Source organism: Streptomyces sp. NPDC005799, assembly GCF_040630525.1.
Taxonomy (GTDB): domain Bacteria; phylum Actinomycetota; class Actinomycetes; order Streptomycetales; family Streptomycetaceae; genus Streptomyces; species Streptomyces griseorubiginosus_B.
On the sequence record NZ_JBEXXQ010000018.1, the window covers coordinates 1 to 52,527 of the forward strand.

Below are 52,527 nucleotides of genomic sequence, written 5' to 3' on the forward strand. Positions count from 1 at the left end.
GCTCCTCAACCGGCGGCTTCACCTGCCCAGCCCGTGGCACCAGCACCCTCCCAGCCACAAGCTACAAGCAACTCACCCCAAAGTCAGCGGCATTGGGACTAGGGCCGCAAAGCGGCCCTGCAAAAAGCAGTTGCCGGCCCGCGGGTCCCTGCTGCTAGCTTGCGGTCGGCCGTGCGACCGAGCGAGGAGGTGAGACCCATGAACGCTGTATCGACGTGGGTGCTCCCTCTTTCTCCACGGTCCGGCGACTGACGCGGGTGTCGCCGGGAGCGCCTCCACCACCAGGCACTCCCGAAAGGCCACACCTATGTCCTCTGTGCGCTTCACCACCGAGTCGTCCGCCAACGGCATGCGCGAACGCGACTTCACCCTGGGCGACATCCCCGGCGTCCTCTGGTCGCCGCTCTCCGGCGCCGACCGCGCACCCCTCGTCCTGATGGGCCACGGCGGCGGCACCCACAAGAAGTGGCCCGCGATGTCGGGCCGCGCACGGCTCCTCGTCGCCCGCGGCTTCCATGTCGCCGTCATCGACGCGCCCGGCCACGGCGAGAGGCCGCGCACGGCGTACGACGAGCAGGAGATCGCCGAGCTGTACCGGGCGAGGGAGGCGGGCGAGCCGGAAGGCCCGATCGTGGTCCGCTACAACGCCCACCTCGCCGAGCGCGCCGTCCCCGAGTGGCGGGCGACCCTGGGCGCCTTCCAGGAACTCCCGGAGATCGGCCCCTCGGCCAGTTCCCCGTACGTCAGGCTCCGCGTCGGCGTGACGACGGCGGTACGGCCGCCGTTGCCCTCGTCGACCTGCCGGTCGACCAGCCAGTCCGCCGCGTTGAACAGCTCGGGCATGGGGGCCGCCTCACACCAGTCGGACGTACTCGTAGTCGAACGGTTTGCCGTTGATCCCGTTGACCGGCGGCGCCACCCAGCTCGCGATCCGCCCGCGCTCGTACACCGGCCGCATCAGCGACCGTACGAACGCCAGGTCCTCGGCGGTGGGCAGCCAGTGGCACCGGTTCGCCTCCCAGGTCCGCTCGTCGACGATCGTGCCGTCGGGGGTGACGTGGTGGCCGGAGGCGAGGCCGACCTGGCGGTTGAAGCCCGGGTGGGGGAGGCGGAAGCGGACGTCGATGCCGTGGTCCTCCAGGATCCGGTTCCAGCGATTGACGCCGGTCCGGCAGTCGGCGATGTACTCGTCGCGCAGGTCGAGGTTGAGGGCGAGCAGCGCGGGGACCTCGTCGGCCCCCCAGGTGCCGTCCCCGGCGGGCTTGTCCAACCGCACACCGTCCTCGGTGAGCCGGTGGTCGTCGCCCCGGCGCTCCTCCTGCCAGCGGCCCTTGAGCCCCGCCGTGTAGTAGTTGGCCGCGTTGGTGGAGGTCTCGCTCCCGAACAGGTCGAGGGAGACGGTGTAGTGGAAGTTGATGTACTTCTGGATGATGTCGAGCGGTATCCCACCGCACGCGGCGATGTCCAACGTGTCGTTCTCCACGACGAGTTGGGCACTGCGGGCGACCACCCGGTCGACCCCGGTCGTCCCCACCATCATGTGGTGGGCCTCCTCCTTCAGCATGAAGGTGCAGGTCCGCGACAGTGGATCGAAGGCGCTCTCCTTCAACGAGCCCAACTGGTACTTGCCGTCCCGGTCGGTGAAGTACGTGAACATGTAGAAGGCCAGCCAGTCGGCGGTCTCCTCGTTGAACGCGCCCAGGATGCGCGGCGAGTCGGGGCTGCCGGAGTTGCGGTACAGCAGAGCCTCGGCCTCCTCCCGCCCCTCACGGCCGAAGTAGGCGTGCAGCAGGTACACCATCGCCCACAGGTGCCGTCCCTCCTCGACGTTGACCTGGAAGAGGTTGCGCAGGTCGTACAGGCTCGGCGCGCTCAGCCCCAGCAGCCGCTGCTGCTCGACCGACGCGGGCTCGGTGTCGCCCTGGACGACGATGAGCCGTTGCAGGTCGGCGCGGTACTCGCCGGGCACCTGCTGCCACACCGGCTCGCCCTTGTGCTCGCCGAAGGCGATACGGCGGTCCGGGGTGGGCTCGGCCAGGAAGATGCCCCAGCGGTAGTCGGGCACATGGACATGGTCGAAGTGCGCCCAGCCGTCCCGGCCCACCGACACGGCCGTGCGCAGGTAGACACCGTGGTTGTCCAGAGCGGGGCCCATCTCGCCCCACCAGCCGAGGAACCTGGGCTGCCAGCCCTCCAGGGCCCGCTGCAGCCGCCGGTCGTCGGCGAGGCCGACGTTGTTGGGGATCTTGGCGTCGTAGTCGACGGCCGTGGGCATCGGATCACACTCGCTTCCGGTCGTAGACGGCCCGCTGCCCGGTGCCGTAGCGGCGCAACGCGCCCTGCGGACCGGACGCGCCCGGCCGTACGAAGATCCAGTTCTGCCAGGCGCTGAGCCGGCCGAAGATCTTGGTCTCCATCGTCTCGGGGCCGACGAAGCGGTGGTTGGCCTCCATCCCGGTCAGCGCGTCGGGACTCAGCGCCGCCCGGTTCTCCAGTACCAGGCGGACCTCGTCCTCCCAGTCGATGTCGTCGGGCGCGTCGGTGACGAGCCCGAGCTCGCGGGCCTGGGCGGGGGTCAGGGGGTGCCCGGTCGCCTCACGGCGCAGCCAGTCGAGGTGGTCGTCGTCCCCGTAGAAGCGGGACGCGAGCCGGGACAGCCCGTTGCCCATCGGGAACGCCCCGAAGTTGACTGTGGACAGCCGCAGTTGCGCCCGTTCTTCACTGTCCGGGTCCTCGACGGGCGGCCCGTCCAGCATGTACTGCACATCGCAGGCGAGGGCCAACTCCAGCAGCAGTCCGGCGAAGCAGCTCCCGGGCTCGATCAGCGCGACGAGACTGCGGCTGGTGACGTCGAGACGCTTCAGGGTGCGCTTGTAGTAGTGCAGGATCTCGTCGGCGAGCCAGTCACCGTCCGCCCGGGCGCTCAACAGCCGCAGCTCCTGGGCCAGTACGAGGTCCGGGTCGCCCTCGGTGCGCAGCACCCAGGTGCCCAGCTCGGGCTCGTTGGCCCGCAGCCTCAGGATCAGGTCGTCGAGTTCACGGGTGAGGCCGAGCAGCCACCCGTCGGTGCCGTCCTCCGGCCCGCGGACGGTGATCCGGACGAGCCCGAGCGCCCGGTCGAACTCGGCGCGCACATGCCGGTAGAGAATCCCGGCGTCGCTGATCTCGCGTTCCAGCGGCGCGAGTCGGACACCCCGCACGTCCGCGGGCCGGGGATGGCGCGCCGCCGCCTCCCGGGCCCGCTGCTCGACGACCGCCCGGAAGTCCCGGCGCGGCACGATCTCGTCCACCAGCCGCCAGTCCACGGCGGTCTTGCCGCGCACCCCGTCGCTCCGGGTGGCGAAGACGTCGGCGAGGTCCTTGCGCACCCGCCGCTTGTCCGTGAGCCGGGTCAGGCCGCCGGTGCCGGGCAGCACGCCCAGGAGCGGCACCTCGGGCAGCGCGACGGCCGAGGAGTTGTCGTCGATCAGCAGAATCAGGTCGCAGGCCAGCGCCAGCTCGTAACCGCCGCCCGCGCAGGAGCCGTTGACGGCCGCGATGAAGGTGATCCCGGAGTGCTCGGAGGCGTCCTCCATGCCATTGCGGGTCTCGTTGGTGAACTTGCAGAAGTTCACCTTCCACTCGTGCGGGGAGGCGGCGAGCATACGGATGTTGGCGCCCGCGCAGAACACCTTCTCCTTGGCGCTGGTCAGCACCACGGCCCGGACTTCCGGGTGCTCGAAGCGCAGCCGCTGCACGGCGTCGTACAGCTCGATGTCCACACCGAGGTCGTAGGAGTTCAGCTTCAGTTCGTAACCCGGCACCAGCCCGCCGTCCTCGTCGACGTCCAGCTCCAGCCAGGCGACCGGCCCGTCCGTACGCAGCCTCCAGTGCCGGTACGTCTCCGGGCTCCGGTCGAAGGACACCTCCACCATGCCGAGCGCCTCCTCGCGCCGGTGCGGGTACCGATGTCCCGATGGTCTACAGAAGTGCTTTAGTGCGTCAAGGTTCTGTAGAACAAAAAGGAGGCGTCGTTCCGTGCGCGAGAAGGGGGCGGAAGCGGCAACGCACCGGTGGCGCGCCGCCCTCCGGGCAGCGCGCCACCAGTCAGTCAGCCGGGATCAGGCCGGCGTGCCGGGTCGGTCAGGCGCGGCGGTCGCCCCCGTGCCCGTTGCGCCCACCGTCGCGGTCGTGCCCACCGTCGCGGTCGTGGCGGCCGTCTCCGTCGTGCCGGCCGTCGCGGTCGTGGCGGCCGCCGTCGCGGTCATGGCGGCGGTCCCCGTCGCGCCAGCCGCCCCGGTCGTGACGGCGGTCCCCGTCGCGCCGGCCGTCGCGGTCGTGGCGGCCCCAGGAGGTCTCGTCGACCAGACGGCCGCGCTCGTCACGCAGGGTCGCGGTGTCGGAGTTCCGGTCCCACACGTACCCGCTACGGTCCTGGTAGACATCGCTCCCGGTGTCCCGGCCCAGACCGGTGTGGACGCGGACGGTCGCACGGCCCTGGAGCAGGACGTGATGGAAGGTGTAGGTGTGGCCCTGCCGGTCGGACAGCGTCCAGTGGTCCAGGTTCACCGCCCGGCGGGAGTCGTTGGTGATGTCCGCCCACTCCGCGTTCAGCGACCGGTTGCCCCGGCCGTCACGCCACGGGGAGGCGTGGTGCACGGCGCTGATGAACACCGAGCCGTGGTACGCGCGGCCGGGCTGGTGGTCGGCGGCCGCGGCGGGGAGCGCGGCGGCACCGACCACGGCGGCGGCGACCGCGGCGGCGGCTGTCAGACGACGGACGGAAGCAGTAACGGACACGAGTGTCCCCCTTCGCAAGGGTGGAACACCCCGGCCACGGCGATGAAACCGCAGGTCGGCGGGGTGTGTTGTGCGGGTGGCGACCGGTCGGCCGCACATCCACACCCTGCACGGAATCCCCACGTCCGGTGAGGGAAATGCGTGCGTCATTACAGATCCAACAGATATCTATGACTCTCGGCTGTATCGACCATTTATCGGCCGAATGCACCAGGTTGACGGGATATGGGATCGTTCACCCTTGAAAACACTGGAATGTGGCATCTGTCCGCCAGTCCCCGCCACCCCACCTGCGAGAACGCCGTCACCCGAAAGTGAGTAACGGCCCAACGCAAAAGGGCGCCCCCCCGGAGGGGGCGCCCCATCACCTGTCAGATGTCCCGGAAGATCTCGATCTGCGCCCCGATCGAGTTCAGGCGCTCGGCCAGGTCCTCGTAACCGCGGTTGATGACGTACACGTTGCGCAGGACGGACGTGCCCTCCGCGGCCATCATCGCCAGGAGGACGACGACGGCGGGGCGCAGGGCGGGCGGGCACATCATCTCGGCCGCCCGCCAGCGGGTCGGGCCCTCGACCAGGACGCGGTGCGGGTCGAGGAGTTGGAGACGGCCGCCGAGACGGTTGAGGTCGGTGAGATAGATCGCCCGGTTGTCGTAGACCCAGTCGTGGATGAGGGTCTTGCCCTGGGCCACGGCCGCGATGGCCGCGAAGAACGGGACGTTGTCGATGTTCAGGCCCGGGAAGGGCATGGGGTGGATCTTGTCGATCGGTGCCTCGAGCTTGGAGGGCCGGACGGTGAGGTCCACCAGCCGGGTGCGGCCGTTGTCCGCGACGTACTCCGGGGTGCGGTCGTTCTCCAGGCCCATCTCCTCCAGGACCGCGAGCTCGATCTCCAGGAACTCGATGGGCACTCGGCGGACCGTCAGCTCCGACTCGGTGACGACGGCCGCGGCCAGCAGGCTCATCGCCTCGACCGGGTCCTCGGAGGGGGAGTAGTCGACGTCGGTGTCGATGTCCGGCACGCCGTGCACGGTGAGCGTCGTGCTGCCGATGCCCTCGACCTTGACGCCGAGCGCCTCCAGGAAGAAGCACAGGTCCTGCACCATGTAGTTGGAGGAGGCGTTGCGGATGACGGTCACGCCGTCGTGCCGGGCGGCGGCCAGCAGCGCGTTCTCGGTGACGGTGTCCCCGCGCTCGGTCAGCACGATCGGACGGTCGGGCCGGACCGCCCGGTCCACCTGGGCGTGGTAGTGGCCCTCGGTGGCGGCGATGTCCAGCCCGAACCGCCTGAGCGCGATCATGTGCGGCTCGATGGTGCGGGTGCCCAGGTCGCAGCCGCCGGCGTAGGGCAGCTTGAAGCGGTCCATCCGGTGCAGCAGCGGGCCGAAGAACATGATGATGGACCGCGTGCGCACGGCCGCGTCGGCGTCGATCGCCGCCATGTCGAGCTCGGCCGGCGGCACGATCTCCAGGTCCACCCCGTCGTTGATCCAACGGGTGCGCACGCCGATGGAGTTGAGCACCTCCAGGAGGCGGTAGACCTCCTCGATCCGGGCGACCCGGCGCAGCACGGTGCGCCCCTTGTTGAGCAGGGACGCACACAGCAGCGCCACGCACGCGTTCTTGCTCGTCTTGACGTCGATGGCCCCCGAGAGCCGGCGGCCGCCGACCACCCGCAGATGCATCGGTCCCGCGTAGCCCAGCGAGACGATTTCGCTCTCGAGTGCTTCACCGATCCGGGCGATCATCTCAAGGCTGATGTTCTGATTGCCCCGCTCGATGCGGTTCACAGCACTCTGGCTGGTACCCAGCGCCTCCGCCAGTTGGGCCTGTGTCCAGCCTCGGTGCTGCCGGGCGTCACGGATGAGCTTGCCGATGCGTACGAGGTAGTCGTCTGCCATGGGGTTGAGGCTATCTCAGATATGAGATGGGGCATCTCGGGGGATCCGTTCGGGTGATGCCCCGTCAGTGGCGCTTGGCGGTGTGGGTCTTCCGCCACCCGAAAGGTCCGGGCAAATCCATCGATGTCGTACGACGTCCCGTGCTGCTGTGGGTGTGCCGCGGACCGTTCTTGCCGCCAGTGGTGATGGACCAGGAGTGCCGGTTGATGTTCAGGCGCACGCCGGGCAGTATCCGGAAACTCTTGCGGAACGTGAGGGGCATCGTGCCTCCTTCCGAGCGGGCTGTTTCCTGTCCGGTTACCCCGACTTGGCCTCCCGATGGCCGATCCCGTTGATCGTCCGGGAAGCGGTCAGGATTCGAGAAGCGCCGACCGGCGGCGCCCGCATAGCGTTGGATCGAGCCAGTCAGGCCGCCCGAGAAGCTGGAGACACGATGAGCCACGCCGCCGACAGCCATGACCTGATCCGCGTGCACGGCGCGCGTGAGAACAACCTCAAGGACGTCAGCATCGAGATCCCGAAGCGCCGGCTGACGGTCTTCACCGGTGTCTCCGGATCGGGCAAGAGCTCGCTCGTCTTCGACACCATCGCCGCCGAGTCGCAGCGGCTCATCAACGAGACCTACAGCGCCTTCGTGCAGGGCTTCATGCCGACGCTCGCCCGGCCCGAGGTGGACGTCCTGGACGGTCTGACCACCGCGATCATCGTCGACCAGCAGCGTCTGGGCGGCGACCCCCGCTCCACCGTCGGCACCGCCACCGACGCCAACGCGATGCTGCGGATCCTCTTCAGCCGGCTCGGCACACCGCACATCGGCCCGCCGAGCGCGTACGCCTTCAACGTCCCCTCGGTCCGCGCGGCCGGCGCCATCACCGTCCAGAAGGGCGCCAGGAAAGCGGTGAAGGCGACCTTCGAGCGGACCGGCGGCATGTGCCCCCGCTGCGAGGGCCGCGGCAACGTCACCGACCTCGACCTCGCCCAGCTCTACGACGACTCCCTGTCGCTGAACGAGGGCGCCATCACCGTCCCCGGCTACAAGGGCGGCGGCTGGAACTCGCGTCTCTACATCGAGTCCGGCTTCTTCGACCCGGACAAGCCGATCAGCAAGTACACCAAGCGCGAACTCCACGACTTCCTGCACCGCGAGCCGACCCGTATGAAGATCGCGGGCATCAACATGACGTACGAGGGTCTGATCCCGCGGATCCAGAAGTCGATGCTCTCCAAGGACAAGGAGGCGATGCAGCCGCACATCCGGGAGTTCGTGGAGCGGGCCGTCACCTTCACCACCTGCCCCGAGTGCGACGGCACCCGGCTCGCCGAGGGGGCCCGCGCCTCGAAGATCAAGGGGATCAGCATCGCCGACGCCTGCGCGATGCAGATCACGGACCTCGCCGAGTGGGTCCGCGGGCTGGAGGAGCCGTCGGTCGCCCCGCTGCTGACCGCGTTGCAGCAGTCCCTCGACTCCTTCTCCGAGATCGGCCTCGGCTATCTCGCGCTGGACCGGCCCTCGGGCACGCTGTCGGGCGGTGAGGCGCAGCGCGTCAAGATGATCCGCCATCTCGGCTCCTCGCTCACGGACGTGACGTACGTCTTCGACGAGCCGACCACCGGCCTGCACCCGCACGACATCCAGCGGATGAACGAACTGCTGCTGCGCCTGCGGGACAAGGGCAACACGGTGCTCGTCGTCGAGCACAAGCCGCAGACCATCGCCATCGCCGACCACGTCGTCGACCTCGGCCCCGGCGCCGGTACGGCGGGCGGCACCGTCTGCTTCGAGGGCACTGTCGAGGGCCTGCGCTCCGGCGACACCGTCACCGGCCGTCATCTCGCCGACCGGGCGGGCCTGAAGGAGAGTGTGCGCAAGCCGACCGGACAGCTGGAGATCCGGGGTGCGAGCGCCCACAACCTGCAAAGCGTCGACGTCGACGTCCCGCTCGGGGTGCTCTGCGTGGTCACCGGTGTGGCGGGCTCCGGCAAGAGCTCCCTCGTCCACGGCTCGATCCCGCCCGGCGCGAACGTCGTCTCGGTCGACCAGGGTGCCATCAAGGGCTCCAGGCGCAGCAACCCGGCGACGTACACCGGACTGCTCGACCCGATCCGCAAGGCGTTCGCCTCGGCCAACGGGGTGAAGCCGGCCCTGTTCAGCGCCAACTCCGAGGGAGCCTGCCCGACCTGCAACGGCGCCGGTGTCGTCTACACCGACCTCGCGATGATGGCGGGCGTCGCCAGCACCTGTGAGGACTGCGAGGGCAAGCGGTACCAGGCCTCGGTGCTGGAGTACCGGCTCGGCGGGCGGGACATCAGCGAGGTGCTGGCGATGCCGGTCACCGAGGCGGTGGAGTTCTTCGGCGGCGGGGAGGCGGCGACCCCGGCCGCGCACCGCGTGCTCACCCGCCTCGCCGACGTCGGGCTCGGCTACCTCACCCTCGGCCAGCCGCTCACCACCCTCTCCGGCGGTGAGCGCCAGCGCCTGAAGCTGGCCACGCACATGGCCGAGAAGGGCGGGATCTACGTCCTCGACGAGCCGACCGCGGGCCTCCACCTCGCGGACGTCGAGCAACTCCTCGGCCTCCTCGACCGCCTGGTCGACTCCGGCAAGTCCGTCATCGTGGTCGAGCACCACCTGGCGGTCATGGCGCACGCCGACTGGATCATCGACCTGGGCCCCGGCGCGGGCCACGACGGCGGCCGCATCGTCTTCGAGGGCACCCCGTCCGCCCTGGCCGCGTCCCGTCCCACCCTCACCGGCGAACACCTGGCGAAGTACGTGGCCGGCTAGGGGCATGCGCCCGGGAAAGTACGCGCGCGTCGAGCGGGAGAGACGTTTCCTCCTGGAAGCGCCTCCCGCTCCCGCGTCGGTCACCGCCACCCGCTTGATCACCGACCGCTATCTGCCGGGGACCCGGCTGCGGCTACGGCGGTCCGAGCGCCGGGACGGCGGGGGACCGGAGCTCAAACTCACCCAGAAGATCCCCGCCGAGCGGCCCGGTGCCGTGCAGGGGTGCATCACCAACACGTACCTGTCCCCGGCCGAGTACGACCTGCTCGCCTCGCTGCCGGCCGCGGTACTCACCAAGACGCGGCTGAGCGTGCCCCCGTTGGGAGTCGACGTCTTCGACGGGCCGCTCGCGGGCCTGGTTCTGGCGGAGGCCGAGTTCGACAGCGACGAGGCGGCCCTGGCTTTCGTGCCGCCGGTCGGGTGTGCGGCGGAGGTCACCGAGGACGTCCGGTTCACCGGCGGGAGTCTGGTCACGACCTCCCGCCAGACACTGGCGGGATGGCTCGGCGAGTACGGGTTGCGGCTCGGGTGAGACGGCGGCCGTCACTTCTCCCCGGGGTCCTCCAGCTCGAAGTGCCACACGACCACCAGTGGGGAGTCGCCCAGTGCCATGGCGGAGGCCTCCGGGATCCAGTGGAGGAGGTCCCAGGACATGTCGGTGGGGAGGGGGTCGGGCGGTGGGGGGAGAGGAGCGCACGGACGGTGGGGTTCCTCGCAGTGGCGGACCCGGAAGCCGAGGGGGAGGGCCGCCGCCAGGTAGGCGCTGAGCGGGCGATGGTGTTCCGCCAGCAATGAGGGGCGGCCGTCGGGGCCGGGGCGGCGGGGAAGCGTGGGCCGGAGGTAGGACCCCGTCAGATGCGCGTCCGAGATCACCAGGTGTCCGCCGGGACGCAGTACCCGGGCGAACTCGGCCAGCACGGGCGCCAGTTCGGGGACGTGGGTGAGCGCGAGCGTGCAGACGACCGTGTCGACCGCGTCGTCGGGCAGCGGAAGCCGGTGCAGATCGGCCTGGAGGAACCCGACGTCCGGCAGTCGCTCGCGGGCCCGCGTTAGCATCTCCGGTGAGGCGTCCACGCCGATCACCCGGTGGCCGAGCCCGTGCAGGTGAGCGGTGTGCCGACCGGTCCCGCAGGCGGCGTCGAGCGCCGTAACGACGGGCAGGCCGTCCAGCAGGCGCCGTACGACCGGCTGCTCGACGTCGATCATCTGGTTGCCGGGCGCGTCGTAGTGCGGTGCCCAGGACCGGTACACCTCGGCCGTGCCGATCGTGCCGAGAGCCGCCGTGACGGCTTCGGCCTGCACGAGCGAGGCGGTTTCCAGCAGCCGTCGTATCTCGGTGAGCCGGGCCTCGACGAAGGCGCGGTCGGCGCTTCCCTCCCGGAAACCGCGCAGCAACGCGACACCCTCCACCCCCAGGAGATAGCCGAGCGGACTGAGACAGGTCACCCGGCGACGCCACCGGCGCGAGGCCGGGCATGACCATCCAGCGCCCATGTACTAGAGTTATCTCGACATCGAGATATCTGCCGAGGCGCACCGTGGCCGCCGCTCCAGTAAGGCAAACCTAACTTAGCCTGACCTGACCGGACCGGCCGAGTCGGCGTGGCGGCACGATGGACGGTGGTACGCGCACATCAATGAAGGAGACTGTCGTGTCGGCGAACAGCTTCGACGCCCGCAGCACGCTGCAGGTGGGCGACGAGTCGTACGAGATCTTCCGGCTGGACAAGGTGGAGGGCTCGGCCCGACTGCCGTACAGCCTCAAGGTCCTGCTGGAGAACCTGCTCCGCACCGAGGACGGCGCGAACATCACCGCCGACCACATCCGCGCCCTGGGCGGCTGGGACTCCCAGGCCCAGCCCAGCCAGGAGATCCAGTTCACGCCCGCCCGCGTGATCATGCAGGACTTCACCGGCGTTCCCTGTGTCGTGGACCTCGCCACCATGCGTGAGGCCGTCAAGGAGCTGGGCGGCGACCCGGCGAAGATCAACCCGCTTGCGCCCGCCGAGCTGGTCATCGACCACTCCGTCATCGCGGACAAGTTCGGCACGAACGACGCCTTCAAGCAGAACGTCGAGCTGGAGTACGGCCGCAACAAGGAGCGCTACCAGTTCCTGCGCTGGGGCCAGACCGCCTTCGACGAGTTCAAGGTCGTCCCGCCCGGCACCGGCATCGTCCACCAGGTGAACATCGAGCACCTGGCCCGCACGGTCATGGTCCGGGGTGGCCAGGCGTACCCCGACACCCTCGTCGGCACCGACTCGCACACCACCATGGTCAACGGCCTCGGCGTCCTCGGCTGGGGCGTCGGCGGCATCGAGGCCGAGGCCGCGATGCTCGGCCAGCCGGTCTCCATGCTCATCCCGCGCGTCGTCGGCTTCAAGCTCACCGGTGAGCTGCAGCCCGGCACCACCGCCACCGACCTGGTGCTCACCATCACCGAGATGCTGCGCAAGCACGGTGTGGTCGGCAAGTTCGTCGAGTTCTACGGCGAGGGCGTGGCGGCGACGAGCCTCGCCAACCGCGCCACCATCGGCAACATGTCCCCGGAGTTCGGCTCCACCGCCGCGATCTTCCCGATCGACGACGAGACCCTGAACTACCTGCGTCTGACCGGCCGCTCCGACCAGCAGGTCGCGCTCGTCGAGGCGTACGCCAAGGAGCAGGGCCTCTGGCTGGACCCGAAGGCCGAGCCGGACTTCTCCGAGAAGCTGGAACTCGACCTCTCCACGGTCGTGCCCTCCATCGCCGGCCCGAAGCGCCCGCAGGACCGTATCGTCCTCGCCAACGCGGCCCAGCAGTTCAAGTCCGACGTCCTCAACTACGTCGACTCCGTGGACGAGTCCGGCAAGGAGTCCTTCCCGGCCTCCGACGCCCCGGCCGTCGCGCCGAACGGCGTGCCGTCCAACCCGGTCACCGTCACCGCCCCCGACGGCTCGACGTACGAGATCGACCACGGCGCCGTCACGGTCGCCGCGATCACCTCCTGCACCAACACCTCCAACCCGTACGTCATGGTCGCCGCCGCGCTCGTCGCGAAGAAGGCCGTGGAGAAGGGCCTGACCCGCAAGCCGTGGGTCAAGACCACCCTCGCCCCGGGTTCCAAGGTCGTCACCGACTACTTCGACAAGGCGGGCCTGACCCCGTACCTCGACAAGGTCGGCTTCAACCTGGTCGGTTACGGCTGCACCACCTGCATCGGCAACTCCGGCCCGCTGCCGGAGGAGGTCTCCAAGGCCGTCAACGACCACGACCTCGCGGTCACCTCGGTCCTCTCCGGCAACCGCAACTTCGAGGGCCGGATCAACCCCGACGTCAAGATGAACTACCTGGCCTCCCCGCCGCTGGTCGTCGCGTACGCCCTCGCGGGCTCCATGAAGGTGGACATCACCAAGGACGCCCTGGGCATCGACCAGGACGGCAACCCGGTCTTCCTCAAGGACATCTGGCCCTCCGAGGCCGAGGTCAACGACGTCGTGGCGAACGCCATCGGCGAGGACATGTTCAACAAGTCCTACCAGGACGTCTTCGCGGGCGACGCCCAGTGGCAGGCGCTGCCCATCCCGACCGGCAACACCTTCGAGTGGGACCCGGAGTCGACCTACGTCCGCAAGCCCCCCTACTTCGAGGGCATGCAGCACGAGCCGGCCCCGGTCTCCGACATCTCCGGCGCCCGCGTCCTGGCCAAGCTGGGCGACTCGGTGACGACGGACCACATCTCGCCCGCCGGTGCCATCAAGGCCGACACCCCGGCCGGCAAGTACCTCACGGAGCACGGCGTCGAGCGCCGCGACTTCAACAGCTACGGCTCCCGCCGCGGCAACCACGAGGTCATGATCCGCGGTACGTTCGCCAACATCCGCCTGCGCAACCAGATCGCGCCGGGCACCGAGGGCGGCTACACCCGCGACTTCACGCAGGACGGCGGTCCGGTCTCCTTCATCTACGACGCCTCCCGCAACTACATCGAGCAGGGCATCCCGCTCGTCGTCCTCGCGGGCAAGGAGTACGGCTCCGGTTCCTCCCGCGACTGGGCCGCGAAGGGCACCGCGTTGCTCGGCGTCAAGGCCGTCATCGCCGAGTCGTACGAGCGCATCCACCGCTCGAACCTCATCGGCATGGGCGTCCTGCCGCTGCAGTTCCCGGAGGGCGGCTCGGCCCAGGCCCTCGGTCTGACCGGCGAGGAGACCTTCTCCTTCACCGGCGTCGAGGAGCTCAACAACGGCACCACCCCGCGCACGGTGAAGGTCACCACCGACACCGGCGTCGAGTTCGACGCGGTCGTCCGCATCGACACCCCCGGTGAGGCCGACTACTACCGCAACGGCGGCATCATGCAGTACGTGCTGCGCAGCCTGATCCGCAAGTAAGCGGTACGGCAGGGCAGTCGGGCATCGGATGGGCCGTATCCCCGTATGTCGGGGGTGCGGCCCTTCCGCCGTTTCCAGCCGATGTCATCACCGACCCTCAGGCTGAACACAGGGTTCCGACAGCGGACCGGGACAGTATCGAGACATGTCAGGCACCCTGGGGTCCCCCTCCGTCCACGTCCGTGCGATCGCCGTCGGCCACGAGTTCTTCCCCCGACACCCGGTCGACGGGCCCCGGACACTGACGGTCCGCGCCGCGTACGGCAGGGGCCACACGAACGGGCCCACGGAGGACGGCAGATGACCCGCCGCCCGCGCACCCGCTCCCTGCGCGCGCGCCTGCTGCTGTTCGTCACCGCCACGCTCGTCGTGGTGTGCGCCGCGATGGCGCTCACCACCGCCCTGGTCCAGCGCGGCTATCTGATGGGCAACCTGGACGACCGCGTCACCGACGCCGTCGAACGCAACCTGGGCGGCGCCCGGTCCCGCCCCGACGACCCGACGAGCCTGTCGTTCCTCACCGGGAACGGACCCCCCGCCGGGATGCTCGCCGCCCGGCTCGACGCCGACGGCACCGTCCTCGCGGCGGCGCGCGTCACCCAGGGCGCCCCGCCGCACGACCTCACCGCCGCCCAGCGCGCCGCCCTGCGGGGCATCGCCCCCGACGGCTCCGAGCACACCCGCACCCTCCCCGGCCTCGGCACCTACCGTGTCGCCGCCGCCCAGAGCGGGGGCGTACGCGTCCTGACCGGGCTGCCCATGGACGACGTACGGCACACGCTCGCCGCGCTGGTGCTCGCCGAGGCCGGGGTCGCCGCGCTCGGGCTGACCGCGGCCGGCGTCGTCTGCGCGGCGGTCATCCGACGCCAGCTGCGCCCCCTCGGCCGGGTCGCCGCCACCGCGGTCGAGGTCTCCCGGGCCCGGCTCGACCGCGGCGAGGTCATCGGCCTCACCCGGGTCCCGGCCCGGGACACCGACCCCGGCAGCGAGGCCGGGCAGGTCGGCGCCGCGCTCAACCGGATGATCGACCACATCGAGTCCTCCCTCGCCGAACGCCGGCGCGGCGAGGAACGCATGCGGCACAGCGAGGAACGCATGCGGCGCTTCCTGGCCGACGCCGGCCATGAGCTGCGCACTCCGCTGGCCGCCATCGCCGGGTACGCGGAACTGATGAACCGCGGCGCGGGCCGTGTCGAACCGGTCCTGGCCTGGCGCCGGGTCTCGGCCGAGTCGGCCCGGATGACCGGCCTGGTGGAGGACCTGCTGCTGCTTGCACGGCTGGACGAGGGCCGGCCCCTGGAGTCGGGCGAGGTCGACCTCGCGGCCGTCGTCGCCGAGGCGCTGTGGGACGCGCGGGCGGCGGGCGACGGTCACGACTGGCGGCTCGCGCTGCGCCTGGACGAGGCCCCGGCCGTGGTCACCGGCGACATGAGGCGTCTGCACCAGGTGGTGGCGGCCCTGCTGGCCAACGCCCGGACGCACACACCGGGCGGCACGAGCGTGACGGCGGAGGTGGAGACGGCGGGGGAGCGCTGTGTGATCCGGGTACGCGACGACGGGCCGGGGATCCCGGCCGAGCTGCTGCCGACGGTCTTCGAACGCTTCACCCGGGCCGACACCTCCAGGGCCCGCGCGCCGGGTTCGGCGGGCGGCTCCGGGCTGGGACTGGCCGTCGCGGCGGCGATCGTGGGCGCCCACGGAGGCCGGATCGGCGTGGAGAGCCGCCCGGGCCACACGGAGTTCACGGTGGAGCTGCCGACCGCGAGCGCCGACGGTGTCCCTGAGCACCGCGAGACCGATCGCCCCGACAGCGCGGTACGACAGGAAAGCGCCCCTACCCTGACCCCGTGACGACAACCGACCCCCTCCAGCGCGCCCTCGACGACCCAGGTGATCCGCCCCTGCGGCCCCTGCCGCCCCAAGTGGCCGAACTGCTCCGGGACTTGGCGGCCCCACCCCGCCTCGCGGCCCACCTCCGAGCCGTGCACGACGTGGCGCACCAGCTCGTGACCTGGGTGGAACGTGCGTACCCGGCCCTGCAACTGGACGCCGAAGCCGTGCTGTTCGGGGCGGCCACGCACGACATCGGCAAGGCGGTGCACCTCGCCGAGCTGTCCGGCCCGGGCTCCGCCCACGAGAGCGCGGGGCGCGAGCTGCTGCTGGCGCGCGGGGTCGAACCGCGGCTGGCCCGCTTCGCCGCGACGCACGCCGACTGGAACGGGCCGGAGGTCCGGCTGGAGGACCTGCTGGTGAGCGTCGCCGACAAGGTCTGGAAGGGCAAGCGGGCGCAGGAACCGGAGGACCTGGTGGTCGCGCGGCTCGCGGCGCACAGTGGCCGTACAGCCTGGGAGGAGTTCCTGTCCTTCGACGACCTGCTCATGTCCATCGCCTCCCGGGCCGACGGACGACTGGCCTTCCAGGCCGCCCATCCCGTGCACCGGACGACCTGAGCCGCCCATCCCGTGCACCGGACGACCTGAGCCGCGCTCCCGGTTTACAGTCGCGCCCATTCGCGCTAACTTCCGCAACAGGTGGGGTGGGAGCGCTCCCATGTGGGTGGCGGACCGGAACCCGCCGCCTCCGGCGCGCCCACCCCGCTCATGTCCGCACACCACCGGCACCCGCGTCCGTACGGCCGTATCGAAGGAATCCGACTGTCATGATCCTGACAAAACGCTCCCGATCGGCACCCGGCTCCCCGCGCCGATTAACGACCCCCACCCGAGCCCTCTTCCTCATCCTCGTCTCGCTCCTCGCCACCGTCCCCGCCTTCGCCCTCGTCGTCACCGCGGGCGGCACGGCGCAGGCCCACGGCACCCCCATGAAACCCGGCAGCCGTACCTTCCTGTGCTGGCAGGACGGGCTGACCGACACCGGCGAGATCAAACCCGTGAACCCCGCCTGCAAGGCGGCCCAACAGGTCAGCGGCACCACCCCGTTCTACAACTGGTTCTCCGTCCTGCGCTCCGACGGCGCCGGCCGCACCCGCGGCTTCGTCCCGGACGGGGAGCTGTGCAGCGGCGGCAACCCCAACTTCACGGGCTTCAACCTCCCGCGTAACGACTGGCCGCTCACCCACCTCACCTCGGGTGCGACCGTCGACTTCTCCTACAACGCCTGGGCCGCGCACCCGGGTTGGTTCCACGTCTACGTCACCAAGGACGGCTACGACCCGACCAAGCCCCTCACCTGGGACGACATCGAGGACAAGCCCTTCCTCACGGTCGACCACCCACCGCTCAACGGCACCCCGGGCACGGTCGAGGCCCACTACTCCTGGACCGGCAAGCTCCCGGCGAACAAGTCGGGGCGGCACATCATCTACATGGTGTGGCAGCGCTCGGACAGCGCGGAGACCTTCTACTCCTGCTCCGACGTCGTCTTCGACGGCGGCAACGGCGAGGTGACGGGCGTTCACGACCCGGGCAACCCGACCGACCCCGTCCCGGGCACCTGCTCGGCCACCCGCAGGACGACCAACAGCTGGAACGGCGGCTACCAGTCCGAGGTGACCGTCACCAACACCGGCGACGTCCCGATGCTCGGCTGGATGGTCGACTGGACGCTGCCGGGCGGCCAGCGGGTCGCGAGCCTGTGGAACGGCAACGCGACCTACACCGGCCAGGACGTGATGGTCCACAACGCCGACTGGAACGGCTCGCTCAGTCCGGCACAGAGCGCCACCTTCGGGTACGTGGTCCAGGGTGACGGCGGGGACAGCGCGACGACCCTGCCCTGTCGCGTCGGTTGAGGAACCGCTCAGGGCGGACCCGGTGGCGGTGTGTCGCCCCACCGGGTCCGCGAGCCGGTCCAGGCCGGGGGAGTACCTGTCCGGGTGTGGCTGGCTTGTGCGGTGTGCTGGCTGGTGCGGTGGTGCCGGCTTGTGCGACGACGCTGTGATGCGACAACGTTGTCGATTGGTCTGCATGTGACTCTACCGCGCCAACGGACAACGATGTCAACCAACTTGGCCTGCTACTACCCGATCGAGTGGCGCGTTCCGTGCGCCGACCCGAGGGCACGCGGTCTTCCGTGGTACCCGTGGCGCACGCTACGGTCACTGCGGCTTGTGCGACCTGTGGTGCGCGACCCGTCCGAAGGAGGAGGGGCCGCGTCATGCGCTTCCGTCCGACGTCCCTGCTGCTGGCCGCCGTTCTCGCGGTCACCGGCGCCACACCCGCCCTGGCGGCCACGTCAGCACCCCCTGACCTGGTCAAGGACCCGACCTCGTACGTCGATCCGCTGATCGGCACCAAGAACGGCGGCGATGTCTTCCCGGGTGCCGTCACCCCGTTCGGCATGCTCTCCTGGAGCCCGGAGAACACCAGGGGCGACGCGACCAGAACGGCCGCGCCCGGCGGCTACCGGTACGACGCCACCCGCATCCGGGGCTTCAGCCTGACCCATATGTCCGGCACCGGCTGCGCGGGCGGCAGTGGCGACATCCCGTTCTTCCCGTACGCCGGCGAGGTCACCTCGTCGCCCGCGAGCGACACCGAGGACGCCGTCTACGCCTCGGACTTCAGCCATGCCGACGAGACCGCCGAGCCCGGGCACTACAAGGTGGGCCTGGCGTCCGGTGTGACCGCCGACCTCACGGCGACGGCGCGCACCGGCTCGGCGCGGTTCACCTACCCGGCCGACAAGCCCGCCTCGCTCCTGATCCGCACGGCCAACTCCGAGGTGGGCTCGACCGATTCGTCGGTGACCATCGACCCGGCGACGCGGACCGTCTCCGGCTCGGTGACCTCCGGCGACTTCTGCGGCTACCTCGATCCGGAGGGCCAACGGGCCTACTACACCCTGTACTTCACCGCCCGCTTCGACCGTGACTTCAAGGCGGCCGGAACCTGGCAGGACGACGGGCTGAGCCCGGGTTCCACCTCGGCCTCCGGCGGCACCGGCGGCTTCGCCAAGGGTGGACGGCCCGTCGCCGGCAAGGGCGCGGGCGGTTATGTGGAGTTCGCGCCGGGCGGGGGACCCGTGAACGTCAAGGTCGGCATCTCCTATGTGAGCCAGGCCGGGGCCGCAGCCAACCTGGCCGCGGAGAACCCGCCGAAGCGCTCCTTCGACGCCGTCCGGGCCGCCGCCCATGACGCCTGGCGGGACCGTCTCGGCGCCGTCCGGGTCGGCGGCGGCACCGACGACGAACGCACCACCTTCTACACCGCGCTCTACCACGCCCTGCTGCACCCGAACGTCATCAGTGACGTCGACCGCCGATACCGGGGCGGCGACGGCAAGGCGCACACCGTCGGCAAGGGCCACCGGGCGCAGTACGGCACCTTCTCCGGCTGGGACGTCTACCGCGACCAGGTGCAGCTGCTGACCCTGCTCGATCCGCGCACCGGCTCGGACATCGCGCAGTCCCTGTACGAACTCGCCCGGCAGAACGGCGGTGTCTGGGACCGCTGGCTGCACGGCGCGAGCGGCACGCACGTCATGAACGGCGACCCCGCACCGACCGCCCTCGCCGGGATCCGCGCCTTCGGCGGCACGGACTTCGATCTGCGCGGGGCGCTGTCGTCGCTGGTCCGGGCGGCGACCGTGCCCACCGAGCAGGACCTGTCGGCGGCCGGCAAGCCCGTCCTGTCCGTGGGCCAGCGCCCCTCCCTGGACAAGTACCTGAAGCTGCACTACATGCCGTCCGTCTCCAACGCCTGGGGCGGGGCGGCGGAGACCCTGGAGATGTCGACCGCCGACTTCTCCCTCTCCCAACTCGCCACGGCGGCCGGGGAGAAGGACACGGCGGCCGCCTTCGCCGGGCGCGCCCAGTGGTGGCAGAACAACTTCAACATCGCCGCCGATCCGACGGGCGGTTACATCGCCAACCGCAAGGCCGACGGCAGTTGGGTCACCGGCTTCACCCCGGCCACCGGCAACGGCTTCGTCGAGGGTACGGCCGCGCAGTACACATGGATGGTCCAGCACAACCCGGCCGGCCTGTTCGCGGCGATGGGCGGCAGGGACAAGGCGCTGACCCGCCTCGACGCCTTCTTCCACGACAGCGACGGGAGCTGGGCGTTCACCGGCAGCGGCGGCGACAAGTCCGAACTGGACAACGAGCCGTCGATCAACGTGCCCTACCTGTACGACTACGTGGGTGCTCCCTACAGGACGCAGGAGACCGTGCGGGCCGCGATGCGGCAGCTCTGGTCGACGCAGCCCGGCGGCATTCCCGGCAACGACGACCTCGGCGCGATGTCCTCCTGGTACGTCTTCTCCGCGCTCGGGATGTACCCCCAGGTGCCCTCCCGAGCCGAACTCACCCTGGCGTCACCGCTGTTCCCGCGGATCGAGATCGACCGTCCCCGGGGCAACGACATCTCCATCCGCGCGAACGGCGCCGCCGCCGACGCCCCGTACATCACCTCGCTGAAGGTCAACGGCCGTACCAGCCAGCGGCCTTGGCTGCCCGCCTCCCTCGTGCGGGACGGCGGCCGGCTCGACTACACGCTCTCCGGTACGCCCGACAAGGCCTGGGGCAGCGATCCCGCCGACGCTCCGCCGTCCTTCCGGCAGGGCGAGCAGCCGTACCAGATCGGCGTCGGACCGACGACGGCGACCCTCGCACCCGGCGAGAGCACCGAGGTCGGCATCCGTGCCCTGTCGATGAGCGGGGGCGCGGGGCCCGAGGTGCGGTTCCGGGTCGAGACACCCGAGGGGGTCACCGCGACTCCCGCTTCCGGCACGGTCGTCGACGGCTCGCAGAAGATCAGGCTCAGCTCGGCCAGGGACATGAAGCAGGGCTACTACGACGTCAAGGTCACCGTGACCTCCGACGGCACCTCCTACGAGCAGCCGGTCGCCCTCACCGTGGCCGCCCCCGGCACCCTGCTCGCCGCCTACGACAACACCGGTGTCTCGGACGACGCCGGCGAGCACGACGAGGCCGACTACGACGGCGGCGGCTGGAGCTACTCCCGCCAGGCCCTCGCCGCGGCCGGTCTGACACCGGGCGCGCGGGGGACGGTCGACGGGCTCACCTTCACCTGGCCCGACTCGCCCGCAGGCCGCCCGGACAACGTCTCGTCCGACGGGCAGACCGTCCGCCTCGACAGCCCGGCAGCCGCGTTGTCCTTCGTCGGCAGCGCGGTCAACGGCAACCAGCAGACCAAGGCCACCGTCACCTACACCGACGGAGGCACCGAGGCGATCGACCTCTCCTTCACCGACTGGACCGTCGGCGGGGGCGGCGGCACCGTCCAGTACGGCAACGAGGTCCTCGCCAGGACCGCGTACCGGAACGTCGCCGGCGCGGACAAGGACCCGGTCGCGACCTACGTTTTCGCCACGAAGCCGTTCGCGGCACCGCAGGGAAGGACCATCGCGAGCGTGACACTGCCGCGGAACGCGGATCTGCACGTGTTCACGCTGGCGACGGCCTGACCGGCAACGCCGTTGTGCGGAGCGGCGCGGATCTCCTTGCGGAGGTCCGCGCCGCTCGGGCGAAGCTGATGCCCTCCAGGTAGGAGAGCGTGCGGTGGGCGCCCACGCCACAAGCGGCATCAGGCTCCCAACTCGGCTGCTCAGGCGAGCAGTTCGACCTCCGACACGGTCGGCTGGCCGTCGAAGACCAGACGGTACTTCCCGTACGTACCCGGGGAGCCCACGCTGAACGCCCGGGTCTGCCGGTCCCAGGTGAAGGACTCGCCGGACCGTTTGTCGAGCGTCTTCCAGGTGGTGCCGTCGTCGGAGCCCTGGAGCGTCCAGCCGGCCGGCGCCCTGGTGTGGTCCCCCGACGAGGTCAGCGTGTACTGAAGGCCCTTGACCGGACCGGAGACCGGCAGGTCCACGGAGGTCACGGTGGCGTCCGTCGCCGAGGTGTTGTCGAACAGCGGCCCGTCACCCTTCAGCACGTCCGCCCGGGGCGTCGCGACCTTGTCGCCCTGGGTGATGGACACCGGCCCCGCGTTCTTGCCCGAGCCCCACCCCGAGGGCTTGGCCCCCATGTCGAACTCGAGGACCCCGCCCTTCGACAGCAGCGAGTGCGGCAGCGAAGTCGAGTTCCACACGCGGCCGTTGAAGCGCACGCCCTGGACGTAGACGTTCTTCTGGCTGTTCCTCGGCGCCTTGATCACCAGGTCCTGACCGTTCTCCAGGTGCACCGTGGCCTTCTTGAACAGCGGGGAGCCGATGGTGTACTCGCCGCTGCCCATGACCAGCGGGTAGAAGCCGAGCGCGGAGAAGAGGTACCAGCCCGACTGCTCGCCGTTGTCCTCGTCGCCGTGGTAGCCCTGGCCGATCTCACTGCCCACGTAGAGCCGGGACAGTATCTCGCGGACCTTCGCCTGCGTCTTCCACGGCTGGCCGGCCGCGTCGTACAGGTACGGGATGTGGTGTGCGGGCTGGTTGGACTGCCCGAGCATGCCCATCCGGGTGTCGCGGGCCTCGGTCATCTCGTGGATGACGCCCCCGTACGAGCCGGAGAACTGCGGGTCGGCCGTCTCCGGCGTGGAGAAGAACGTGTCGAGCTTCTTCGCCAGCGCGTCCCGGCCCCCGTACAGGTCGGCCAGGCCCCGGGTGTCCTGCGGGACCGTGAAGGCGTAGCCCCAGCCGTTGCTCTCGGTGTAGTCGTACCCCCACACGCGCGGGTCGTACTTCGAGGCGTCCAGCCGCCAGTCGCCCTGGTCGTCCCGCCCCTGGAAGAAGTCGACCTGCTTGTCGTAGAGGTTGACGTAGTCCTGGGCGCGGTTGAGGAAGTACTCCGACTCCTCCTTGTAGCGCTTGTCCCCCGTCTTCGCGTAGAGGGCCTGGCCCATCCGCGCGATGCCGTAGTCGTTGTTGTAGCCGTCCATCGCCCACGAGAAGCCCTCGCCCGTGGAGGTGGTGGTGTAGCCGAGGAACGGGGAGGTGGCCATGCCCTTGCGGCCCACGCCCGACGTCGGCGGAACGACCGTCGCGTTCTTCACGGCCGCTTCATAGGCCGCCTTCGCGTCGAACTTCACGCCCTTGACGTAGGCGTCCGCGAAGGCCACGTCCGAGGACGTGCCGGTCATCAGGTCCGCGTACCCGGGGGAGGACCAACGGGCCGTCCAGCCGCCGTCCTTGTACTGCTGGACGAACCCGTCCACCATCTCGCCAGCCTGACTCGGCGTCAGCAGGGAGTACGCGGGCCAGGTCGTCCGATAGGTGTCCCAGAAGCCGTTGTTGACGTACACCTTCCCGTCGACGATCTTCGACCCGGTGTGGGTCGGGGTGTCCGCCCCGGGCATCGGGGAGAACGGCGAGGCGTACTGCGCCTTCGAACCGACTTTCTCGAAACCGGAGTTGGGGTAGAGGTACAACCGGTACATGCTGGAGTACAGCGTGGTCAGCTGGTCGCTCGTGGCGCCCTCGACCTCCACCTTGCCCAGCAGCCTGTCCCAGGCCCGCTGGGCGCCCTTCCTGACCGTGTCGAAGGACGTGCCGTCCGGGATCTCCTGACGCAGGTTGTCCTTGGCCTGGTCGACGCTGATCAGCGAGGTGGCCAGACGCAGGTTCACGGTGTGGTCGGAGCCGGCGTCGAAGCGCAGGTAGCCCTTGACCCCGCTCGCGGAGCCGTCCGTCACCGGCTTGTCGAAGACGCCGTACACGAACAGCCGGGTGGCGCCGGTCGACAGCCCGGACTTGACGTCCGAGTAGCCGGTGACGACCCCGTTGGCCTTGTCGAGGGTGAGCCCCGCCTGCTCGGTGACGTTGTCGAAGATCACGCTCGCGTCGTCGCCCGGGTAGGTGAAGCGCAGGGCGGCCGCGTGGTCGGTCGGGGTCATCTCGGCCTTGAGACCGTTCTCGAAGCGCACCCCGTAGTAGTACGGCCGCGCGGTCTCGTTCTCGTGCCGGAACGCCAGCTCACGCGCCTCGCGGCCGGTGTCCGGGGTGCCGGCGGCCGCCGACGGCATCAGCTGGAACGTCTGCCGGTCACCCATCCACGGGCTCGGCTCATGGCTCGCGCTGAACGCCTGGATCGTCGGCAGGTTGTCGTCGTTGTTGGCCCGCGCGTAGTCGTACAGCCAGCTCAGCGAGGACGCGTTGGTCACCGGGGTCCAGAAGTTGAACCCGTGCGGCAGCGCGGTCGCGGGGAAGTTGTTGCCGCGCGAGAAGCTGCCGCTGGAGTTGGTGCCCCGGGTGGTCAGCACGTAGTCCGACAGATGCGCCTTCGGCTGCTCCTGCGCCACCGGCCTGATCGCCAGGTCGTCCAGCCAGCCCCGGAACTTCGCCGGGCCCTTGGGGGAGTCGTACCCGATCAGGATCCGGTCGACGCTCTTCCCGGCCGCGACCGACCCGATCCGCGAGACCACGTTGTTCCACTGGTTGACGTACAGCACCTTCGACGCGCCCTGCCCCTGGGGGCTGAGCGGGAAGCCGTGCTGGTCGGTGGCGCCCAGGTCGCTGAGGCGGGTGCCGTCGGTGAAGACCAGGTCGACGGAGACGTTCGTGGCGTCGTAGTCGCGGTCGCCGTCGGCCATCTGCGGATACAGGCGGTACGACAGCTGGGTGTCCCGGTCGACCCTCACGTTGACGTCGAAGATCTTGTTGTACGAGTACGCCCGCCCGTCGGCCGTGTGCCGGCCGGCGTAGCGCAGCGCACGCTTTCCGGTGAACCCGGCGGCCGCCTTCGCGGTCGGCGATCCGGCGGGCCCGCGGTCGACCAGCGACAGCATGTCCTCGGGCACCGAGCCGCCGCTGCCGCCCGTGGAGAGCTGCAGGTCCGCCAGCTGCAGGATGTCGGCGCCGTTGTTCTTGGTGATGTCGAGCCGGAAGTGCTCGTACTCGGCCGGCGCCGCCAGGTCGTACTGCTTGGTCTGGAACCGCTCCGAGAAGGACTGCCCGGAGCGGGTGTCGACGGTCTTCCAGTCCTTGCCGTCCGTCGAGCCCTGCAGGGTCCAGTCCTGCGGGTCGCGCCCGGCCTCGTCGTTGGCGGAGGTCAGCGCGTAGGTGGTGATCGCGTACGGCTTGTCGAGGTCCAACTCCACCCAGCCGGTGGGCGCGAAGGTCAGCCACTTGGTGCCGGACTCGCCGTCGACCAGGTTCTCCTTCACCTCGCCGCCGCCCGAGTTCTCGCTGCTGGCCCGGACGTCCGTGACATGGTCGTTGACGTTCCCGGCGACACCGCTGCTGTAGCCGCCGTCGACACCGGAGGCCCGCTTGCTCCCGTCCGGCGCGGTGTCCACCGTGTTCAGCCAGGTCGGCGCCGGGTCACCCGCCTCGAACGAGGACGCGAACTCCCGGTCCGCCTTGGCCGGAGCCTCCGGCAGGGCGACCGCCGCCCCCTGCGACCCCACAGCCATGACAAAGGCGGCCGTGAGGACGACCGCCGTACCCCGTCTGTGCCGAGCTCTGTGTCTCATGGACCAGCACCCCTCCTGCGCGCCATCCGGACAACGTTGTCAACTTTGCTGCGCAGAGACCAGTAGTGGGTCAAGTGGTCAGTGCTGTCAAGGGTGTTGAGTGTGGCATTCGGGGCTTATGTCGAGGATTTTTCCGGCAAGCGGTACACCGGGCCTTCATATTTCCGCGAGGTCTCAACTCGGAAAAGACCGATGGCCAACCTTGCGTTCGATCTTGCTCCGGCCGCGGGAAGTGGACTATACCTGTCGGCACTTCACACGATCGATACGGCATGATCCGTACGTCCTGCACGACCCTGCTTGACCTGACCGCGGTGCCCGGAGGATCCGGTTCACCGCCTGAGTCCTGGAGAAGGCGAGGACTTTGAGCATGGGATCCACTTCCGCCGAGAACAACGGCACCGCGGGTGTCGGCCGCCGCGATCTGATCAAGCGGTCGGCCGCACTCGGCCTGATCTCCGTCCCCACGATGAGTTTTCTGGCGGCCTGCGCCAGTGGTGGCGGGAACGACAACTCCAGTGGCAACGACGAGGGCAAGACGTCCAAGTCGAACCCGTTCGGTGCGAAGAAGGGCACCAAGCTCGACGTCGTCATCTTCAAGGGTGGCTACGGCGACGACTACGCCAAGGCGTGGGAGGCGGACTACGAGAAGAAGCTCGGCATCACCTCCACCCACACCGGCACCCAGGAGATCACCGGAAAGCTCCAGCCCCGCTTCAACGCGGGCAACCCGCCGGACATCGTCGACGACTCCGGCGCCCAGCAGATCAAGGTCGACGTGCTCTACAAGAACGGCCAGCTGCTGGACCTCGCCACGGTTCTCGACGCGCCGTCGGTCGACGACCCGAGCAAGAAGGTCCGGGACATGCTGATCCCCGGCACCCTCGACCCGGGCGTCCAGGAGGGCAAGGTCGTCGCCCTGAACTACATCTACACGGTGTGGGGCCTGTGGTACTCCGGCAAGCTCTTCAAGGAGAAGGGCTGGGAGCCGCCCAAGACCTGGGACGACTTCATCAAGATCTGCCAGGAGGCCAAGAAGGCGGGCATCGGCGGTCTCGCCCACCAGGGCAAGTACCCGTACTACATCAATGTCGCCATCATGGACATGATCGCCAAGAAGGGCGGCATCGACGCCGTCAAGGCGATCGACAACCTCAAGCCGAACGCCTTCGTCGGCTCCGCCGCGGCCCAGGCGGGCATCGAGGCGATCTACGAGGTCGTGGAGAAGGGCCTGTTGATGCCCGGCACCAACGGCCTGACCCACACCGAGTCGCAGACCCGCTGGAACCAGTACAAAGCGGCGTTCATCACCTGCGGTTCCTGGCTGGAGAACGAGCAGCTCAAGCAGACGCCCTCGGACTTCGACATGAAGTTCCTGCCGATGCCGCTGCTGCCCGACAGCAAGATGCCCTTCGAGGCGATCCGGGCCGGCTCCGGCGAGCCCTTCATCATCCCCGCGAAGGCCAAGAACCTGCCCGGCGCCAAGGAGTTCATGCGGCACATGCTCTCCAAGGAGTGGTCGACGCTCTTCGCCAAGCAGGCCAACTCGCTCACCATCCTCAAGGACGGCGTCGACGCCAGCGTCAAGCTGCGCCCGGGCACGCAGTCCACGGTCGAGGCCTCGAAGGCGGCCGGCGACAACACCTTCCGCTACCTCTACCCGGACTGGTACAGCGAGATGGACACGGCCATCCAGAACGCGTCCAATGAGCTCATGGCCAAGCGCATCCAGCCCAAGGAGTGGCTGAAGCGGTGTCAGGCCGCCGTCGACAAGCAGGCCGCGGACCCCGCGTCCAAGAAGAACGTGCACGAATAGGCCACGGGGGCGCCGTGGGGACTGCCTTTGGTACCGGGCGGTTCCCCGCGCCCCTTTGGGGCGCTGCACCGACCGGAATATCAGGGGCAGGTATGCGAAAAGGGCAGTACCGGTTCGTCGCGGGGTTCTTGTTCGCTCCCGTGTTGCTCTACGTGGTCTTTGTCATCTGGCCTTACATCCAGACGTTCGGATATTCCCTCACGGACTGGAAGGGGCAGTCGCAGACCTTCAAGTTCGTCGGATTCGCCAATTACCGGGCGTTGTTCCACGACGACGTCTTCATGCAGGCCATCTGGCACAACATCCAGTTCCTGGTCTTCATTCCGGTGATCACGATCCTGCTGGCGCTGTTCTTCGCCTTCATGCTGAACGCGGGTGGACGCAGCAAAGCCGGCGGTGTCCAGGGCGTCGCCGGATCGAAGGTCTACAAAATCGTCTACTTCTTCCCGCAGGTGTTGTCCCTGGCGATTCTCGCGGTGTTGTTCAACGCGGTCTACCGCAGTGACGGCGGCGGTCTGCTCAACGGCGTCCTGATCAAGATCCACCTGGTCGACCCGGACAACCCCGTCGAATGGCTCAACGAGCCGCACATGGTGCTGTGGGCGCTGATGGTCGCCGTGATCTGGCAGGGCGTCGGCTTCTATCTGGTGCTGTTCTCGGCGGCCATGCAGTCCATCCCGAAGGACATCTACGAGGCCGCGCTCATCGACGGCGCCAACCGCAACCAGTCGTTCTTCCGGATCACCCTGCCGCTGCTGTGGGACACCGTGCAGACGGCGTGGGTGTACCTCGGCATCATCGCGATGGACATGTTCGTGCTGGTCTCCTCGATGACCCAGAACATGGGCGCCTACGGCGGTGGACCCGACCACCACAGCGACGTCATGGCGACCGTGATGATGCGCAACTTCCTGTACTTCGGCAAGAGCGGCTACGCCTGTGCCATGGGTGTCGTGATGCTGCTGCTCACCCTGATCCTGTCCGTCTTCACGCTGCGCGTCACCCGCCGCGAGCGCATCGAGTTCTGAGCGGGAGACAAGACGATGAGCGCCCCCATCAAGGAGACCCCGGCCGCGCCCGCCGAGCGGCCCGTCGCCAAGAGCCCCGCCCGCCCCGACGACAAGCGCGGCGAGGGCGTCGTACTGAACGTCTTCTCGCACGGCTTCCTCGCCCTGTGGGCCCTGCTGATCGTGCTGCCGCTGCTGTGGCTGGTGATCAGCTCCTTCAAGACCGACGCCCAGATCGGCGGCTCGGCCTTCGGCTGGCCGCACAACTGGTCCTTCGGCGTCTTCCACCGCGCCTGGAACAAGGGCATCGGCGACTACTTCCTGAACACCGTGATCGTCCTGGTCTTCTCGGTGCCGCTGACCATGCTCTTCGGCTCCATGGCGGCCTACGTGCTGGCCCGCTACCAGTTCTGGGGCAACCGGCTGCTGTACTACTTCTTCGTCGCCGGCGCGATGTTCCCGGTGTTCCTCGCCCTCGTCCCGCTGTTCTTCATGGTCAAGCGGCTGGACATGCTGAACACCTACCAGGGGCTGATCCTGGTCTACATCGCCTACTCGATGCCGTTCACGGTGTTCTTCATGCACGCCTTCTTCCGAACCCTGCCGACGGCGGTCTTCGAGGCGGCGATCCTGGACGGCGCCTCGCACACCCGGACCTTCTTCCAGGTCATGCTGCCGATGGCGAAGCCCGGACTGATCAGCGTGGGCATCTTCAACACGCTCGGGCAGTGGAACCAGTTCATCCTGCCGACGGTCCTCATGCAGCCGCAGAGCGGCGGCGACCCCGAGCGGTACGTCCTCACCCAGGGCCTCATCCAGCTGCAACAGCAGCAGGGCTACGCCTCCGACCTGCCGGTACTGTTCGCCGGCGTGACCATCGCCATGATCCCGATGCTCGTGGTGTACCTGTCCTTCCAGCGTCAGGTGCAGGCGGGACTGACCTCGGCGACCCTCAAGTAGGCGGGAGCCCGCTCTCGCGCGGCGCCCACGAGCGCGCCGTCCCCGGACCCGGGGGCGGCGCGCTCATATGTGCGTCCATCCACCCGGATACGGTTCAACCTCTTGACGGGAGGCGACCCGAACGGCTCAGCTTAGAGTTCACTAGTTGGACATAGACGGGGCCTCATCGAGGCGGTCCCGTGCGCAGGAGGTCGTCGTGGAGACTCCGGGGTCGCAGTCGTCACTGCACCGAGCCAACCTGGAACGGGTCGTACGGGCCGTCCGGCTGGCCGGGTCCCTCACGCAGGCGGAGATCGCGAGGACCACGGGCCTGTCCGCGGCGACGGTCTCCAACATCGTCCGCGAGCTCAAGGACGGCGGAACGGTCGAGGTCACGCCCACCTCGGCGGGTGGCCGCAGGGCCCGCAGCGTCTCGCTGAGCGGGGACGCCGGCATCGTCATAGGGGTCGACTTCGGGCATACGCACCTGCGGGTCGCCGTCGGCAACCTCGCCCATCAGGTGCTCGCCGAGGAGTCCGAGCCGCTGGACGTGGACGCCTCCTCGACCCAGGGCTTCGACCGGGCGGAGGAGCTGGTCAACCGCCTGATCAGCGCGACGGGCGTGGACCGCTCGAAGATCGCCGGAGTGGGCCTCGGTGTGCCCGGACCGATCGATGTCGAATCCGGGACGCTGGGCTCCACCGCCATCCTGCCGGGCTGGACCGGCACCAGGCCCGCCGAGGAGCTGCGGGGGCGGCTCGGCGTGCCGGTGCACGTGGACAACGACGCCAACCTCGGCGCCCTCGGTGAGCTGGTCTGGGGCAGCGGCAGGGGCGTGCGTGATCTTGCATACATCAAGGTCGCCAGCGGTGTGGGCGCCGGTTTGGTGATCAACGGGAAGATCTACCGCGGGCCAGGTGGTACAGCGGGAGAAATCGGACATATTACTCTTGATGAATCCGGCCCCGTCTGCCGCTGCGGAAACCGGGGCTGCCTGGAGACCTTCGCGGCCGCGCGCTATGTGCTGCCGCTCCTCCAGTCCAGCCACGGCACGGATCTGACGATGGAAGGCGTCGTGCGGCTGGCCAGGGACGGAGACCCGGGCTGCCGTCGCGTGATCGCCGACGTCGGCCGCCACATCGGCTCTGGAGTCGCCAATCTCTGCAATCTGCTGAACCCGAGCCGGGTGGTGCTCGGCGGTGATCTCGCCGAGGCCGGTGAGCTGGTGCTCGGGCCGATCAGGGAGTCCGTCGGCCGCTACGCAATCCCCAGCGCGGCGCGCCAACTGTCCGTTCTCCCCGGGGCACTTGGGGGCCGTGCGGAAGTGCTCGGAGCACTCGCTCTCGCGCTCAGCGAGATGGGTGATTCGACCCTTTTGGACGGCACGCTCGCTACGGCGACCCCTGCCTTCACTTAGAGAACGGATGGCACCGTTGCCATCTCGTTAAGGATTTACTTCTTGACGTCGCACGTGTGGCCGAGTTGACTTCCAGCCACCTCGGCCGCAACGTCGCGGCCTCGTCAGGGAGGTTTCTGAAGTGAACACGCGTATGCGTCGTGCCGCGTTTGCCGTTGCTGCCGGCGCGATGGCCGTTTCGCTGGCCGCCTGTGGCTCCGCCAAGGAGTCCGGCAACAAGAGCAGCTCTTCGAGCTCGTCGTCCAAGAAGGGCGACAACATCAAGGTCGGTCTCCTGCTTCCGGAGAACCAGACCGCGCGTTACGAGAAGTTCGACAAGCCCCTGATCGAGAAGAAGGTCAAGGAGCTGACCAACGGCAAGGGCACGGTCGTCTACGCCAACGCCAAGCAGGACGCCAGCCTCCAGGCCCAGCAGGTCGACACCATGGTCACCCAGAAGGTCGACGTGCTGATCGTGGACGCGGTGGACTCCGCGGCCATCAAGAACTCGGTCCAGAAGGCCAAGGACGCCGGCATCCCGGTCGTCGCCTACGACCGCCTCGCGCAGGGCCCGATCTCCGGCTACACGTCCTTCGACAACGAGACCGTCGGCAAGACCCAGGGCGAGGCCCTGCTCAAGGCCCTCGGCTCGAAGGCCAAGTCCGGCAAGATCGTCATGATGAACGGGGCCTCGACCGACCCGAACGCCGCCCAGTTCAAGAAGGGCGCCCTCTCCGTCCTCCAGGGCAAGGTCAACATCGGCGAGTCCTACGACACCAAGGACTGGAAGCCGGAGAACGCCAACGCCAACATGGAGGCGGCGATCTCGGCGATCGGCAAGAAGAACCTCATCGGTGTCTACTCGGCCAACGACGGCATGGCCGGCGGTATCATCACCGCCCTCAAGGCCGCCGGTATCTCCAACATCCCGGTCACCGGCCAGGACGCGGAGCTCGCGGGTGTGCAGCGCATCGTCACCGGCACGCAGTACATGAGCGTCTACAAGCCCTACCCGACCGAGGCCAACACCGTCGCGGAGATGGCCGTCGACATCGCCCAGGGCAAGGACCTCAGCTCCGTCGCTCCCGACAAGGTCGACAGCCCGAGCGACAAGGGCATCCCGGCGAAGATCATCTCGGTCGTCGCGCTGACCAAGGACAACATCAACGACACCGTCATCAAGGACGGCATCTACACGGTCGCCGACATCTGCACCCCGCAGTACAAGGCCGCCTGCGACAAGATCGGTCTGAAGTAGACAGCGGCAGGTCCCTTCCCAGGTAGGGGAATTCGCTCTTGAATTCCCTTACGGGACGCCCGCTCCAAGGCTCCTCCGGCGCCCCGCGCATCACACAGCCCCGCAAGCTAGCTGCGGGGCGCCGGACGGATCAGCCCCCCAAAACTTCTGCACAACCTCCCGCCGGGTCAGGCGGCGAAGGAGATGGTTCACGTGTCCGCTACGCCCGTGCTGGCGTTGCGCGGGGTCTCCAAGCGGTTCGGTGCCGTCCAGGCGCTCACCGACGTAGAGCTTGAGGTCCACGCCGGTGAGGTGGTCGCCCTGGTGGGCGACAACGGCGCCGGAAAGTCCACGCTGGTCAAGACGATCGCCGGCGTGCACCCCATCGATGAGGGCGTCATCGAGTGGGACGGCAGGTCCGTCTCGATCAACAGGCCGCACGACGCTCAGCACCTGGGCATCGCGACGGTGTACCAGGACCTCGCGCTGTGCGACAACATCGACGTCGTGGGCAACCTGTACCTGGGCCGTGAGGTCCGCAAGTACGGCGTGCTCGACGAGGTCGAGATGGAGCGCCGCTCGCGCGAGCTGCTGGACCAGCTGTCCATCCGCATCCCCAGCGTCCGTATCCCGATCGCCTCGCTCTCCGGCGGTCAGCGCCAGACCGTGGCCATCGCCCGCTCGATGCTGGGCGAGCCGAAGCTGGTCATCCTCGACGAGCCCACAGCCGCTCTCGGTGTCGAGCAGACCGCGCAGGTCCTCGACCTCGTGGAGCGGCTGCGGGAACGTGGTCACGCCGTGATCCTCATCAGCCACAACATGGCCGACGTGAAGGCCGTCGCCGACAAGGTGGCGGTGCTGCGTCTGGGTCGTAACAACGGCGTCTTCGAGGTCAAGTCGACCTCGCAGGAAGAGATCATCTCCGCCATCACCGGCGCCACGGACAACGCCGTGACCCGTCGTGCGGCGCGCAGCACTGGGGAGATCAAGAAGTGAGCATCGACAAGACCTCCACGCCTCCCGAGGACCACGTGGTGGAGAACCCCGAGGCCGCGGCCGGTGCCGCGACCGTGGTCGACCCCCGGCTGCTGGTGCGGGAACAGGGCTTCGCGGGTTACATCACCGAGTTCAAGCGCAAGATCAAGGCAGGCGACCTGGGCTCCATCCCGGTCGTCATCGGTCTGGTGATCATCTGGATCATCTTCCAGAGCCTGAACTCCAACTTCCTGAGCGCGAACAACCTCTCCGACATCTCCGTCACGATGGTCGGTACGGGCATGATCGCCGTCGGCATCGTCTTCGTACTGCTGCTCGGCGAGATCGACCTGTCGGTGGGCTCGGTCTCCGGTGTCGCGGGCGCGAGCTTCGCCGTACTGAACGTCAACCACGGCATGAGCGAGTGGCTGGCGTTCATCCTGGCGATCCTCACCGGCACCGTCGCCGGCGCGATCCACGGTTTCGTCTTCGCGAAGATCGGTGTGCCCGCGTTCGCGGTCACCCTGGCCGGCCTGCTGTTCTGGAACGGCTTCATGCTCCAGATCCTGGGCTCCAACGGCACGATCAACCTCAACAGCGACGGCATGGTCGCCAAGCTGACGACGTACTACTTCAGCGACGTCGCCGCCTCCTACGGCCTGGCCATCGCGGTGACCGCGCTGTTCTTCCTCAGCTCCTACTTCGGCAACAAGCGCCGCGAGGCGGCCGGCGTCCCGTCCCGGCCGGTGAGCGAGACCATTCTCCGCACGGTGCTGCTGGCGATCGTCGCCTTCGCCGTGGCCATCGTCTACAACCAGTACAAGGGCCTGCCGCTGGCCGTCGTGATCTTCGTCGGTGTGCTGCTGGTCACGGACTTCATCCTGCGCCGCACGCCGTACGGCCGGAAGATCTTCGCGCTCGGCGGCAGCGTCGAGGCCTCCCGGCGTGCCGGTATCAACGTGGAGATGGTCCGGATCTCGGTCTTCGCGATCTCCGGCACCTTCGCCGCGCTCGGCGGTCTGTTCATCGCCTCGAAGATCGCCTCGGCCAACCAGGGCGCCGGTGGCGGTGACCTGCTGATGAACGCCATCGCGGCGGCCGTCATCGGCGGCACGTCCCTCTTCGGCGGCCGCGGCCGCACCTGGAACGCGCTCCTCGGTGTACTGGTGATCGTCTCCATCCAGTACGGCCTCGCCCTGCAGGGCATCGCCTCGCCGGTGCAGTACATGATCACCGGTGGTGTTCTGCTGGCGACCGTCGTCATCGACGCGATCACCCGCAAGACGCAGAAGACGGCCGGACGCGCGTAACCGACCGCACCCGATGCCCGGCACCCGACAGGTGCCGGGCATCGTCGTGTCGTAGGACCGGACAATCGTGGGTACAGCCGATCGCGTGACCTACGACGCACCGCCCGGGCGTCACCCGCACAGGCGGAACATTAGACTCGACAAGCCCGGCAACAGCTCTACTGCAAGGAGGCACGGGTGCCGCTGCTGACCCGTATCAGGGGACCGCGCGATCTGGACCGGCTCAGCCCCGAGGAGCTGGTGCAGCTGGCAGAGGAGATCCGGACCTTCCTCGTCGACGCCGTCTCCAAGACCGGCGGCCACCTCGGCCCCAACCTCGGCGTGGTGGAGCTGACCATCGCCCTGCACCGGGTCTTCGACTCGCCCCGGGACAAGGTGCTGTGGGACACCGGCCACCAGTCCTACGTGCACAAGCTGCTCACCGGCCGCCAGGACTTCTCGCGGCTGAAGATGAAGGGCGGTCTGTCCGGCTACCCCTCGCAGGCCGAGTCCGAGCACGACGTCATCGAGAACAGCCACGCCTCCACGGTCCTCGGCTGGGCCGACGGGCTCGCCAAGGCCAACCAGATCCTCGAGCGCGACGACCACGTGGTCGCCGTGATCGGTGACGGCGCGCTGACCGGCGGCATGGCCTGGGAGGCCCTCAACAACATCGCCGACGCCAAGGACCGCCCCCTCGTCATCGTCGTCAACGACAACGAGCGGTCGTACGCGCCGACCATCGGCGGCCTCGCGAACCACCTCGCGACCCTGCGCACCACCGACGGCTACGAGCGCTTCCTGGCCCGCGGCAAGGACCTCCTCGGGCGCACCCCGGTCGTCGGCAAGCCCCTCTACGAGACCCTGCACGGCGCCAAGAAGGGCCTGAAGGACTTCATCGCGCCGCAGGGCATGTTCGAGGACCTGGGCCTGAAGTACGTCGGCCCCATCGACGGCCACGACATCGAGGCGCTGGAGTCCGCGCTGGCCCGCGCCAAGCGGTTCGGCGGCCCGGTGATCGTCCACTGCCTCACCGAGAAGGGCCGCGGCTACCAGCCCGCCCTCCAGGACGAGGCCGACCGCTTCCACGGCATCGGCCCCATCCACCCCGACACCGGCCTGCCGGTCAAGGCCTCCGGTGCCGACTGGACCTCCGTCTTCGGCGACGAGATGGTCGAGCTCGGCAGGGAACGAAAGGACATCGTCGCCATCACGGCCGCGATGCTCCAGCCGGTCGGCCTGAAGAAATTCGCCGACACCTTCCCCGAGCGGATCTACGACGTCGGCATCGCCGAGCAGCACGGCGCCGTCTCCGCGGCCGGCCTCGCGCACGGCGGACTGCACCCCGTCTTCGCCGTGTACGCCACCTTCCTCAACCGCGCCTTCGACCAGGTCCTGATGGACGTTGCGCTGCACAAGTGCGGCGTGACCTTCGTCCTGGACCGGGCCGGGGTCACCGGCACCGACGGCGCCTCCCACAACGGCATGTGGGACATGTCGATCCTCCAGGTCGTCCCGGGCCTCAGGCTCGCCGCCCCGCGCGACGCCGACCAGGTGCGCGCCCAGCTGCGCGAGGCCGTCCAGGTCAAGGACGCGCCGACCGTGGTGCGCTTCTCCAAGGGCGCCGTCGGCCCCGCCGTACCCGCCGTGGGACGGGTGGGCGGCATGGACGTCCTGCGCGAGCCGGGCACGGACACGCCGGACGTGCTGCTGGTCTCCGTGGGCGCCCTGGCGCCCATGTGCCTGGAGATCGCCGAGCTGCTGAAGAAGCAGGGCATCTCCACCACCGTCGTCGACCCGCGCTGGGTCAAGCCGGTGGACGAGGCCATGGCCCCGCTCGCCGAGCGGCACCGGGTGGTCGTCACCGTCGAGGACAACTCCCGGGTCGGCGGCGTCGGTTCGGCGATCGCGCAGGCGCTGCGGGACGCGGGCGTCGACGTACCCCTGCGCGACTTCGGCATCCCGCCGCGCTTCCTCGACCACGCCTCGCGCGCCGAGGTGATGGCGGAGATCGGCCTCACCGCCCCCGACATCGCCCGTCAGGTCACCGGCCTCGTCTCCCAGCTCGACGGCCGTTACGACCGCACGGCGGCCGAGGTGCAGCCCGCCCGGGACTGACGCGACACCCGCCTCCCACGGGCCGCTTCCGCCACCGCCAGGGGTGGTGGAAGCGGCCCATTCGCGTGAATCCGCTCGCGCCGGGGCATACGGACTACGCCCCCTCTCGATCATGTCGGGGACGACACAGCGTGGGAGGTACGCCCGTGAGCAGCACCCTCTTCAGGACGAAGAACATCGAGCAGTCCATCCGGGACACCGAGGAGCCGGAGCACGCGCTCCGAAAATCCCTGTCCGTGCTGGATCTGACGGTCTTCGGCGTCGGTGTCATCATCGGCACCGGCATCTTCGTCCTCACCGGCACGGCCGCCAAGAACACCGCGGGCCCCGCCGTGTCCCTGTCCTTCGTCGTCGCCGGCGTGGTCTGCGCGCTCGCCGCGCTGTGCTACGCCGAGTTCGCCTCCACGGTGCCGGTCGCGGGCTCCGCGTACACCTTCTCCTACGCCTCGCTGGGGGAGTTCCCGGCCTGGATCATCGGCTGGGACCTGGTCCTCGAGCTGGCGCTGGGCACGGCGGTGGTGGCCGTCGGCTGGTCCGGCTACATCCACTCGCTGCTGGACAACGCGGGCTGGCATCTGCCCGCCTCGCTCAGCGGCCGGGACGGTGCCTCCGGGTTCGGCTTCGACATCCTCGCCGCCGCGCTCGTGCTGCTGCTCACCGCCATCCTCGTCATCGGCATGAAGCTCTCCGCACGGGTCACCTCGGTCGTCGTCGCCATCAAGGTCGCCGTCGTCCTCGTCGTCATCATCGCGGGCGCGTTCTTCATCAAGGGCGACAACTACGACCCGTTCGTCCCCAAGGCGCAGACCGTGGAGGCGGGGGGCAACCTCAAGGCGCCGCTGATCCAGCTGATGTTCGGGTGGGCGCCCTCCAACTTCGGCGTCATGGGCATCTTCACCGCAGCGTCCGTGGTGTTCTTCGCCTTCATCGGCTTCGACGTCGTCGCCACGGCCGCGGAGGAGACGCGGAACCCGCAGCGGGACGTGCCGCGCGGGATCATCGGGTCCCTGATCATCTGCACGGCGCTCTACGTGGCCGTGTCGATCGTGGTGACCGGCATGCAGAAGTACACGAAGCTGTCGGTGGACGCGCCGCTGGCCGACGCGTTCAAGGCGACGGGGCACCCCTGGTTCGCGGGACTGATCAGCTTCGGCGCGGCGGTCGGCCTGACCACGGTCTGCATGATCCTGCTCCTCGGCCAGTCCCGCGTCTTCTTCGCCATGAGCCGCGACGGGCTGCTGCCCCGCTTCTTCTCCCACACCCACCCGCGCTTCCGCACGCCGTACCGCCCGACCATCCTGCTCGGCGTGGTCATCGCGATCGTCGCGGGCTTCACCAGCCTCAGCGAACTGGCCGAACTGGTGAACATCGGCACGCTCTTCGCGTTCATCGTCGTCGCGATCAGCGTCATCATCCTGCGCAACACCCGCCCCGACCTGGAGCGCTCCTTCCGCACCCCGTGGGTCCCCTTCGTGCCGATCCTGTCGGTGCTCGCGTGCCTGTGGCTGATGCTCAACCTCCCCGCCGAGACCTGGCTCCGCTTCGCCATCTGGATGGTCATCGGCTTCGCGGTGTACTTCCTCTACGGCCGCACCCACAGCCGCCTGGCACGCCGCGAGGAGCAGCCGACGGTGCGGTGACGCCAGGTATGGATGGACGCCGGTCGACCGCTGGTCGGTGCCGGTGATGTCCGCGGGGTGGGGCGACGGGGTCGGCGAACACCGGTGGTCGCCGGCTTGGTCGGCCAAGGGGCGCAGACGAGGATCGCTGGTCGTCAGCCGGCTCCGGCAAGCGGGCTGAGGCTGACGGCCGCCGGCCGGTCCCGCTGACGGGACGGTCGGACGTCGCTCGTGGCCACCGGTTGGGTCCGCCGATGGGGGTGGGTCCGGCGCGGATGGTGGCCGCCGGTCGAGTCCGGCGGTGGGTGGGGGATGGACGGAGGGCGACGGTCGTCAGCCCGGGCCTGTGCATGGGGGTTGCCCGTGGTGGTCGCCGGCTGGGGCGGTGGGTGGGCGTCAGGTGGGTCTTACCGTCCGCGGGCCCGTCACCTCCGCGCCCAGCTCCGTCACCCGGCGCCGCAGCTCCCGGTCCGCGGTCACCACCAGGACCGGGCGGTCGCCCGCGGCCGCCACCAGCGCGACCATGTGGTCGTCCCCGCTGCCCGGCGCCGACTCGATCCGCACGCCCGGCACCGGCGTCACACCGCGCGCCGCGCCCTCGACCACGAGCACGATCTCCACGGGCCCGGCGTGCCCCGGCACACCGTCCGCCGCGAGCCGGTCCCGCAGCCGCTCCGCGGCCCCCCGTCGGTCCCGCCACCACCCGTCGGGCACCGACCCGACGACATTGGCGCCGTCGACGATCACCAGCAGCGGGTCGCTCTCGCTCATGGCTTCTCCTCGAAGCTCGCGTAGTACGCCGCGGCCATGTCCTCGTCGCCGTGGCCCTGGCCCGCCGCCCGTTCCATGCGTTCGGCGGTGGCCGTGGCCACGTCCAGGCGTACGCCGTTGGCGCGGCCGGCCTCGACGATGAGGCGGGCGTCCTTGCCGGCCGTGGTCACCGCGAACTGGGCGGGGGAGAGCCGCCCTTCGAGGATCATCCCGGCCTTGGCCCTGAGGTAGCCCATGTCGAGCGGCCCGCCGGCGATGAGGTCGAAGAAGCCGGCCGGGTCGACGTCCAGCGCCTTCGACAGGGCCAGCACCTCCCCGGCCGCCGCCGTGGTCGCGAGGACCCAGCTGTTGGCCACGAGCTTCAGCCGCGTCGCGCTGCCCGCCCCGCCGTCGTCCCCGGTCCACACCGTCCGTGCGCCCACCGCGTCGAACACCGGCTCCACCACCCCTCGCCCCTCGTCGGGGCCGGCGGCCAGCACGGTCAGCTGCCCCGCCTCCGCGGGCTGGCGCGTACCGAGCACCGGGGCGTCGTAGAAGACGAGCCCTTGCTCGGCGGCGAACGCGGCCAGGTCGGCGACCGCGTCGATCCCGGCGGTGGTCGACTGCACCCACGCGGCGCCGGACCGCAGCCCGGAGGCGGCCTCGCGCATGACGTCCAGGGTCGTCGGACCGTCGTACAGCATGGTCAGGACCACGTCGGCGCCCCGTACCGCCTCCTCGGGCGTGTCGGCGATGTGCGCCCCGTCCGCGGCGAGCGGCTCGGCCTTGGCGCGGGTGCGGTTCCAGGCGCGGACGGTGTGTCCGGCGCGGGCGAGGTTGCGGGCCATGGCGGCGCCCATGATGCCCGTACCGAGGACGCTCACGGTGAGCTTGTCGGTCATGAGATCGGCTTCCTTCTCACTTCGTTGCCGAGTGTGTGCGGTGCTGCTCGGGAACAGCCTGCCGGTTCAGTACCCCCTCGTGCTCGTCGGGCACGCGCCCCGGTGGGGCCGGACCGCGCGGCGCCAGGGCGGCCGCTTAAAGTGAACTGGTGAACGGCGACTGGCTTCTGCGCGGCCGTGACGGCCGGCTCAGTGTGTACCTCCCGACGGACGATGCCGTGCTGTGCCGGGCGGAACGCGCCCCCGGCGGCCCCTGGACGGACCCGCGCAGGGTCGGCGGCGAGCAGAAGCTGCACCCGTCCTCGTGCGCCGTCGGACAGGGCGGCGACCTCTACGCCCATCTGGTGTGCTGGCGCCCGACGACGGCCGGTGAGGCGGGCCTGGTGCACTCCACCCACTTCCGGCCCCGGCTCGCGGCCCTGGACTGGGCGTCCATCGGGCACCCGGACAAGAAGGGCGCCCTCACCGGCCCGCCCGCCGTCGCGGTCGACGCGCAGGGCCGCGCCCATGTCTTCGTCCGCAACAAGGCCGGCGGGGTGAGCCTGGCCGCGCAGAAGGAGAAGGGCGGCTGGGAGCCCTGGGCGGACCTCAAGGGACGTGACGTCCAAGGGGAGTTGGCGGCGGTGACGGGGGAGTCGGGACGCGTGGAGCTGTACGCGGCCGTGCCCGGCGGCATCCTGCACTGGCGGCAGGAGGAACCGGGTGCCGCGCTCACGCTGGAGGAGGCGATGGAGGCGCCGGTCCGCCCGGACACCCTGCGCGCCCTCGCCACGTCCCCCGACAGCGCGACGCTCTTCTACACCGACGACTCGGGCGACCTGTGCGCCTGGCGCCCGGGCGCCAAGCCCGTCACCCTGCTGCCCTCCGCCGGGCCGGGTCCGGTCTCCGCCGTCCGCTGCGAACTCGACGGCCACGACTGCACCTTGCTCGCCCAGCGCTCGGCGGCCGGCCGGATCGCCTTCGCCGCGTACCCGACCGAGCAGGAGTCGGCGGGCGCCTGGTGGACCGACTCCGGACCGGCGCTGCCCTCGGACGCCACGGTCTCCCTGTCGGTGGACGAGGACGACCGCGTGGTGGCGGCGACGCTGTCCCCGTCGACCGGCCGACTCCTCCTCACCCGCCGCAAGTCCGAACCGGGCCTGGCCCTGGAGGCCTGGCGCGAGGTGTGACCGCCCTCTTCGCAACGAACCCCGGCACGGAACGACAGAGGGCCTCCGCCCGGCGGCGGAGGCCCTCTTCACACGCTGTCAGGTGTCACGCCGGAACCGACGCCACACCCGGAGCCAGGAACTTCTTGCCGTTCACGCGCTCGGAGACACCCTCGCGGTCCAGGTACGGCGTGATGCCGCCCAGGTGGAAGGGCCAGCCGGCGCCCGTGATCAGGCACAGGTCGATGTCCTGGGCCTCCGCCACGACGCCCTCGTCGAGCATGAGCCCGATCTCCTGCGCCACCGCGTCCAGGACGCGCTCGCGGACCTGCTCCTCCGTCAGGACGCTGTCGCCCTGCTTCAGCAGCGCCGCGACCTCCGGGTCCAGCTCCGGCTTCCCGCTGTCGTAGACGTAGAAGCCGCGCTTGCCCGCCTCGACGACCGACTTGAGGTTGGGGGAGACGGTGAAGCGGTCCGGGAAGGCCCGGTTGAGGGTCTCCGAGACGTGCAGACCGATCGCGGGACCGACCAGCTCCAGGAGGACGAGAGGAGACATCGGCAGGCCCAGGGGCTCCACCGCCTTCTCCGCCACCTCGACCGGCGTGCCCTCGTCGATGACGTTCTGGATCTCGCCCATGAAGCGGGTGAGGATGCGGTTCACGACGAACGCCGGGGCGTCCTTGACCAGAACCGCGGTCTTCTTCAGCTTCTTGGCCACGGCGAACGCGGTCGCCAGCGACGCGTCGTCGGTCTGCTCGCCGCGGACGATCTCCAGGAGCGGCAGGATCGCCACCGGGTTGAAGAAGTGGAAGCCGACGACCCGCTCGGGGTTCTTCAGCTTCGACGCCATCTCCGTCACCGACAGCGAGGAGGTGTTGGTGGCGAGGATCGCGTGCGCCGGAGCGACCGCCTCGACCTCCGCGAACACCTGCTGCTTGACGCCGATCTCCTCGAACACGGCTTCGATGATGAAGTCCGCGTCCGCGAAGCCCTCGGCCTTGTCCAGCACACCGGTGACCAGGGCCTTGAGGCGGTTGGCCTTGTCCTGGTTGATACGGCCCTTGCCGAGCAGCTTGTCGATCTCGGCGTGGACGTAGCCCACGCCCTTGTCGACGCGCTCCTGGTCGATGTCGGTCAGGACGACCGGCACCTCCAGGCGGCGCAGGAAGAGCAGGGCGAGCTGGGAGGCCATCAGACCGGCGCCGACGACACCGACCTTGGTGACCGGACGGGCGAGCGACTTGTCCGGGGCGCCCGCGGGACGCTTGCCGCGCTTCTGCACCAGGTTGAACGCGTAGATGCCCGCGCGCAGTTCACCGCCCATGATGAGGTCGGCGAGGGCCTTGTCCTCGGCGTCGTAGCCCTGCTGCAGGTCGCCGTTCTTGGCGCCGGCGATGATGTCGAGGGCGCGGTAGGCGGCCGGGGCGGCGCCGTGCACCTTGGAGTCCGCGATGAAGCGGCCCTTGGCGACGGCCTGGTCCCAGGCCTCACCGCGGTCGATCACCGGGCGCTCGACGACGATCTCGCCCTTGAGGACGGCCGCCGTCCACAGCAGCGACTGCTCCAGGAAGTCGGCGCCCTCGAAGATGGCGTCGGCGATCCCCAGCTCGTAGACCTGCGCGCCCTTGAGCTGCTTGTTCTGGTTGAGGCTGTTCTCGATGATCACCGAGACGGCCTTGTCGGCGCCGATCAGGTTCGGCAGCAGGGTGCAGCCGCCCCAGCCGGGGACCAGGCCGAGGAAGACCTCGGGCAGGGAGAACGCGGGCAGGGCCGCGGACACCGTGCGGTACTGGCAGTGCAGGCCGACCTCGACGCCGCCGCCCATCGCGGCACCGTTGTAGTAGGCGAAGGTCGGCACCGCGAGGCCGCCGAGGCGCTTGAAGACCTCGTGGCCGCCCTTGCCGATGGCCAGCGCGTCCTGGTGCTCCTTCAGCAGTTCGACGCCCTTGAGGTCGGCGCCGACGGCGAAGATGAACGGCTTGCCGGTGATGCCGACACCGACGATCTCGCCGGCCGTGGCCTCCTTCTCGACCTGGTCGATGGCGGTGTTGAGGTTCGCCAGCGAGGCCGGGCCGAAGGTGGTCGGCTTGGTGTGGTCGAAGCCGTTGTCCAGCGTGATGAGCGCGAAGCGCCCCGCGCCGAACGGCAGGTCGAGGTGGCGTACGTGCGCGGACGTGACGACCTCGTCGGGGAACAGCTCGGCCGCACCCTTCAAAAGCTCAGCGGTGGTGCTCACTTGTCCCCCTCGAAGTGCGGGTTCTCCCAGATGACCGTGGCGCCCATGCCGAAGCCGACGCACATGGTGGTGAGGCCGTAGCGGACCTGCGGCTGCTCCTCGAACTGGCGGGCCAGCTGCGTCATCAGTCGGACGCCGGAGGAGGCCAGCGGGTGCCCGTAGGCGATGGCGCCGCCGTACTGGTTGACGCGCTCGTCGTCGTCGGCGATGCCGTAGTGGTCGAGGAAGGCCAGGACCTGGACGGCGAAGGCCTCGTTGATCTCGAAGAGGTTGATGTCCTCGATCGACAGACCGGCCTTGGCGAGGGCCTTCTCGGTCGCCGGGATCGGGCCGTAGCCCATGACCTCGGGCTCGACACCCGCGAAGGCGTAGGAGACCAGGCGCATCTTGACCGGGAGGTCGTTCTCGCGGGCGAAGTCCTCGGAGGCGATGATCGAGGCGGTGGCGCCGTCGTTCAGACCGGCCGCGTTGCCCGCGGTGACCCGGCCGTGGACGCGGAACGGCGTCTTGAGGCCCTGCAGGTTCTCCAGGGTGGTGCCCGGGCGCATCGGCTCGTCGGCCGTGACCAGACCCCAGCCGGTCTCGCCGGCCTCGGGGTTGGTGCGGCGCACGGAGATCGGGACCAGGTCGGCCTGGATCTTGCCGTTGGCGTAGGCCTTGGCGGCCTTCTCCTGGGAGCGCACGGCGTACTCGTCGGCGCGCAGCTTGGTGATGTGCGGGTAGCGGTCGTGCAGGTTCTCGGCGGTCATGCCCATGAACAGCGCCGACTCGTCGACCAGCTTCTCGCTGACGAAGCGCGGGTTGGGGTCGACGCCCTCGCCCATCGGGTGGCGGCCCATGTGCTCGACACCACCGGCGATGACGGCGTCGTAGGCGCCGAAGGCGATGGAGCCGGCGGTGGTGGTGACGGCGGTCAGCGCACCGGCGCACATACGGTCGATCGAGTAACCCGGGACCGACTGCGGCAGCCCGGCGAGGATGCCGGCCGTGCGGCCGAGGGTGAGGCCCTGGTCACCGATCTGCGTGGTCGCCGCGATGGCGACCTCGTCGATCTTCTTCGGGTCGAGACCGGGGTTGCGCCGCAGCAGCTCCCGGATCGCCTTCACGACGAGGTCGTCGGCGCGGGTCTCGTGGTAGATGCCCTTCGGGCCCGCCTTGCCGAACGGGGTACGGACGCCGTCGACGAAGACGACGTCCCTGACGGTACGAGGCACGATGGCTCTCCTCCAGATGCGGGATCTGCACTGCTGCGGCCGCGCTGAGCGCGCGCTCAGTTCCATGCTACTTATGAGTAACGTAGCTGCACAGTCCTGCAGGCGGGAGCGGCGAAGGTCACACCCGGGCAGGCGCCGTGGAGCCTCTCGGAGTGAGGACCGGAGTGGGTACGGGGTACGACCCGGGGCCCTCGCCGGTGATCACCCCGAACAGGGTCCGTGCCGCGTCCGCGCCGAATCCGTGCACATCATGGCTCATGGCGGACAGGGTCGGATGGGCGAGCCGGCACAGCTGCGAGTCGTCCCACGCCGGCAGCGACACGCCGTCCGGCACCCGCAGCCCCATCTCGGCCGCCACCGAGAGCCCCGCCACCGCCATGATGTCGTTGTCGTACAGGATCGCCGTGGGCCGGTCCGGCGGCGCGGCCGTGAGCAGGGACCGGGTGGCCCGCGCCCCCGCCTCACCGGAGTAGTCGGTGGTCACCTGCCAGGCCCCGGCCAGCTCCAGCACCCGCGCCGCCTCGTCGAACGCGGCCGTACGCATGGCGGTGTGCCCCAGCGCCGCAGCGCCCCCCACCCGCGCGATCCGGCGGTGCCCGAGCGCCGCCGGATACCGCGCGGCCTCGGTCACGGCGGTCGCGTCATCGGTCCACACGGACGTCAGTGAGCCGGTGCCTGGACGACTTCCTCGCCGGCCTCGGCAGGAAGTGGGCCGCGGCGCAGAAGACCGTGGGGTCGTGATGACGGACACCACTCACGGCACGGCCGCACCGGCCACCGCGGGGCCCCCGCCCACCGCCACCCCGGCGCCCGCCCCACGGGCCGCCCGTGTGCGGCGGGGCCTGACCCCCTGACCCGCCGAACCGTGGCCCGGACCTGGTCCACGTGTCCCTGATCTGGGCGAGCGTCGTGGTGCCGCTGCCCCTGGTCGTCGTCTTCCTGACGTCCCTGAAGACGGAGCGGGAGACCTCGAACGCACCGGGGCGCTCAGCCTGCCCCACGACCCGCTCAACTTCCACAACTACCTCACCGCGTTCCAGGACGGCCGTGTGCTCTCTGCCTTCGGCAACACGGCCTTCATCCTGGTGGTCTCGGTCGGCGGGACCGACCTCGTCGGCTCGATGACCGCCCACGCCGTCGACCGCTTCACCTTCCGCTTCAAGAAGCTGGTGGTGGCACCGTTCCTGGTCGCGGCCCTGGTCCCCGGGGTGACCACGCGGGTGGCGGCCTTCCAGATCGTCAACAGCTTCGGGATGTTCAACACCCGCTGGGCCCCGATCGCCCTCTACATGGGCACCGACATCGCTCGTTCTACATCTTCGTGCAGTTCGTCCGCTCGATCCCGGTCAGCCTGGACGAGGCGGCCCGCCTGGACGGGGCGAACGCCTTCACCGTCTACCGCCGGATCGTCTTCCCGCTGCTCAAGCCGGCGATCGCCACCGTGGTGATCGTGAAGGGGACAGCCGTGTTAAACGACTTCTACATGCCCTTCCTCTTCCTCTACATGCCCTCGCAGGATCTTGGCGTGATCTCGACGTCCCTGTTCCGCTTCAAGGGCCCCCTCGGAGCCCACTGGGAGACGATCTCGGCGGGAGCGATCCTGGTCGTCCTGCCGACCCTGGTCGTCTTCCTGTGCCTGCAGCGGTACATCTACAACGGCTTCACCCGGGGCGCGAGCCGATGAGCGACCTCAGGTCCCGGCGGACAGCGCCGCCACCAGGACCGGCGTCACCTGCTCGACCTGCCAGGGCCGCGCCCCGTACCCGGCCAGCGCGCCCGCCACCGACTCGGCGTCCACGACCGCCGGCGGCTCCCAGCAGACCCGCCGCACGGTGTCCGGCGTGATCAGGTTCTCCTGCGGCATGGTCAGGGTCTCGGCCAGCGCCGAGACCGCGGCCCGCGCGGCGGACAGCCGTGCCGCGGCCGCGGGGTCCTTGTCGGCCCAGGCCCGCGGGGGCGGCGGCCCGGTCACGGGCTGCCCGGGGGCCGGCAGCTGGGCCTCGGTGAGGGCCTTCGCCCGGTCGACTGCGGCCTGCCACTGCTCCAGCTGGCGCCGCCCCGTCCGGTGCCCGAAGCCGTTCAACACGGCCAGCGCCTGCACGTTCGCCGGCAGGGCGAGCGCCGCCTCCACGATGGCCGCGTCGCTGAGCACCTTGCCCGGCGACACGTCCCGCCGCTGCGCGATCCGGTCCCGTGTCTGCCACAGCTCCCGTACCACGGCCAGCTGGCGGCGCCGGCGGACCTTGTGCATCCCGGACGTCCGGCGCCAGGGGTCCTTGCGCGGCTCGGCCGGCGGCGCGGCGGCGATCGCGTCGAACTCCTGCCGCGCCCACTCCAGCTTGCCCTGCCGGTCCAGCTCCTTCTCCAGCGCGTCGCGCAGATCGACCAGAAGCTCGACGTCCAGCGCCGCGTACCTCAGCCACGGCTCGGGCAGCGGCCGGGTGGACCAGTCGACCGCGGAGTGCCCCTTCTCCAGTACGAAGCCGAGGACGCCCTCGACCATCGCGCCCAGGCCGACCCGCGGGAACCCGGCGAGCCGCCCCGCCAGCTCGGTGTCGAACAGCCGCGTCGGCACCATGCCTATCTCGCGCAGACAGGGCAGGTCCTGGGTGGCCGCGTGCAGGACCCACTCGACGCCGGACAGCGCCTCACCGAGCCCGGACAGATCCGGACAGGCAACGGGATCGATCAGCGCGGTGCCCGCGCCCGCGCGGCGCAGCTGCACCAGATAGGCCTTCTGGCCGTAGCGGTAGCCGGACGCGCGTTCGGCGTCGACGGCGACCGGGCCGGAACCGGCGGCGAACGCGGCGATCGTCCGCGCCAGCGACTCGGCGTCGGCGATCACGGGCGGAATGCCCTCGCGCGGTTCCAGCAGAGGGATCGGCGCCCCGGTGTCAGAAGATCCGCCGTCGTCCGGAGGGGCGCCTCCGGTGGTTCGCAGTGATGTGTCTGCTGCGGTTTCTTGGGCGTCGGTCACATGTCAAGGGTATCTGTGGATGGACGGCGCCTGCCGATGGAACGTTCCGTCGGCAGGCGCCTGAGGGTCGCAAACCAGTCAGTTCGACGAAAGCCCTGGTTCACGGATATGGACACCGAGGCCCGCCCGACTCAGTGGATGATGCCGGTGCGCAGGGCAACGGCCACCATCCCGGCGCGGTCACCGGTGCCGAGTTTGCGGGCGATACGGGCGAGGTGGCTCTTGACGGTGAGCGCGGACAGGCCCATGGAGACGCCGATCGCCTTGTTCGACTGGCCCTCCGCGACCAGTCTCAGCACCTCGACCTCACGGCCGGAGAGCTCGCGGTAGCCGCCCGGGTGGCTCGGGGCACCCGGGGGGCGGCGGTGCATACGGGCGGCGGCGGATCCGATGGGGGCGGCACCGGGCCGGGTGGGGAGCCCGACGTTGGTGCGGGTACCGGTGACGACGTAGCCCTTGACGCCGCCCGCGAGGGCGTTGCGCACGGCGCCGATGTCGTCGGCGGCGGAGAGGGCCAGGCCGTTGGGCCAGCCCGCGGCGCGGGTCTCGGAGAGGATGGTGAGGCCCGAGCCGTCGGGCAGATGGACGTCGGCGACGCAGATGTCGCGGGGGTTGCCGATGCGGGGACGAGCCTCCGCGATGGACGAGGCCTCGATGACGTCGCGCACACCGAGCGCCCACAGGTGGCGGGTGACGGTGGAGCGGACGCGCGGGTCGGCCACGACCACCATGGCGGTCGGCTTGTTCGGGCGGTAGGCGACCAGGCTTGCGGGCTGCTCGAGGAGAACGGACACCAGGCCTCCTGGGGTGCGGGACGGCTTTCAAGGTCACAGTCGTCTTCGGCAGCGAACCCGGGGTCCTTTAGGGAAAGATCACGATTTAGTGAGTAACAATCTGTGCAATTCGGACACACGGTCGATCGTTCGGTGAATGAATGGTTCGTTCGAGGGTCGATTCGTGATTGAAAGTGGCCGTATCGACAAAGTGATGCCCAAAAAAGGCGTGTCAGCGTGACTGCGGCCCCCGCCGCTGCGGCAACGTCACCACCGACGCGTCACCCGGCCCGGCCGGCGGCAGCCCGGCGACCTGGGCCAGCAGATCGCACCAGGCCGCCAGATGGGCAGCCGTGTCCGGGACCCCGCCCAGCCCCTCGCGGGGCGTCCAGGAGGCACGGATCTCGATCTGCGAGGCCGCGGGGCGCTCCGACAGCCCGCCGAAGTAGTGCGAACTCGCGCGCGTCACGGTGCCGCTGGGTTCGCCGTACGACAGCCCGCGCGCGGTCAGCGCGCCGGTCAGCCAGGACCAGCACACGTCCGGCAGCAGCGGATCGGCGGCCATCTCCGGCTCCAGCTCCGCGCGCACCAGCGTCACCAGCCGGAAGGTGCCCCGCCAGGCGTCGTGCCCGGACGGGTCGTGCAGCAGCACCAGACGCCCGTCGGCCAGGTCCTGCTCGCCGTCGACGACGGCCGCCTCCAGCGCGTACGCGTGGGGCGCGAGCCGCTGCGGGGCGCGGGTCGGCTCCACCTCGATCTGCGGGCGCAGCCGGCTGCCGCGCAGGGCCTGCACCGCCGCGAGGAAAGCCGGCGGAGCAGCCCCGCTCCCGTCCCCGTCCCCCTCCTTGCCGTCATCCATTCCGCCAGCGCCGTCCGACAGTCGTTCCTGAGCCGCAGCCATGGCGGAAGATTAAGGGGAACAGGGGCGTGGTGCGGGCCTAGACACCCGGGATCGGGTGTACATGGCTGTAACCCCGTGCGGGGCGGGAGCCCCGTCGGCGTCATGTCAGACTTGCCCCGTGAGCGCCAACGAGACCCAGCAGCCGTCCCCCACGCACGACTCCGCCTTTCTCAAGGCCTGCCGCCGGGAGCCCGTGCCCCACACCCCGGTGTGGTTCATGCGCCAGGCGGGGCGCTCGCTCCCGGAGTACCGCAAGGTGCGCGAGGGCGTCCCCATGCTCGAGTCCTGTATGCGCCCCGAGCTGGTCACCGAGATCACCCTGCAGCCGGTCCGCCGCCACAACGTGGACGCGGCGATCTACTTCAGCGACATCGTCGTCCCGCTCAAGGCCATCGGCGTCGACCTCGACATCAAGCCGGGCGTCGGCCCGGTCGTCGCCCACCCGATCCGCACCCGCGCGGACCTCGCCCAGCTCCGCGACCTGACCCCCGAGGACGTCTCCTACGTCACCGAGGCGATCGGCCTGCTCACCCGCGAGCTCGGCGCCACCCCGCTCATCGGCTTCGCCGGCGCGCCTTTCACCCTCGCGAGCTACCTCGTCGAGGGCGGTCCGTCGCGCACGTACGAGAACGCCAAGGCGATGATGTACGGCGACCCCGGACTCTGGGCCGACCTGCTCGACCGTCTCGCCGACATCACGGCCGCCTTCCTGAAGGTGCAGATCGAGGCCGGCGCCTCGGCCGTCCAGCTCTTCGACTCCTGGGTCGGCGCGCTGGCCCCCGCCGAGTACAAGCGGTCGGTGATGCCCGCCTCCGCGAAGGTCTTCGAGGCCGTCGCCGGGTACGGCGTCCCGCGCATCCACTTCGGCGTCGGCAGCGGCGAGCTGCTGAGGCTCATGGGCGAGGCGGGCGCGGACGTCGTCGGCGTCGACTGGCGCGTCCCGCTGGACGAGGCCGCCCGCCGCATCGGCCCCGGCAAGGCGCTGCAGGGCAACCTCGACCCGACGGTGCTGTTCGCCCCCACGGAGACGGTCGAGGAGAAGACCCGCGAGGTCCTCGACGCGGCCGCCGGCCTGGAGGGCCACGTCTTCAACCTGGGCCATGGCGTCATGCCGTCCATCGACCCCGACGCGCTGACCCGCCTCACGGAGTACGTCCACACCCAGACCGCGCGCTGATCCGCTCCGCAGCTCACCAGGTGTGCCGGGGCTGCGCCCTCCTGCCGAACAGCAGGCCGCGCGGTTCCGGCGGCGGGGGAGTGCCCGGCTTCAGTGGCCAGGCGAGCAGCATGCCGGCGATGAAGCCCACGACATGCGCCGCGTACGCCACCGTGCCCGCGGCGGAGACGCCCTCGCCGGCCGAGTAGAAGGCCTGCAGCACGAACCAGAAGCCCAGCACCAGCCAGGCCGGCAGCCGGAGCGGCAGGAAGATCAGGAACGGTACGAGGACCCACACCCTGGCCTTCGGATACAGCACCAGATAGGCGCCGAGCACGCCCGCGATGGCTCCCGAGGCGCCGATCAGGGGGTCGCCGGAATCGGCGTTGAGCAGGGCGAAGCCGTAACCGGCCGCGTAGCCGCAGACGACGTAGAACAGGGCGAAGCGGATGTGGCCCATGCGGTCCTCGACGTTGTTGCCGAAGATCAGCAGGAACAGCATGTTGCCCAGCAGGTGCAGCCAGCTGCCGTGCAGGAACATCGCCGTCAGGACCGACAGCGGGGGCGACTTGTCGTAACCCGGCGGGGCCAGCAGACAGCCCCCGCCGCGCACCCCGCCCGTCGGCACCAGCTGGGGCATCTGATGGTGGATCAACTCCCGTGGCACCGCGGCGTAATGCTCCAGGAACGCCTGCAGATGGCACGTCTGCGACAGGTCGCTGCCCCCCGCCACCGAACCGGCGATGCCGGGGGTGGACAGGAACACGAAGACGTTGGCGGCGATGAGCGCGTACGTCACCCAGGGGGTACGGCGGACCGGGTTCACGTCATGAACGGGGATGACCACAAGGGATTAGTGCCCCCGATGAGCGGGGTGAATCGGTGAACGTGGGCCCGCGCGTGTCCGTATGACTCGTCAACCGCCCGCGGCGCGGGGAAGGCGGGCCGCGGGGACGACGTGAGGAACAGGCGATGAACGACCGAGTTACTCCCTCGATGCATGCTCTTCCCGACGGTGAGGCCGAGATATCCCTGGTGGTGAGGCTGCCGTGGGAAGACGTGGCCAGGCTCGGCCAGGAGGCCGGGCGGCTCGCGTCCCAGATGCAGCGGCCGGTCACCCTCGACGAAGCGGTGAGCCACCGGCTGCGCTCCGCACGACCGGCGGCGGCGCACGCGAAACCCGCCGGGGAGCAACCGGTGGCGATGACGACGGCCTCGGTGTCGTCACTGCCGCCGCGGCCTCCGGCGGAGCAGGCGCGGCAGGCGATCGAGCGGATCAACGGGAGCGCGTGAGGGGGGCGCCGTAGGGGTGCGGGTGCGTTGCCGGGTGCGGGCCGTGGGGGTTGTTCGCGCCCCCGCGGCGGAGCCGCACATCGATACAGCCCCGCGCCCCTTACCGGCGTTGCTGGACCGCTTTTGAAGCCTTGCGCGCAGCTACCAGTACCGGGTCCCATACGGGGCTGAAGGGTGGGGCGTAGCCCAGGTCCAGGGACGTCATCTGTTCCACCGTCATTCCGGCCGTGAGGGCCACCGCGGCGATGTCGACCCGCTTCGCCGCGCCCTCCCGGCCCACGATCTGCACGCCGAGCAGCCGTCCGGTTCTGCGTTCGGCGAGCATCTTGACCGTCATGGGGGAGGCACCGGGGTAGTAACCCGCGCGGCTCGTGGACTCGATGGTGACCGCCTCGAATTCCAGCCCCACCCTGCGCGCGTCCTTCTCGCGCAGGCCCGTGCGGGCGATCTCCAGGTCGCAGACCTTGCTGACCGCGGTGCCGACCACTCCGGGGAACGTCGCGTAGCCGCCGCCGGCGTTGGTCCCGATGACCTGGCCGTGCTTGTTGGCGTGGGTGCCGAGGGCGATGTGGCGTTCCTGGCCGGAGACCAGGTCCAGGACCTCGACGCAGTCGCCGCCGGCCCAGATGTTCTCGTGGCCGCGCACCCGCATCGCGAGGTCGGTGAGCAGGCCGTGGTGGGCGCCGAGGGGGAGGCCGGCCGCCTCCGCGAGGGCTGTCTCGGGGCGGACGCCGATGCCCAGGACCACCACGTCCGCCGGGTACTCGGCGTCCTCGGTGGCGACCGCGCGGACCCGGCCGTCCCCGTCGGTGAGGATCTTGGTGACGGCGGCGTCGTTCACCATCGTGATGCCGAGGCCCTCCATGGCCTCGTGCACCAGGCGGCCCATGTCCGCGTCGAGGGTCGACATGGGCTCGCTGCCGCGGTTGACGACCGTGACCTCGTAGTCGCGGTTGATGAGGGCCTCGGCCATCTCCACGCCGATGTAGCCCGCACCGATCACGACCGCTCGACGGCCACGCGTGCGTGCCAGCGAGTCCAGCAGGGCCTGGCCGTCGTCCAGGGTCTGCACCCCGTGGACGCCCGGGGCGTCGGCGCCCGGCATGTCCGGGCGGATCGGGCGGGCGCCGGTCGCGATCACGAGCTTGTCGTACGACGTCCAGGACTCGGCGCCGGAATCGACGTCACGCGCGCGTACCCGGCCGCCCGCCACGTCGATCTCCGTGACCTCCGTCCGGACCCGCAGATCGATGTCCCGCGCGCGGTGCTCCTCCGGCGTGCGGGCGATCAGCTGGTCCCGCTCGGCGACGTCGCCGCCCACCCAGTACGGGATGCCGCACGCCGAGTAGGAGGTGAAGTGGCCGCGTTCGAACGCCACGATCTCCAGCTCGTCCGGGCCCCTCAGCCGGCGTGCCTGCGACGCCGCGGACATCCCCGCGGCGTCACCGCCGATCACCACCAGTCGTTCCCGCGCAGCGCTCATGCTCATGCGAACACGCTACGGGCGCAGGGCATTTCAGTCCTGTCGGCCCTCCTCGCGCGGACTTGTGGCCTCCGGGGCCGGACGGGTCGTCGGCAGTGGGCCGAGGGCGCTCGTCGTGGGTGCGGTGGCCGGG

The 52,527-nt window shown here is 69.9% G+C and carries 37 protein-coding genes and 3 pseudogenes; 22 read left to right on the forward strand and 18 right to left on the reverse strand.

Features of this window, described 5'->3' with window-relative positions:
• Window positions 1-307: 307 nt before the first annotated feature.
• Window positions 308-721: pseudogene (locus ABZ453_RS19065) on the forward strand (alpha/beta hydrolase); the annotation flags it as partial.
• On the opposite strand, the gene ABZ453_RS19070 reads toward ABZ453_RS19065, so the two are convergent.
• The 6 genes from ABZ453_RS19070 to ABZ453_RS19095 all read right to left on the reverse strand — a co-directional run bounded on the left by ABZ453_RS19070 (window position 640) and on the right by ABZ453_RS19095 (window position 6,942).
• The gene (locus ABZ453_RS19070; RefSeq protein ID WP_359016110.1) at window positions 640-843 is read right to left on the reverse strand and encodes a hypothetical protein; all 204 of its coding nucleotides are present in this window, start codon (window positions 841-843) and stop codon (window positions 640-642) included. The pseudogene ABZ453_RS19065 and the gene ABZ453_RS19070 sit on opposite strands and share 82 nt — an antisense overlap.
• Before the next feature lie 10 nt (window positions 844-853).
• On the reverse strand, window positions 854-2,275 hold the full coding sequence (boxB, locus tag ABZ453_RS19075; protein ID WP_359016111.1) for a benzoyl-CoA 2,3-epoxidase subunit BoxB: 1,422 nt from the start codon (window positions 2,273-2,275) through the stop codon (window positions 854-856).
• Between the two features lie 4 nt (window positions 2,276-2,279).
• A complete protein-coding gene (gene boxC, locus ABZ453_RS19080) occupies window positions 2,280-3,914 on the reverse strand; it encodes a 2,3-epoxybenzoyl-CoA dihydrolase (RefSeq protein WP_359016112.1) in 1,635 nt (544 codons plus the stop codon).
• 208 nt (window positions 3,915-4,122) lie between these two features.
• Window positions 4,123-4,779: a lamin tail domain-containing protein gene (locus ABZ453_RS19085; RefSeq protein WP_359016113.1), complete on the reverse strand. Its 657-nt coding sequence runs from the start codon at window positions 4,777-4,779 to the stop codon at window positions 4,123-4,125.
• A gap of 371 nt (window positions 4,780-5,150) precedes the next feature.
• Window positions 5,151-6,680, reverse strand: a complete 1,530-nt coding sequence (locus ABZ453_RS19090; RefSeq protein WP_359016114.1) for a UDP-N-acetylglucosamine 1-carboxyvinyltransferase — start codon at window positions 6,678-6,680, stop codon at window positions 5,151-5,153.
• Window positions 6,681-6,744: 64 nt separating this feature from the next.
• Window positions 6,745-6,942 (reverse strand): DUF4236 domain-containing protein, encoded by a 198-nt coding sequence (locus ABZ453_RS19095; protein WP_133046062.1) that lies wholly within the window; start codon window positions 6,940-6,942, stop codon window positions 6,745-6,747.
• Window positions 6,943-7,113: 171 nt separating this feature from the next.
• Here ABZ453_RS19095 and ABZ453_RS19100 point away from each other — a divergent pair, with 171 nt between their 5' ends.
• A complete protein-coding gene (locus ABZ453_RS19100) occupies window positions 7,114-9,465 on the forward strand; it encodes an excinuclease ABC subunit UvrA (RefSeq protein WP_359016115.1) in 2,352 nt (783 codons plus the stop codon).
• 4 nt (window positions 9,466-9,469) lie between these two features.
• On the forward strand, window positions 9,470-9,997 hold the full coding sequence (locus ABZ453_RS19105) for a hypothetical protein (RefSeq protein ID WP_359016116.1): 528 nt from the start codon (window positions 9,470-9,472) through the stop codon (window positions 9,995-9,997).
• An 11-nt stretch (window positions 9,998-10,008) separates the two neighbouring features.
• On the opposite strand, the gene ABZ453_RS19110 is transcribed toward ABZ453_RS19105, so the two are convergent.
• A complete protein-coding gene (locus ABZ453_RS19110; protein ID WP_359016117.1) occupies window positions 10,009-10,911 on the reverse strand; it encodes a class I SAM-dependent methyltransferase in 903 nt (300 codons plus the stop codon).
• A gap of 206 nt (window positions 10,912-11,117) precedes the next feature.
• On the opposite strand from ABZ453_RS19110, the gene acnA reads away from it, so the two are divergent.
• The 6 genes from acnA (at window position 11,118) to ABZ453_RS19140 (ending at window position 21,224) form a co-directional block, all read left to right on the forward strand.
• Entirely contained in the window at window positions 11,118-13,835 is a 2,718-nt protein-coding gene (acnA, locus tag ABZ453_RS19115; RefSeq protein WP_359016118.1) for an aconitate hydratase AcnA, read from the forward strand.
• A 145-nt stretch (window positions 13,836-13,980) separates the two neighbouring features.
• Window positions 13,981-14,139 (forward strand): hypothetical protein, encoded by a 159-nt coding sequence (locus ABZ453_RS19120; RefSeq protein ID WP_359016119.1) that lies wholly within the window; start codon window positions 13,981-13,983, stop codon window positions 14,137-14,139.
• Window positions 14,136-15,686: a HAMP domain-containing sensor histidine kinase gene (locus ABZ453_RS19125; protein WP_359016120.1), complete on the forward strand. Its 1,551-nt coding sequence runs from the start codon at window positions 14,136-14,138 to the stop codon at window positions 15,684-15,686. Before ABZ453_RS19120 ends, ABZ453_RS19125 begins: the two co-directional genes overlap by 4 nt.
• Window positions 15,683-16,285, forward strand: a complete 603-nt coding sequence (locus ABZ453_RS19130; protein ID WP_359016121.1) for an HD domain-containing protein — start codon at window positions 15,683-15,685, stop codon at window positions 16,283-16,285. Before ABZ453_RS19125 ends, ABZ453_RS19130 begins: the two co-directional genes overlap by 4 nt.
• 209 nt (window positions 16,286-16,494) lie before the next feature.
• Window positions 16,495-17,586 (forward strand): lytic polysaccharide monooxygenase, encoded by a 1,092-nt coding sequence (locus ABZ453_RS19135; RefSeq protein ID WP_359016122.1) that lies wholly within the window; start codon window positions 16,495-16,497, stop codon window positions 17,584-17,586.
• Window positions 17,587-17,951: 365 nt separating this feature from the next.
• Window positions 17,952-21,224, forward strand: coding sequence for a GH92 family glycosyl hydrolase (locus ABZ453_RS19140; protein ID WP_359016123.1), 3,273 nt, complete (start codon window positions 17,952-17,954; stop codon window positions 21,222-21,224).
• Window positions 21,225-21,364: 140 nt separating this feature from the next.
• Here the strand turns inward: ABZ453_RS19140 and ABZ453_RS19145 are convergent, their stop codons facing one another.
• Window positions 21,365-25,165 carry a GH92 family glycosyl hydrolase gene (locus ABZ453_RS19145; RefSeq protein WP_359016124.1) on the reverse strand — a complete coding sequence of 1,267 codons (3,801 nt, stop codon included), beginning with the start codon at window positions 25,163-25,165 and terminating at the stop codon, window positions 21,365-21,367.
• Between the two features lie 370 nt (window positions 25,166-25,535).
• Here ABZ453_RS19145 and ngcE point away from each other — a divergent pair, with 370 nt between their 5' ends.
• The 9 genes from ngcE to ABZ453_RS19190 all read left to right on the forward strand — a co-directional run bounded on the left by ngcE (window position 25,536) and on the right by ABZ453_RS19190 (window position 37,582).
• Window positions 25,536-26,981 carry an N-acetylglucosamine/diacetylchitobiose ABC transporter substrate-binding protein gene (gene ngcE / locus ABZ453_RS19150; protein ID WP_359016125.1) on the forward strand — a complete coding sequence of 482 codons (1,446 nt, stop codon included), beginning with the start codon at window positions 25,536-25,538 and terminating at the stop codon, window positions 26,979-26,981.
• A 92-nt stretch (window positions 26,982-27,073) separates the two neighbouring features.
• Complete coding sequence (locus tag ABZ453_RS19155; RefSeq protein WP_133046053.1) at window positions 27,074-28,009, forward strand: sugar ABC transporter permease; 936 nt, start codon at window positions 27,074-27,076, stop codon at window positions 28,007-28,009.
• Between the two features lie 15 nt (window positions 28,010-28,024).
• Complete coding sequence (locus ABZ453_RS19160; RefSeq protein ID WP_133046052.1) at window positions 28,025-28,948, forward strand: carbohydrate ABC transporter permease; 924 nt, start codon at window positions 28,025-28,027, stop codon at window positions 28,946-28,948.
• A 196-nt stretch (window positions 28,949-29,144) separates the two neighbouring features.
• The gene (locus ABZ453_RS19165; RefSeq protein ID WP_208780941.1) at window positions 29,145-30,344 is read left to right on the forward strand and encodes an ROK family transcriptional regulator; all 1,200 of its coding nucleotides are present in this window, start codon (window positions 29,145-29,147) and stop codon (window positions 30,342-30,344) included.
• Window positions 30,345-30,477: 133 nt separating this feature from the next.
• Complete coding sequence (locus ABZ453_RS19170; protein WP_165954970.1) at window positions 30,478-31,581, forward strand: substrate-binding domain-containing protein; 1,104 nt, start codon at window positions 30,478-30,480, stop codon at window positions 31,579-31,581.
• Between the two features lie 183 nt (window positions 31,582-31,764).
• Entirely contained in the window at window positions 31,765-32,556 is a 792-nt protein-coding gene (locus tag ABZ453_RS19175; RefSeq protein ID WP_359016126.1) for an ATP-binding cassette domain-containing protein, read from the forward strand.
• Complete coding sequence (locus tag ABZ453_RS19180; RefSeq protein ID WP_359016127.1) at window positions 32,553-33,845, forward strand: sugar ABC transporter permease; 1,293 nt, start codon at window positions 32,553-32,555, stop codon at window positions 33,843-33,845. Before ABZ453_RS19175 ends, ABZ453_RS19180 begins: the two co-directional genes overlap by 4 nt.
• Window positions 33,846-34,022: 177 nt before the next feature.
• A complete protein-coding gene (dxs, locus tag ABZ453_RS19185; RefSeq protein WP_359016128.1) occupies window positions 34,023-35,942 on the forward strand; it encodes a 1-deoxy-D-xylulose-5-phosphate synthase in 1,920 nt (639 codons plus the stop codon).
• Window positions 35,943-36,088: 146 nt separating this feature from the next.
• The gene (locus tag ABZ453_RS19190; RefSeq protein ID WP_359016129.1) at window positions 36,089-37,582 is read left to right on the forward strand and encodes an amino acid permease; all 1,494 of its coding nucleotides are present in this window, start codon (window positions 36,089-36,091) and stop codon (window positions 37,580-37,582) included.
• A 375-nt stretch (window positions 37,583-37,957) separates the two neighbouring features.
• Here the strand turns inward: ABZ453_RS19190 and ABZ453_RS19195 are convergent, their stop codons facing one another.
• Window positions 37,958-38,332 (reverse strand): NTP pyrophosphohydrolase, encoded by a 375-nt coding sequence (locus ABZ453_RS19195; RefSeq protein WP_208785241.1) that lies wholly within the window; start codon window positions 38,330-38,332, stop codon window positions 37,958-37,960.
• Window positions 38,329-39,213, reverse strand: coding sequence for an NAD(P)-dependent oxidoreductase (locus tag ABZ453_RS19200; protein ID WP_359016130.1), 885 nt, complete (start codon window positions 39,211-39,213; stop codon window positions 38,329-38,331). The genes ABZ453_RS19195 and ABZ453_RS19200 overlap by 4 nt, the downstream gene beginning before the upstream one ends.
• 149 nt (window positions 39,214-39,362) lie before the next feature.
• Here ABZ453_RS19200 and ABZ453_RS19205 point away from each other — a divergent pair, with 149 nt between their 5' ends.
• Complete coding sequence (locus ABZ453_RS19205; protein WP_359016131.1) at window positions 39,363-40,382, forward strand: hypothetical protein; 1,020 nt, start codon at window positions 39,363-39,365, stop codon at window positions 40,380-40,382.
• 85 nt (window positions 40,383-40,467) lie between these two features.
• On the opposite strand, the gene ABZ453_RS19210 is transcribed toward ABZ453_RS19205, so the two are convergent.
• From ABZ453_RS19210 to ABZ453_RS19220, 3 genes and pseudogenes are all read right to left on the reverse strand, one after another.
• Complete coding sequence (locus tag ABZ453_RS19210) at window positions 40,468-42,597, reverse strand: 3-hydroxyacyl-CoA dehydrogenase NAD-binding domain-containing protein (RefSeq protein WP_359016132.1); 2,130 nt, start codon at window positions 42,595-42,597, stop codon at window positions 40,468-40,470.
• Window positions 42,594-43,811, reverse strand: coding sequence for an acetyl-CoA C-acyltransferase (locus ABZ453_RS19215; protein ID WP_359016133.1), 1,218 nt, complete (start codon window positions 43,809-43,811; stop codon window positions 42,594-42,596). Before ABZ453_RS19215 ends, ABZ453_RS19210 begins: the two co-directional genes overlap by 4 nt.
• 118 nt (window positions 43,812-43,929) lie before the next feature.
• Window positions 43,930-44,484, reverse strand: a pseudogene (locus ABZ453_RS19220) (substrate-binding domain-containing protein); the annotation flags it as partial.
• 177 nt (window positions 44,485-44,661) lie between these two features.
• Between ABZ453_RS19220 and ABZ453_RS19225 the strand changes: the two are divergent.
• Window positions 44,662-45,495: pseudogene (locus ABZ453_RS19225) on the forward strand (carbohydrate ABC transporter permease).
• Window positions 45,496-45,501: 6 nt separating this feature from the next.
• Here ABZ453_RS19225 and ABZ453_RS19230 read toward each other — a convergent pair.
• The 3 genes from ABZ453_RS19230 to ABZ453_RS19240 form a co-directional block, all read right to left on the reverse strand.
• Window positions 45,502-46,788 carry a ribonuclease D gene (locus ABZ453_RS19230; protein ID WP_359016134.1) on the reverse strand — a complete coding sequence of 429 codons (1,287 nt, stop codon included), beginning with the start codon at window positions 46,786-46,788 and terminating at the stop codon, window positions 45,502-45,504.
• Between the two features lie 131 nt (window positions 46,789-46,919).
• Complete coding sequence (locus tag ABZ453_RS19235; protein WP_030939825.1) at window positions 46,920-47,582, reverse strand: response regulator transcription factor; 663 nt, start codon at window positions 47,580-47,582, stop codon at window positions 46,920-46,922.
• 211 nt (window positions 47,583-47,793) lie between these two features.
• Window positions 47,794-48,462: a DUF3000 domain-containing protein gene (locus ABZ453_RS19240; protein WP_359016135.1), complete on the reverse strand. Its 669-nt coding sequence runs from the start codon at window positions 48,460-48,462 to the stop codon at window positions 47,794-47,796.
• A gap of 118 nt (window positions 48,463-48,580) precedes the next feature.
• Between ABZ453_RS19240 and hemE the strand changes: the two genes are divergently transcribed.
• The gene (gene hemE, locus ABZ453_RS19245) at window positions 48,581-49,639 is read left to right on the forward strand and encodes a uroporphyrinogen decarboxylase (RefSeq protein WP_359016136.1); all 1,059 of its coding nucleotides are present in this window, start codon (window positions 48,581-48,583) and stop codon (window positions 49,637-49,639) included.
• A 13-nt stretch (window positions 49,640-49,652) separates the two neighbouring features.
• Here hemE and ABZ453_RS19250 read toward each other — a convergent pair whose 3' ends face one another.
• Window positions 49,653-50,465 (reverse strand): rhomboid family intramembrane serine protease, encoded by an 813-nt coding sequence (locus tag ABZ453_RS19250; RefSeq protein ID WP_359016137.1) that lies wholly within the window; start codon window positions 50,463-50,465, stop codon window positions 49,653-49,655.
• Between the two features lie 125 nt (window positions 50,466-50,590).
• On the opposite strand from ABZ453_RS19250, the gene ABZ453_RS19255 reads away from it, so the two are divergent.
• Window positions 50,591-50,911 (forward strand): hypothetical protein, encoded by a 321-nt coding sequence (locus ABZ453_RS19255; protein WP_359016138.1) that lies wholly within the window; start codon window positions 50,591-50,593, stop codon window positions 50,909-50,911.
• 100 nt (window positions 50,912-51,011) lie between these two features.
• Here the strand turns inward: ABZ453_RS19255 and ABZ453_RS19260 are convergent, their stop codons facing one another.
• Complete coding sequence (locus tag ABZ453_RS19260; protein ID WP_358598652.1) at window positions 51,012-52,400, reverse strand: FAD-dependent oxidoreductase; 1,389 nt, start codon at window positions 52,398-52,400, stop codon at window positions 51,012-51,014.
• Between the last annotated feature and the right edge of the window lie 127 nt (window positions 52,401-52,527).

Bases quoted from the DNA above. Each gene is read 5' to 3' on its own strand.
- ngcE (WP_359016125.1), top strand. From the start codon at position 25,536: ATGGGATCCACTTCCGCCGAGAACAACGGCACCGCGGGTGTCGGCCGC.
- ABZ453_RS19260 (WP_358598652.1), bottom strand. From the start codon at position 52,400: ATGAGCATGAGCGCTGCGCGGGAACGACTGGTGGTGATCGGCGGTGAC.
- ABZ453_RS19155 (WP_133046053.1), top strand. From the start codon at position 27,074: ATGCGAAAAGGGCAGTACCGGTTCGTCGCGGGGTTCTTGTTCGCTCCC.
- ABZ453_RS19140 (WP_359016123.1), top strand. From the start codon at position 17,952: ATGCGCTTCCGTCCGACGTCCCTGCTGCTGGCCGCCGTTCTCGCGGTC.
- ABZ453_RS19195 (WP_208785241.1), bottom strand. From the start codon at position 38,332: ATGAGCGAGAGCGACCCGCTGCTGGTGATCGTCGACGGCGCCAATGTC.
- boxC (WP_359016112.1), bottom strand. From the start codon at position 3,914: ATGGTGGAGGTGTCCTTCGACCGGAGCCCGGAGACGTACCGGCACTGG.
- ABZ453_RS19095 (WP_133046062.1), bottom strand. From the start codon at position 6,942: ATGCCCCTCACGTTCCGCAAGAGTTTCCGGATACTGCCCGGCGTGCGC.
- ABZ453_RS19105 (WP_359016116.1), top strand. From the start codon at position 9,470: ATGCGCCCGGGAAAGTACGCGCGCGTCGAGCGGGAGAGACGTTTCCTC.
- ABZ453_RS19255 (WP_359016138.1), top strand. From the start codon at position 50,591: ATGAACGACCGAGTTACTCCCTCGATGCATGCTCTTCCCGACGGTGAG.
- boxB (WP_359016111.1), bottom strand. From the start codon at position 2,275: ATGCCCACGGCCGTCGACTACGACGCCAAGATCCCCAACAACGTCGGC.
- ABZ453_RS19120 (WP_359016119.1), top strand. From the start codon at position 13,981: ATGTCAGGCACCCTGGGGTCCCCCTCCGTCCACGTCCGTGCGATCGCC.
- ABZ453_RS19070 (WP_359016110.1), bottom strand. From the start codon at position 843: ATGCCCGAGCTGTTCAACGCGGCGGACTGGCTGGTCGACCGGCAGGTC.
- ABZ453_RS19170 (WP_165954970.1), top strand. From the start codon at position 30,478: ATGCGTCGTGCCGCGTTTGCCGTTGCTGCCGGCGCGATGGCCGTTTCG.
- ABZ453_RS19240 (WP_359016135.1), bottom strand. From the start codon at position 48,462: ATGGCTGCGGCTCAGGAACGACTGTCGGACGGCGCTGGCGGAATGGAT.
- ABZ453_RS19125 (WP_359016120.1), top strand. From the start codon at position 14,136: ATGACCCGCCGCCCGCGCACCCGCTCCCTGCGCGCGCGCCTGCTGCTG.
- ABZ453_RS19090 (WP_359016114.1), bottom strand. From the start codon at position 6,680: ATGGCAGACGACTACCTCGTACGCATCGGCAAGCTCATCCGTGACGCC.
- ABZ453_RS19200 (WP_359016130.1), bottom strand. From the start codon at position 39,213: ATGACCGACAAGCTCACCGTGAGCGTCCTCGGTACGGGCATCATGGGC.
- ABZ453_RS19175 (WP_359016126.1), top strand. From the start codon at position 31,765: ATGGTTCACGTGTCCGCTACGCCCGTGCTGGCGTTGCGCGGGGTCTCC.
- ABZ453_RS19135 (WP_359016122.1), top strand. From the start codon at position 16,495: ATGATCCTGACAAAACGCTCCCGATCGGCACCCGGCTCCCCGCGCCGA.
- ABZ453_RS19145 (WP_359016124.1), bottom strand. From the start codon at position 25,165: ATGAGACACAGAGCTCGGCACAGACGGGGTACGGCGGTCGTCCTCACG.
- ABZ453_RS19100 (WP_359016115.1), top strand. From the start codon at position 7,114: ATGAGCCACGCCGCCGACAGCCATGACCTGATCCGCGTGCACGGCGCG.
- ABZ453_RS19160 (WP_133046052.1), top strand. From the start codon at position 28,025: ATGAGCGCCCCCATCAAGGAGACCCCGGCCGCGCCCGCCGAGCGGCCC.